Source organism: Delftia sp. GW456-R20, assembly GCF_001622915.1.
GTDB lineage: Bacteria > Pseudomonadota > Gammaproteobacteria > Burkholderiales > Burkholderiaceae_C > Comamonas > Comamonas acidovorans.
The window spans coordinates 1418138-1472896 of sequence record NZ_LWCN01000004.1 but is presented as its reverse complement, the minus strand read 5'-3'; the positions used below and the strand labels follow the sequence as shown (position 1 = coordinate 1472896).

General features: G+C 63.7%; 57 protein-coding genes, 1 tRNA gene and 2 pseudogenes (2 of these 60 only partly in view). 35 read left to right on the top strand and 25 right to left on the bottom strand.

Going from position 1 to position 54759, the window contains the following annotated elements:
• A protein-coding gene (locus A4F85_RS12015) for a DUF4272 domain-containing protein (protein ID WP_063326705.1) crosses the window boundary here: on the top strand, window positions 1–236 show its 3' portion. Its footprint begins 931 nt before the window's first position; the window shows 236 of its 1167 coding nt (coding positions 932–1167); its start codon lies off the left edge, out of view; it ends in the stop codon at window positions 234–236.
• A 39-nt stretch (window positions 237–275) separates the two neighbouring features.
• Here the strand turns inward: A4F85_RS12015 and A4F85_RS12010 are convergent, their stop codons facing one another.
• The 4 genes from A4F85_RS12010 to A4F85_RS11995 all read right to left on the bottom strand — a co-directional run bounded on the left by A4F85_RS12010 (window position 276) and on the right by A4F85_RS11995 (window position 3172).
• A complete protein-coding gene (locus tag A4F85_RS12010; protein WP_231890534.1) occupies window positions 276–956 on the bottom strand; it encodes a hypothetical protein in 681 nt (226 codons plus the stop codon).
• A 28-nt stretch (window positions 957–984) separates the two neighbouring features.
• Window positions 985–1728 (bottom strand): hypothetical protein, encoded by a 744-nt coding sequence (locus A4F85_RS12005; RefSeq protein WP_063326703.1) that lies wholly within the window; start codon window positions 1726–1728, stop codon window positions 985–987.
• 23 nt (window positions 1729–1751) lie between these two features.
• Window positions 1752–2318 carry a hypothetical protein gene (locus A4F85_RS12000; RefSeq protein ID WP_231890533.1) on the bottom strand — a complete coding sequence of 189 codons (567 nt, stop codon included), beginning with the start codon at window positions 2316–2318 and terminating at the stop codon, window positions 1752–1754.
• 155 nt (window positions 2319–2473) lie between these two features.
• Window positions 2474–3172: a hypothetical protein gene (locus A4F85_RS11995; RefSeq protein WP_063327967.1), complete on the bottom strand. Its 699-nt coding sequence runs from the start codon at window positions 3170–3172 to the stop codon at window positions 2474–2476.
• Window positions 3173–3294: 122 nt separating this feature from the next.
• On the opposite strand from A4F85_RS11995, the gene A4F85_RS11990 reads away from it, so the two are divergent.
• Window positions 3295–3945 (top strand): S24 family peptidase, encoded by a 651-nt coding sequence (locus A4F85_RS11990; protein WP_063326701.1) that lies wholly within the window; start codon window positions 3295–3297, stop codon window positions 3943–3945.
• Window positions 3946–3962: 17 nt separating this feature from the next.
• Window positions 3963–4271 carry a hypothetical protein gene (locus A4F85_RS11985; RefSeq protein WP_231890532.1) on the top strand — a complete coding sequence of 103 codons (309 nt, stop codon included), beginning with the start codon at window positions 3963–3965 and terminating at the stop codon, window positions 4269–4271.
• Between the two features lie 303 nt (window positions 4272–4574).
• On the opposite strand, the gene A4F85_RS30565 is transcribed toward A4F85_RS11985, so the two are convergent.
• The 4 genes from A4F85_RS30565 to A4F85_RS29615 form a co-directional block, all read right to left on the bottom strand.
• Window positions 4575–5924, bottom strand: a complete 1350-nt coding sequence (locus tag A4F85_RS30565) for a hypothetical protein (protein WP_156517011.1) — start codon at window positions 5922–5924, stop codon at window positions 4575–4577.
• Window positions 5925–5926: 2 nt separating this feature from the next.
• Complete coding sequence (locus A4F85_RS29620) at window positions 5927–6463, bottom strand: ATP-binding domain-containing protein (RefSeq protein WP_082848192.1); 537 nt, start codon at window positions 6461–6463, stop codon at window positions 5927–5929.
• 167 nt (window positions 6464–6630) lie between these two features.
• Window positions 6631–7080: a hypothetical protein gene (locus A4F85_RS30560; protein WP_156517010.1), complete on the bottom strand. Its 450-nt coding sequence runs from the start codon at window positions 7078–7080 to the stop codon at window positions 6631–6633.
• Window positions 7081–7378: 298 nt separating this feature from the next.
• Window positions 7379–8500 (bottom strand): serine/threonine-protein kinase, encoded by a 1122-nt coding sequence (locus tag A4F85_RS29615; RefSeq protein WP_082848191.1) that lies wholly within the window; start codon window positions 8498–8500, stop codon window positions 7379–7381.
• A 522-nt stretch (window positions 8501–9022) separates the two neighbouring features.
• On the opposite strand from A4F85_RS29615, the pseudogene A4F85_RS11980 reads away from it, so the two are divergent.
• Both A4F85_RS11980 and A4F85_RS30555 read left to right on the top strand, forming a co-directional pair.
• A pseudogene (locus tag A4F85_RS11980) lies at window positions 9023–9442 on the top strand (integrase core domain-containing protein); the annotation flags it as partial.
• A gap of 328 nt (window positions 9443–9770) precedes the next feature.
• Window positions 9771–10961, top strand: coding sequence for a hypothetical protein (locus tag A4F85_RS30555; protein ID WP_156517009.1), 1191 nt, complete (start codon window positions 9771–9773; stop codon window positions 10959–10961).
• Window positions 10962–11117: 156 nt separating this feature from the next.
• Here A4F85_RS30555 and A4F85_RS11970 read toward each other — a convergent pair whose 3' ends face one another.
• The 3 genes from A4F85_RS11970 to A4F85_RS11960 form a co-directional block, all read right to left on the bottom strand.
• Window positions 11118–12185 carry a porin gene (locus A4F85_RS11970; RefSeq protein ID WP_063326699.1) on the bottom strand — a complete coding sequence of 356 codons (1068 nt, stop codon included), beginning with the start codon at window positions 12183–12185 and terminating at the stop codon, window positions 11118–11120.
• A gap of 157 nt (window positions 12186–12342) precedes the next feature.
• Complete coding sequence (locus tag A4F85_RS11965; protein WP_063326698.1) at window positions 12343–13200, bottom strand: substrate-binding domain-containing protein; 858 nt, start codon at window positions 13198–13200, stop codon at window positions 12343–12345.
• A gap of 54 nt (window positions 13201–13254) precedes the next feature.
• Complete coding sequence (locus tag A4F85_RS11960) at window positions 13255–14229, bottom strand: Bug family tripartite tricarboxylate transporter substrate binding protein (protein ID WP_034391632.1); 975 nt, start codon at window positions 14227–14229, stop codon at window positions 13255–13257.
• 111 nt (window positions 14230–14340) lie between these two features.
• Between A4F85_RS11960 and A4F85_RS11955 the strand changes: the two genes are divergently transcribed.
• The 15 genes and pseudogenes from A4F85_RS11955 (at window position 14341) to A4F85_RS11895 (ending at window position 29635) form a co-directional block, all read left to right on the top strand.
• Entirely contained in the window at window positions 14341–15243 is a 903-nt protein-coding gene (locus A4F85_RS11955) for a LysR family transcriptional regulator (protein WP_063326697.1), read from the top strand.
• A 422-nt stretch (window positions 15244–15665) separates the two neighbouring features.
• Window positions 15666–16556, top strand: coding sequence for a hypothetical protein (locus tag A4F85_RS11950; protein ID WP_156517008.1), 891 nt, complete (start codon window positions 15666–15668; stop codon window positions 16554–16556).
• Window positions 16557–16566: 10 nt separating this feature from the next.
• Complete coding sequence (locus A4F85_RS31130) at window positions 16567–17052, top strand: hypothetical protein (protein ID WP_231890531.1); 486 nt, start codon at window positions 16567–16569, stop codon at window positions 17050–17052.
• A gap of 35 nt (window positions 17053–17087) precedes the next feature.
• Window positions 17088–17266 (top strand): annotated as a pseudogene (locus A4F85_RS29605) (ABC transporter permease); the annotation flags it as partial.
• 213 nt (window positions 17267–17479) lie between these two features.
• On the top strand, window positions 17480–18061 hold the full coding sequence (msuE, locus tag A4F85_RS11945; protein ID WP_063326696.1) for an FMN reductase: 582 nt from the start codon (window positions 17480–17482) through the stop codon (window positions 18059–18061).
• A 43-nt stretch (window positions 18062–18104) separates the two neighbouring features.
• A complete protein-coding gene (locus A4F85_RS11940) occupies window positions 18105–19088 on the top strand; it encodes a DUF1852 domain-containing protein (protein ID WP_063326695.1) in 984 nt (327 codons plus the stop codon).
• Window positions 19089–19196: 108 nt separating this feature from the next.
• Window positions 19197–20222 (top strand): methionine synthase, encoded by a 1026-nt coding sequence (locus A4F85_RS11935; RefSeq protein ID WP_013803331.1) that lies wholly within the window; start codon window positions 19197–19199, stop codon window positions 20220–20222.
• A gap of 267 nt (window positions 20223–20489) precedes the next feature.
• Entirely contained in the window at window positions 20490–21692 is a 1203-nt protein-coding gene (locus tag A4F85_RS11930) for a substrate-binding domain-containing protein (protein WP_063326694.1), read from the top strand.
• Window positions 21693–21695: 3 nt separating this feature from the next.
• Window positions 21696–22478: an ABC transporter ATP-binding protein gene (locus A4F85_RS11925; RefSeq protein WP_063326693.1), complete on the top strand. Its 783-nt coding sequence runs from the start codon at window positions 21696–21698 to the stop codon at window positions 22476–22478.
• Complete coding sequence (locus A4F85_RS11920) at window positions 22475–23218, top strand: branched-chain amino acid ABC transporter ATP-binding protein (protein ID WP_043823826.1); 744 nt, start codon at window positions 22475–22477, stop codon at window positions 23216–23218. The genes A4F85_RS11925 and A4F85_RS11920 overlap by 4 nt, the downstream gene beginning before the upstream one ends.
• A complete protein-coding gene (locus tag A4F85_RS11915) occupies window positions 23215–24207 on the top strand; it encodes a branched-chain amino acid ABC transporter permease (RefSeq protein ID WP_016454052.1) in 993 nt (330 codons plus the stop codon). The genes A4F85_RS11920 and A4F85_RS11915 overlap by 4 nt, the downstream gene beginning before the upstream one ends.
• A 13-nt stretch (window positions 24208–24220) precedes the next feature.
• A complete protein-coding gene (locus tag A4F85_RS11910) occupies window positions 24221–25288 on the top strand; it encodes a branched-chain amino acid ABC transporter permease (protein ID WP_063327966.1) in 1068 nt (355 codons plus the stop codon).
• A 51-nt stretch (window positions 25289–25339) separates the two neighbouring features.
• On the top strand, window positions 25340–27556 hold the full coding sequence (locus A4F85_RS11905) for a 3-hydroxybutyrate oligomer hydrolase family protein (protein WP_063326692.1): 2217 nt from the start codon (window positions 25340–25342) through the stop codon (window positions 27554–27556).
• Window positions 27557–27621: 65 nt separating this feature from the next.
• On the top strand, window positions 27622–28530 hold the full coding sequence (locus tag A4F85_RS11900; protein WP_013803324.1) for an alpha/beta fold hydrolase: 909 nt from the start codon (window positions 27622–27624) through the stop codon (window positions 28528–28530).
• A 109-nt stretch (window positions 28531–28639) separates the two neighbouring features.
• Window positions 28640–29635, top strand: coding sequence for a rhodanese-like domain-containing protein (locus tag A4F85_RS11895; RefSeq protein ID WP_012204475.1), 996 nt, complete (start codon window positions 28640–28642; stop codon window positions 29633–29635).
• 25 nt (window positions 29636–29660) lie between these two features.
• Here the strand turns inward: A4F85_RS11895 and A4F85_RS30890 are convergent, their stop codons facing one another.
• From A4F85_RS30890 to hemH, 4 genes are all read right to left on the bottom strand, one after another.
• Window positions 29661–29834: a hypothetical protein gene (locus tag A4F85_RS30890; RefSeq protein WP_012204476.1), complete on the bottom strand. Its 174-nt coding sequence runs from the start codon at window positions 29832–29834 to the stop codon at window positions 29661–29663.
• 11 nt (window positions 29835–29845) lie between these two features.
• A complete protein-coding gene (locus A4F85_RS11890; protein ID WP_063326691.1) occupies window positions 29846–30943 on the bottom strand; it encodes a YeeE/YedE thiosulfate transporter family protein in 1098 nt (365 codons plus the stop codon).
• 93 nt (window positions 30944–31036) lie between these two features.
• Window positions 31037–32011 (bottom strand): sulfurtransferase, encoded by a 975-nt coding sequence (locus A4F85_RS11885; RefSeq protein ID WP_063326690.1) that lies wholly within the window; start codon window positions 32009–32011, stop codon window positions 31037–31039.
• Between the two features lie 146 nt (window positions 32012–32157).
• Entirely contained in the window at window positions 32158–33255 is a 1098-nt protein-coding gene (hemH, locus tag A4F85_RS11880) for a ferrochelatase (RefSeq protein WP_063326689.1), read from the bottom strand.
• Between the two features lie 91 nt (window positions 33256–33346).
• Between hemH and A4F85_RS11875 the strand changes: the two genes are divergently transcribed.
• From A4F85_RS11875 to A4F85_RS11865, 3 genes are read left to right on the top strand one after another with little or no spacing between them, the layout of a single operon-like run.
• A complete protein-coding gene (locus A4F85_RS11875) occupies window positions 33347–34117 on the top strand; it encodes an HAD family hydrolase (RefSeq protein WP_063326688.1) in 771 nt (256 codons plus the stop codon).
• Between the two features lie 30 nt (window positions 34118–34147).
• Window positions 34148–34981, top strand: coding sequence for a DUF2189 domain-containing protein (locus A4F85_RS11870; protein WP_063326687.1), 834 nt, complete (start codon window positions 34148–34150; stop codon window positions 34979–34981).
• A gap of 56 nt (window positions 34982–35037) precedes the next feature.
• Window positions 35038–35250 carry a DUF2788 domain-containing protein gene (locus A4F85_RS11865; protein WP_012204482.1) on the top strand — a complete coding sequence of 71 codons (213 nt, stop codon included), beginning with the start codon at window positions 35038–35040 and terminating at the stop codon, window positions 35248–35250.
• Window positions 35251–35424: 174 nt separating this feature from the next.
• On the opposite strand, the gene A4F85_RS11860 is transcribed toward A4F85_RS11865, so the two are convergent.
• The 3 genes from A4F85_RS11860 to A4F85_RS11850 all read right to left on the bottom strand — a co-directional run bounded on the left by A4F85_RS11860 (window position 35425) and on the right by A4F85_RS11850 (window position 37813).
• A complete protein-coding gene (locus A4F85_RS11860) occupies window positions 35425–36408 on the bottom strand; it encodes a tripartite tricarboxylate transporter substrate binding protein BugD (RefSeq protein ID WP_063326686.1) in 984 nt (327 codons plus the stop codon).
• Between the two features lie 132 nt (window positions 36409–36540).
• Window positions 36541–37404 (bottom strand): NAD(P)-dependent oxidoreductase, encoded by an 864-nt coding sequence (locus tag A4F85_RS11855; RefSeq protein ID WP_026062100.1) that lies wholly within the window; start codon window positions 37402–37404, stop codon window positions 36541–36543.
• Window positions 37405–37414: 10 nt separating this feature from the next.
• Window positions 37415–37813: a carboxymuconolactone decarboxylase family protein gene (locus A4F85_RS11850; protein WP_012204485.1), complete on the bottom strand. Its 399-nt coding sequence runs from the start codon at window positions 37811–37813 to the stop codon at window positions 37415–37417.
• A 167-nt stretch (window positions 37814–37980) separates the two neighbouring features.
• On the opposite strand from A4F85_RS11850, the gene A4F85_RS11845 reads away from it, so the two are divergent.
• Window positions 37981–38664, top strand: coding sequence for a GntR family transcriptional regulator (locus tag A4F85_RS11845; protein WP_012204486.1), 684 nt, complete (start codon window positions 37981–37983; stop codon window positions 38662–38664).
• 39 nt (window positions 38665–38703) lie between these two features.
• Here A4F85_RS11845 and A4F85_RS11840 read toward each other — a convergent pair whose 3' ends face one another.
• The 4 genes from A4F85_RS11840 to hpnC all read right to left on the bottom strand — a co-directional run bounded on the left by A4F85_RS11840 (window position 38704) and on the right by hpnC (window position 43029).
• Entirely contained in the window at window positions 38704–39723 is a 1020-nt protein-coding gene (locus A4F85_RS11840; RefSeq protein WP_063326685.1) for a Bug family tripartite tricarboxylate transporter substrate binding protein, read from the bottom strand.
• A 123-nt stretch (window positions 39724–39846) separates the two neighbouring features.
• Window positions 39847–41235: a hydroxysqualene dehydroxylase HpnE gene (gene hpnE, locus A4F85_RS11835; protein WP_063327965.1), complete on the bottom strand. Its 1389-nt coding sequence runs from the start codon at window positions 41233–41235 to the stop codon at window positions 39847–39849.
• Window positions 41232–42077: a presqualene diphosphate synthase HpnD gene (gene hpnD, locus A4F85_RS11830; RefSeq protein WP_012204489.1), complete on the bottom strand. Its 846-nt coding sequence runs from the start codon at window positions 42075–42077 to the stop codon at window positions 41232–41234. Before hpnD ends, hpnE begins: the two co-directional genes overlap by 4 nt.
• A 67-nt stretch (window positions 42078–42144) precedes the next feature.
• A complete protein-coding gene (gene hpnC / locus A4F85_RS11825; RefSeq protein ID WP_063326684.1) occupies window positions 42145–43029 on the bottom strand; it encodes a squalene synthase HpnC in 885 nt (294 codons plus the stop codon).
• Window positions 43030–43203: 174 nt separating this feature from the next.
• Here hpnC and A4F85_RS11820 point away from each other — a divergent pair, with 174 nt between their 5' ends.
• The 5 genes from A4F85_RS11820 (at window position 43204) to A4F85_RS11800 (ending at window position 49863) form a co-directional block, all read left to right on the top strand.
• On the top strand, window positions 43204–44469 hold the full coding sequence (locus A4F85_RS11820) for an efflux RND transporter periplasmic adaptor subunit (RefSeq protein WP_063326683.1): 1266 nt from the start codon (window positions 43204–43206) through the stop codon (window positions 44467–44469).
• Window positions 44466–47681 (top strand): efflux RND transporter permease subunit, encoded by a 3216-nt coding sequence (locus A4F85_RS11815; protein ID WP_043825239.1) that lies wholly within the window; start codon window positions 44466–44468, stop codon window positions 47679–47681. Before A4F85_RS11820 ends, A4F85_RS11815 begins: the two co-directional genes overlap by 4 nt.
• A gap of 120 nt (window positions 47682–47801) precedes the next feature.
• A tRNA-Leu gene (locus A4F85_RS11810) sits at window positions 47802–47888 on the top strand.
• Between the two features lie 272 nt (window positions 47889–48160).
• Window positions 48161–48556, top strand: a complete 396-nt coding sequence (locus A4F85_RS11805; RefSeq protein WP_063326682.1) for a helix-turn-helix domain-containing protein — start codon at window positions 48161–48163, stop codon at window positions 48554–48556.
• On the top strand, window positions 48556–49863 hold the full coding sequence (locus tag A4F85_RS11800; protein ID WP_063326681.1) for a type II toxin-antitoxin system HipA family toxin: 1308 nt from the start codon (window positions 48556–48558) through the stop codon (window positions 49861–49863). Before A4F85_RS11805 ends, A4F85_RS11800 begins: the two co-directional genes overlap by 1 nt.
• Here the strand turns inward: A4F85_RS11800 and A4F85_RS29600 are convergent.
• From A4F85_RS29600 to A4F85_RS11790, 3 genes are all read right to left on the bottom strand, one after another.
• Window positions 49857–50153, bottom strand: coding sequence for an ogr/Delta-like zinc finger family protein (locus tag A4F85_RS29600; protein ID WP_231890613.1), 297 nt, complete (start codon window positions 50151–50153; stop codon window positions 49857–49859). The two genes, A4F85_RS11800 and A4F85_RS29600, sit on opposite strands and share 7 nt — an antisense overlap.
• Window positions 50154–50206: 53 nt before the next feature.
• The gene (locus A4F85_RS11795; protein ID WP_063326680.1) at window positions 50207–50548 is read right to left on the bottom strand and encodes a hypothetical protein; all 342 of its coding nucleotides are present in this window, start codon (window positions 50546–50548) and stop codon (window positions 50207–50209) included.
• Between the two features lie 181 nt (window positions 50549–50729).
• Entirely contained in the window at window positions 50730–51449 is a 720-nt protein-coding gene (locus A4F85_RS11790) for a S24 family peptidase (RefSeq protein ID WP_013803304.1), read from the bottom strand.
• 83 nt (window positions 51450–51532) lie between these two features.
• Here A4F85_RS11790 and A4F85_RS11785 point away from each other — a divergent pair, with 83 nt between their 5' ends.
• The 6 genes from A4F85_RS11785 to A4F85_RS11765 form a co-directional block, all read left to right on the top strand.
• Window positions 51533–51781: a hypothetical protein gene (locus A4F85_RS11785; protein ID WP_141441628.1), complete on the top strand. Its 249-nt coding sequence runs from the start codon at window positions 51533–51535 to the stop codon at window positions 51779–51781.
• Window positions 51778–52749: a DUF1376 domain-containing protein gene (locus A4F85_RS11780; RefSeq protein ID WP_063326679.1), complete on the top strand. Its 972-nt coding sequence runs from the start codon at window positions 51778–51780 to the stop codon at window positions 52747–52749. Before A4F85_RS11785 ends, A4F85_RS11780 begins: the two co-directional genes overlap by 4 nt.
• Window positions 52750–52751: 2 nt before the next feature.
• Window positions 52752–53279 (top strand): hypothetical protein, encoded by a 528-nt coding sequence (locus A4F85_RS11775; RefSeq protein WP_013803302.1) that lies wholly within the window; start codon window positions 52752–52754, stop codon window positions 53277–53279.
• A 402-nt stretch (window positions 53280–53681) separates the two neighbouring features.
• Entirely contained in the window at window positions 53682–53924 is a 243-nt protein-coding gene (locus tag A4F85_RS29595) for a hypothetical protein (protein ID WP_231890530.1), read from the top strand.
• 13 nt (window positions 53925–53937) lie between these two features.
• On the top strand, window positions 53938–54714 hold the full coding sequence (locus tag A4F85_RS11770; RefSeq protein WP_063327964.1) for a terminase small subunit: 777 nt from the start codon (window positions 53938–53940) through the stop codon (window positions 54712–54714).
• Window positions 54711–54759, top strand: partial view of a PBSX family phage terminase large subunit gene (locus A4F85_RS11765; protein ID WP_013803299.1) — the start only. Its footprint extends 1307 nt past the window's final position; only the first 49 of its 1356 coding nucleotides appear in the window; it begins with the start codon at window positions 54711–54713; the stop codon falls past the right edge of the window. The genes A4F85_RS11770 and A4F85_RS11765 overlap by 4 nt, the downstream gene beginning before the upstream one ends.

Below are 54759 nucleotides of genomic sequence, written 5' to 3'. Positions count from 1 at the left end.
AGGCCGGCGACCTGCAAGGCGCCCTGCATGCCGCACGCATGCGGCCCGACAGCGAAATCCTCGACGCACTGGACCAGCACTACCGCCTGCACTGGATCGTGCGCCAGGCCCAGGTGCAACAGCAGCCCGCGCCAGCCGGGCTGAGCGCCGACGTGCTCATGGAACGCCACCATGCGCTGAACTGGCTGGTGCGCTTCGAGGGCAATGACTGGGATGACGTGGATACGCCGACCTGAGGCGTGCAGCGCAGGGCGCCTGGCTGCCGCGGCCACAGCTCAACCCACGCCCAACTGCTCCAGCGTGATGCACGCCAGCCACCTGCATCCATCTGATGGCCAGGCGGCGTCATCCGAGATACAGCGCCCGGCGGCGTCCATCTGGATGCGGGTGACGTGGCGGTTGGCGCCGGGCCTTGAGCGGCGGGCGGGCATGGCCAGCAAGGCTTCGGGCAGCGGCTGCGCTGGTGGATAGGGTTCGAGGCGCGTGAGATTGTTTGCAGAGCGCAGGCGCAGCGGTGATCGCTCCATGCCGATCACCCAGGTCCAGAAGAGCGCCGGGTAGCGAAACCTGTGACCTGGCATTTCCAGCAGCAGCATGGCGCTGCCGCCCCGCTGCATGGCTTGGGCACAACGCAGCGGAGCGAGGGCGGGGAAATTCTCAAGCTGCGCTTTCCAGCCGGGCAGCAGCAAAGCCAGAACCTGCGCCAGCTCTTGCGGGCCGGGCTGTGGCGTCAACTGCAGCGGCAATTGCACCTGCAGCCATGCCCGTTGCCGCAGCACGGCAGCGCATCGCCGTGCACACCACCAGGCGCCCAGCGGATCGGGCAGGCATTGGGCATCGGGAACCGTGGGCAGTGTGGCCCAGCGCGTCTTGCGCGTCTGTGTACCCACCTCGTAGCGCCATTGCGTATCGAAGCGCAGGCCGGGCATGAAGGTACGAATGGGAGACCTGGGCATGTGCATTGCGGCTGCAGATCCACCACCGTCAGGCCGGTGCGGGCCTGGCTGCAAGCGTGACCGTGCCAAGCCACTGGCATGGGTGCCACGGGCCGCCCGCATCATGCAGGAGGCAGGTCCCGTCGGCTTGCACCTGGATCCGGGTGGCGTACCCGCTGGACCAGGGCAGGGTCGAGCCAAAGGGCAGGGCAAGCAAAGCCTTGGGAGGCGCCATGGCCTGCGCACCCGGTGACGGCAACGTGTCGGACGCAACGCAATCGTCGGTGCACGACAACGGCAGCTCCGGCTCGTACCCCACCACCCAGGCCCAGAAAATGCCCGGCTTGGGCCCTTCGCATTCCGGTGACTCCAGCATCAGCAAGGCACTGCCTCCCTGCTCGACTGCCTGGGCGCACAGCAAGGGCGTCCGGGCGCATTCATCAGGTGCCTGCACGTCCCAATCGGGCAGCAGCACATCAAGGATCTGCGCCAGCTCCTCCACGCCGGGAAGCGGGGGCAGGTGAACGGGCAGCCGCAGGAACAACCAGTGGTGCTGCTCCAGAACCACGGCGCACCGGCGAACGCACCACCAGGTGCCATAAGGGTCGGCCGGGCCAGCAAGGTCGGAGGCCATCGGCAGCTGTGTCCAACTGGTCTTGCCGGCTTCCGCACGCCTTCTGTATTGCCAGTGATCATCAAAGAGCAGGCCGCTGATGAGGCGTTGACCGGGACTACTTGGCTCCAGCGGAATTTCCCGCTCGTACTGCTCTGGCGTGAGATTGGAGTTCTGCATTTCTTCGGGTCAGGAAAAGCCGGTCAGGAGAAGCCGCCGTTGATGGCAATGTCGTTGCTCGGTGGCTCCAGCGTGATGGCCGCTGTGCAGCGGTACCGGCTTGCGCGCGCATCCAGGCCATCCACATCACACAGCCCTTCGCCATCCACCGTCACCCTCAAGGCGTGATTCCATGCCAGGGGCGAGCCGAAGGGCCAGATCAGCAGCGCGCCAGGGCGCCCGGGCATGTCAAAGGCTGAAATGCGCTTGGCACGCTGGAATCTCTCGTGCATTTCCACGCCGATCACCCAGGCCCAGAAAACGGCTTGCACGCCATCGCTCGAATCCTCGGTCTGCAGTTGCAGCAAAGAGCAGCCACCGGCAAGCAGCGCATCGGTGCTGCGCAGCAGCGGCGCCTGTGTCGAGGGCTCATCCAGCACCTTCACGTTCCAGCCCGCAAGCATTGCGCCCAGGGCCAGCGCCACGTCGCCACATTCCGGCTGCGCAGGCAGGCCCGAGGGCAGATGCGCGGAACGCCAGGGCCTGCGATTGAGCACTGCAACGCACTGGCGCACGCACCACCAGGCCCGCTGTGGATCTGCTGCAGCCATGCCGCCTGCCCGGGTTGCCGGCAGTCGTGCCCAATAGGCTCGGCCTGAAGGCGTGAGCGCCGAGTAAGTCCACAGTCCGTCAAAGCGAAGCCCTCGGGTGAAGCGGTGGGTGAGGTGCGTGGTCTCAGCCATTTGGGACCTTGTCTTGGTGGACTTCAACACGGTGCGTGCCCTGTCAATGGCCCTGCATTGCCGCGCTGCGCGGGCGACAACGTGATTGCGGCCAGGCAGCGGCACTCGCGCCACTGCCCGTCAATGCCATCCACATCGCAATGCCCGTCGCGGTTCACCTGCACCCGCGCCGCATAGCCGCAGGCCCAGGGCATGCTCCAGCCAAAGGGAATGGTCAGCAGCGCGGCAGGGCGGGGCGCACGGCATGAGGGCCATGGCTTCACCGGCGCGGGCAGCATTCTCTGATGCATCTCCACACCAATCACCCAGGCCCAGAACGTGCTCTGCGGGCGCCGGTTCAGCGCCTCTGACTGCAGTTGCAGCACGGCCCCGCCGCCCGCCAGCAGCGCCCGGGTGCAGGACTGCAGCGGACTGTACCCGGCCCCTGCGCTGAGCTGCACCTGCCAACGCGGCATCAGCGCGTGCAGAGCCAGCGCCACATCTTCCGGCCCCGGCCGCAAGGGCATGCCTGGCGGCAGATGCACCGACTGCCACATCTCCCGCCGCAGCACGGCAGCGCAGCGCCGCACACACCACCAGGCGCCATGCGGATCGGCCCCGCCCGCATCCGGCTGCCCCAGCGGCAGCCGCGACCAACAGGCCCGGCCCGACGGCGCGCGGGCGGCGTACTTCCAGCGCGCAGCGAAGTGCAGGCCGGGAGTGAAGTGGTGGGTGATGTGCATGGATTCCAAAGTTGCGGCCAATTGCGATGGCTGATGAATTGGTAGATTTCTTAAATTAATACAGCAATGCTTTATTAAATCAAGTATTGGTTTGTATCAATTGTCAAAAGCAGAATCCAGCAATGCTTGAGAAAACAGCGGAGCTGATGCGGGTCAGATTGGGGGCAGCGTTCGCCCGGTGGCAGCCTGCGGATGGCAAGAAAACCAAGAAACGCCTCGCGGAGCTGTGCGAGAAGGAGTTGGGCGTCAAGTGCACTCCCCAAGGCGTCAATGGCTGGTTCAAGACGGGCCGCATGGACAAGATGTGGCTTCCCGTGGTCGGAAGAATCCTGAACGTAGACCTGCTTTTGGACGTTGATGTGTCCGCAGATGGTCCAGCCTCGGCCGTTGGGCGCGCCTTTCCCCTGAGCTTTACGGGTCCGTCCCGCCGACGCAGGATTCGCCTCGTGGAGTTCGGGGACGACAGTCCCTCACAGGGGGCTTTCTTCCTTCAACTCGACGGCGACTCCATGTTCCCCGAGTTCCACGAAGGTGACCGTGTGCTGATCGACCCTGCCGTCACGCCGCGGCCCGGCGACTATGTGGCCGCCAAGTCCGGAAAGAATGAAACTCTGTTTCGCAAGTACCGGCTGCTCGGCCACGATGACAGCGGCGAGGAGGTTTTCGAGCTGATGCCGCTCAACCAGGACCATCCGGTTATGCGCAGTGACAACTACGAGCTTTCCGTGATCGGAACCTTGTTGGAGTTGCGGCGGAAGTTTCCGCGCGATTGAGCAGGGGATCTGCTGGCATGCGCAGTTTCGTGAACGCCACCTTGGCCAGCAATGCAGCACTGATGATCAGGGGCACCGCAATAGGGCGCCTGCGCAGTGACATGAAGGATGCAGGATTCAACATCGGGCAGGGCACTTTGCAGCGCATCGTTGCCGGGGAAACCGGCGTGCGGATGGAGTCACTGCAGAAGTTTTCCGATTACTTCAGCGTGGACATCGATACCTTGCTGCGTGGGCGTGGGGGGGAAGGTAAGGCTCGTCTCATTTCTCGCATCGATGCAGGTCTCGCGTCCGAACGCTCTTGGAAAAACAGTCATGTTGGATAGGTAAATATTACTTACTAGGTGTTAATCTGTCTGTTAGGCGTGCTTAATATAGTGATTCTTAGAAATAATGGGTGATGCAATTGCTGGCACGAAATTTTGTGAGGCATATTTGATATGTTAATGTTAACCTCCGTTTTGTGAATAATATTTCTAATAATATTATGAATCATAAAAATATCTAGCAATAAAATAGCAAGAAAAATCGGAAAATAGCTTCCAAGCTAGGAGCGATGGGATGGTTTCTGCGCATCCTTGCGATAAGCCTTCTTAAAATAGAAGAATATTAACTTGATTTTGAGAAGTTCAAAAAGTTTTTCGTCTAATAGTTGATTTTTGATTTTTGTAAACCTGAGATTTTGAGTCTATTTCCTGGGAGTAGGCTAATTCTTCAATCATTCTTGCAATAGATAGTAAGTTCTCTCGCTGCTGTTCTCGAATTTGGCGTTCTCGCGTTAACCGATCTTGTTCATTATTTTCTGGCCGTGCGCTACGCCCTGAAAATCTAAAAATTCCTACTATTAGTGGAACTAATTCGATCTTAATTTCTCCGGCATGCTCTAAATATCTGCTCAACTGCTCAAGCCCCAAACGTGAGAGTACTTGCAGTTCTGAGTATGATAAGTCGCCTTGTGGATAATCTTCCAACCCAGAAGGCTGAGAAATCAGTCTTTCCAAACGTAAGCTTAATGAAGTCTGAGTCGTAAGTACCGAGTGCGGTCGTGCAAGCGCAGCGAGCGCGGCATACCAAAATACCGCACTAGGATCTTTATGCGATAGCATAATTTCTATATGATCCAGCGTTCCTGGGGAAATCTGGGTGGCCATCAAAGCTGTAACAAATGGACTGGCTCCGGATTTAATTGCTTTTTGGAATATTTGGCTCCTTTCTTCTCTGGTGGTTTTCGCAATACTAGCGAGTGTCGTTGCTTCAATAAATGGTGCGGCGAGTTTTTTCCAAGATAATTCTTGACGTTCTTTGGAGTTATCCATTAACGCTCGGCAGAATTCTGTTTCTAACGATAAATCTTTATTTTCACCGAGTAGTAATTCAGACAGTGTATGTATAACGGGAAGCATTGCTCCCACCATTATGCCCAATCTCGCGATTCTTGATGGATCAGTAGTCATTTTATAAACATCAATCCAGGCGTCTACCATTTTTCCGAATTGAGTTATAGGTATTTTGGATGCTACAGCCTTTGCCCAAGTGAAAGAGAGCGTGCGTTTGCAAATGGCGGGGCTCAAGCTAGTGAGTTGAATCTGTCCATCCGCCAAAAAAAGAGCCTCTGCATATGAGAGTGCTAAGAGCGGTTCAAGTCCTATTTGAGAAAAATCCAGAGATAGGGAGTCTCCGTACTGCAGAAATTCTTTTTTTCCTATTATGCGGCAAAAAGCGGTGAAAGGAGACGGTGCCTGTGGTATGGAGTTTACCAGAGCTAGAAGATTGCTGATATCAGAATCCCTGGCTACCGCAAGACATGGAAGAGATGAGTGCTCCGAGGGATTTTCTTTCCAGCCGACAAGCAATAATTCTCCTAATTCAAACTCACGAGAAAATGAAGGTTCCTTTTTGAGTGATTTCTTTAAGCGATTGCTCAACGACAAGGAAAATATTTCAACAAACTCTTTGCGATTTACGGTGCTATACCACATAGTTATTCCTTGCCAAAAAGGCGAGATTTAGAAATGGGCGCTGGAGACGGATTGCATACTGTTCTCAGTGCTGCGTCTAGATATCCAGGTAGAGTTTTTTGATGATAAACTGTAAGGGCTGTTTTTGCTCTAGTAACGCCGGTAAAGCTCAAACGCCGTTGAGCAGGCCCAGTTTTGGAAACATGGTCCATACCTATTAGATGAACGGCGCGGAACTCCAGACCTTTGCCAGAACTGATTGTACTGAGCCAAATCGGCTTATCTGGATCGAAATCATTACTGTGGCACAGAGTGAATTGATTGGATAAAGCAGATTGGGATAGGTGGGCGGCAATCTCATTAAGCTCTTCGTTTCTCACCGCAAGAATTCCGATTAACTCTCTCGGATATGCTACAAGTTGATTTTCTATTTGTTCAATAGCTTTATTTGCTTGCTCAATTGTGGTGATCCCACCGTTTACCCGCACGTTTGATGGATATGCTACCTCATCATAGTTGCTATGTTTAACGAGCGAAACATGATCATTTTTTCCAACCATGATTCCGTCCGCGACGCGGCACACGTCTAGACAGTTGCGGTAGTGCAGCTTCAGCGTGTAGATGTTTTTTATGCATTGGCTTAGTACATCTGCCGAATCTGGGACATCAAAAATCTTTTGTCGGATATCGGCTGATGCAATTAATATTTTAGCTAAATGCCGGAACGCTAGAATTTCATCGGGGAGTAATCCTGAGCCTCATCTAAAACAATGGCTTCATATACCGCGCCAATTTTTCCGCTTTCAATCAGATTCATCATGGCTTCTGATAAAGCAAGGCGAACCTCCTTGGGTTTTAGACCATTGGTGTTCGGTGCACACCCGTGCTCTCTAAGCAAGTTAATAAAAAGACTGCTGTGGGTAATAATGCGATCAGTTGGAAATTTATATTGGGCGCCGCCAACTTTGATAAATTTCTTCAGCACTGACCCATAAACTACTATCTGTAGATTTGGGCACGGACCAAGGAATAAATAATTTGCCCTAAGTAAAATTAGGTTTGTCTTGCCACTTCCCGGTGGACCTATAATCAAGAGATCTTGATCAAGTGGTAAATCAAGTATATTGGATTGCTCGCCTGTAAGGTCGGTTGGGTCTTTCCACCAAGTATCAGACATTTTTCTCCCTTCTTAAATTATGCCAAGTCTAGGAGGCATGAATTCTGTAACCCATTCTTGCTCTGTTTGTCTAGCTCAACGTAGGCGGCTTCTAATGTCTTTATGAGATAAGCCTCTAGCACTTTCCCGCTAAGGAGTTCATCGACTGTTCCAGTATTTATTTTTTTGAAATCGACTGGTGTATCAATGATTTCATGTGGAGAGATAACCGAGGCAATACTTTTTCTGTAAATAACATCTATTTCGCTATTGTCCAGTATCTCTATTTTTATAAATACAAAAAGATGTGCGTCTAGGCCTAATTCCTGATTTTTATCAAATTGAAGATTGATGGTGAAATAATTGGCATCGTTGTCTCTTTCTGATGTGGTAGCTTTGGGGGGAAGCAGCCTAGAGAATTTATCAGAATAGATAGACGGCTTTCCATGCGATTGCAAAAAGCATCTAGATGCAATTTCTTCAGACGAGCAGTCTCCGCCGGGCTGGTGCTGCTTTGATCTTGATGATTTTGAGCATATTTTTGGCGATTTTTTATTTTGGCTAGAATGTCGAAGACTTCAACGGATGATTCTTCCTTCACGGCGAAGTCAGTCCATTTTACCAATTCAAGTCTGGTCTTCGGATTTTTGTGTAAGCAGTGGCGACATAAAGGAATTAAAGATGGATCATCACCCCAGATTATCGGGGTCTCATGTAAAACGGCCTCGACAAGTAACGTGAATGGTTCGCTAAATTCTTTGAACAAAGGCTCTTTGGTTAAAAGATCATGCAGTACCGCTCCGATTTGATATATTGTTACGGCCTGCCATCCTTCTAAGGTAGGCTCCTCTTTGCGTCGTAGGAATTCAGGTGAGCTATAGCGAAGCGTTCCGATGAAATGGCGTTGATCAGCATCAGTAAGATCTGAAACTCCAAATGGACGTAAAACGCCGAGATCTAATAGCTTTATGACTTTAAGGTCTTCGCTAATTGCTATGTTCTCGGGTTTAATATCCCTATGTGCTAGATTCCGTTCCTCCAAGAACATGGCTGCAGATGCCAGCTGGGAGATTAAACGACTTATACTATTTGTGGAGATTTCGCCCAGTCGTTCTTGAAGGTTGCTCCATGGAAGGTACTCCATTGCGACATATAGATGATTTGTAAGCTTGCACTCTCCACCACCTAAAATTTTGACTAGATTTGGATGATTTTCACCTACTAAAGTGCATTCTCGTGCGATTCGTTCGAGCTGTGCGTCTCGTCCAAAGCGTTCAATAAGTTCAGGATGAAAAACTTTGATGGCTGCGATTTCACTACCACGGGAGCCGCGAACAACTACTGCTGATTTCCCATGGTTAATGGGACTGTCAATTTTCCATCCATCGACTATATTTCCCATAAGAGAATCAGTGAGTTGTCTCGCTTGAGTTGAATCCATGGTAGTTCCTTTTTTTGCCTTTGCCTGCTGCTTCGCGTCACTTTAGTGCATAGAAGTTGACCAAGCCTGATGGAGATGCCACTTTTGGCCGCCGACTTTCCAGACTATAGCTGCAGAAGGAAGTTTCGTGAAAAATTCAAGGATTCGGTTGGCGTGCATGGATGCCTGGGTTTCGTTGAATCAACAGTCTGATGTGGTTCGCCAAGGATAGCTAGTCGCCTTCTGCTCATGGCTGAACTGCGCCTATCAAGCTAACATCAAAGGACTCCCAGCTAGCATGGCCAACAGGGAGCATGCCTATTTCGTTCGGTCCATTCTTCCTGGCGACCACGCGAACTTGGCTTGTAACAACGCCACCCCTGAGATAGCCCCCTGATTCCCCGGCCCCGTCCTATCGCTTATCTTTGCAGATAGGAACAGGACTGTGCATATGACTAGGCATACGGAGTCAATAGGGGTAGTCGTGCAGGACCAGCGCCGCAGGCGCTGGTCCTGCACCCACGCAATGCGCGCCAGCTTGTTGGCCAAGGGCTGCCAGGTGAGCCGGTACGCGAGATGCTCATCGAGGCCGTCGAACGCCGATTCGGCTCGGTCGAAGCGGTTCCGCAGAGCCAGGAATTGGAGTTCCTCTGTGACAACGGAGGCGCCTACATCGCTGCCGAAACGAGGGCACTGGCGCGCGCGCTGGGCCTGAAGCCCATCAACACGCCCGTCTGCAGCCCGCAGAGCAACGGCATGGCCGAGAGCTTCCTCAACACCTTCAAGCGCGACTATGTGGCGCGCATGGACCGGAGTGACGCGCAGACGGTACTGGCGCAACTGCCAGCGGCCTTCGAGCACTTCAACGAGGTGCATCCGCATTCTTCGCTGAAAATGCGTTCGCCTCGGGAGTTCAGGCGGCAACAGGCTGCAGGGACTGACCAGACGCTTTATTGCGAATAGGGCGGGGTCGGGAATACGGGGGCAACATCAAGTGCGCCACCCTGACTGCGCTCTCACGGACCTCGGGCGAGAACTTGCTCGACTTCTTCATGGCTTCATCTTCTCAAGAGTTGAAGCCTCCTCAAAAACCGAGGTAATTCATCGCCCCCGGCATGCTGTACCGCGAGCAAATCCAGGTATTCTGTGTCCGCTTGGCGGCGAGGCTTGGGAGAACACAGTGGAAGATAAAGAAACGAAGAAGCGGATTGACTTTAAGCCTGGAGTTCGGGACTTGTTGTACCGACAAGCAGGTGGGAGATGCTCGATACCTCGGTGTTCGAACCCGACTATGGGGCCGTACTATGCCGACGACGGTGCGGTGAACATGGGTGTAGCAGCGCACATACACAGCGCCGCCGAAGATGGCCCTCGTGGCTGGGGTGGCAATGATGAAGGTTTCATCAGCAGTGAGTTGAATGGATTGTGGTGTTGTCAGTACCACTCAGTCCTGATCGACAAGAATAAAGGCCGCGACTATCCGGCCGCGATGCTGTTCGCTTGGAAGGCGCTTGCGGAGGCGCGCGTCCGAAAACAGATGAACGATATTCCGTCGCCCTTAGGGTGGGTTAGCTCGATCGAATTTGAAGTGTTCCCAAAGCGTTTGGCGCTTTCTAAGATAGAACTTAGCCGTTCCACGCTGATTTCGGCAAAGAACGGTGCTGGCAAGTCAGTCCTGATGCAAATCGCTGCATCGATAACAGACGCTCGGCATGCCGAACGATTTATTTCCAGTAGCGGGCTACCTGCAGCAGACGGGACACAGAAGTGCAGTTTCTCTGCACTAGTGACCTACACCACCGTTGATGCCTTAGGCAAAGTGTTGAAGTTGGAAATAACTGAGGGCGTCTTAAGCCGATGGGACGGCATGCAACTGTGTCTTCTTCCCCCAGGCGACCTCGAGGTTATCTACTGCTTTGAGGAGGTCCGTAAGAAGCTGGATGAGGAGGATGACGTGGACTTCCTCATGCGTGTGCTAAATCTCGACAAAAGTGCACTCATCGCACTGTCGCGTACAAGCAAAGGCGTTCTCATGCCAGGCGAGTTCACGTTCTCGCAAGCCGACGACGATTCCGATGATGAGGCAGAAGAGCCAACGGCCAAGAAGGTCAAAACCGACGGTCGACCATATATGGAAATCACGTTCAAGAAGCTTGGTCACGATTTTTCCGTTTCGTACGGTGGACTATCTGGATCGGAACAAGTACGACTCTTGCTCGACCTGTTCATAGCAAAGGCACGGGAAGTATCCAAACAACGCCTTACTCTCTTCATGGCAGAGGATCTGCCGGCTTCTCTGGATGAGGGTAATTTCGCAAAACTGCTCTCCGCTCTAGCGAACGAACCCTTCCAGTCATTGCTATCGCTGCCTCCTGGGCAGGAGAAAGCAGTTCTAGATTTGAGTAGCGGAGCCGCCCAGATGAGGGAAGCGGACTATCTGAGAGGGTGGACGTTAGTGACACCCGCCGATGCCGGTTCATAAAGGATAGATGCACTTCGCGTTACACCCGAATTTCGAGTGAAGCCCGAACAGCCGTGCGGTACGGGCGCGTAGTTTTGAACAATCTCACGTACCCGACCGTGTGTGTTGCTCCCAGAGCGGTTGAGTTGGCAATGGGGCGAGTGCTCGCAGCTCCCCTCAGAAGCTATGCATCAACCCCGCAGTCACCCCCGTAGCCACATCCTTGTTCTGCCCGCCCTGAAACCCTCCACTCCAGTGCGTGCGGTCCAGTTCCGCATACAGCTTGCTGCGGCGTGACAGCTTGTATTCCGCAAACAGCAGGGCGCGGGTGTAGCCGTCTGCGGCGCGGCCGCTGCGTTCGCGTTCCACGCGGTACAGGGCGGCGGTCAGGTCCAGCGTGCTGCGGGCGGACCAGGTGGCGCCCAGCGAGTGCACGCGCTGCACGGTGCGGCTGGTGGTGGCGTTGGTCTGGCCGTCGCTGCGCGCGGTGTTCAGCGCAAGGCGCAGGTTGTCCCATTTGTAGCTGGCGCCCAGGGTGGCGGCTTTCAGTTCCCACTGGTCTGCGGTCTTGAAGCGCTGGTAGGCGCCGGAGACGGTCCATGTCTGCGTGCCATAGGCCAGGCCTGCGCCGGCCGATGAGCGGGCGGAGCCGCCTTGCGCCGTCTCGCCAAAGCTGTACATGGCGCGGGCGGTGAGGCCACCGAAGCGGCCGGTGTACTTGACCGAGTTGTCCAGCCGGTAGGAGCCCGTGGTGGCGCCCGCGCTGCCGTATTCCACGCCCAGGCCGTGGCTGCTCAGGGCCGCTGTGGCGATGTTGGGGTTGAAGGCGGCGAAGCGCATGCCCACGGGGTCCACGGGGCTGATTGCATCTGCCAGCAGGTTGGTCTGGCGGCCGGCCGTGACCTGGCCCCAGCCGCCGCCCAGGCCCACGATGGCCGCGCGGTCGAAGAATTTGCTGGAGTTGGCGGTGGTGCCGGTGTCCAGGTTCAGGCCGGTTTCCAGGTTGAACAGGGCGTACATGCCGCCGCCCAGGTCTTCGCGGCTGCGAAACCCGAAGCGGCTGGTGGTGTTGACGCCGCTGGACAGCGCGGCGCCCGAGGTGTTGCTGGCCGCGTTGGCAGCGGTGAGGCCGCTGGTGTAGCGCACGCCGGTATCGGCAATGCCGTAGAGCGTGATGCTGGATTGCGCAAGGGCCGACAGCGGTGCGGCGGCGAGGGTGATCAGCACCAGGGTTTTGGTGTTCATGGGTGTGGCGAGGGTGTGGCGTGGGTGACAGGGCGGGGCAGCGGCATGCCGCAGCAGTGCCGTTGCAATGCCGCTGAATGGAGGTCGAACCGGGGAGGGGTGAAGGCCCCCTCTATGTCGAGGGCCTTGAGGGCCTTGAGGGCCCAGGGGCCTGCCGTCAGGGCTTGGCCGCCGGCTCCATGCCCGTGCTGCGCACGATGGGTGCGGCGGCGGGGGCCGCCAGGAAGCGGATCAGGTGGCGCGCCGTGTCAAGGTTCTTGGCGCCGGTGGCCACGCCAGCGGAGAAGAAGACGCGCTGCTGCACTTCATCGGGCAGGGGGCCGACGAATTCCAGTTCCTTGAACGGCAGCAGTTCGCTGACCTGCTGGAAGCCGATGTCCGCATCGCCACGCAGCACCACGGCGCCCACGCGCTCGCTGAGGATGCGGGTGGCCTTGCCCTTCATCTGCTCGGCCACGCCCAGGCGGGGGAACAGTTCGTTGGCCAGATAGGTGCCGCTGGCGCTGGCCGAGTAGGCAATGGTCTTGGCATCCAGCAGGGTCTGCTTGAGCGCGTCCACGGTGCTGATGTCGGGCTTGGGCGTGCCCTTGCGCACGCTCATGCCGATCATGGAGCGCGCCAGGTCCACGCGGCTGCCCGCTTCCACCTTGCCTTGGGCGGCCAGATTGTCCAAGGCTCCATCCGCGAGGATGACGATATCGAACTGCTCGCCCCGCGCCAGGCGGCTGGGAATGGAGTCCTGCGCATTGCCCATGGAGGCGCCGCGCGAGGTGACGACCTTGTGGCCCGTGGCCTGCTCGTACAGGGGTATCAGCTGGTCGTAGGCGGCAGAGAAGCCGCCCGAGGTGACCACGCGGATTTCATCTGCGGCGGCGGTGGAAGGCGTGGCAGCGCCCAGGGCCAGGCCCAGGCCCAGGCCCAGGCTGAGGGCGCCGCCCAGCAGCGCGCCCAGGGTGCGGCGGCGCAGGGTGGATGGCACGGAGGACTGCAGGGGGGTGGAACGGATGGCGGTCATGGTTTGTCTCCTGGTTTTTTATGGTTGGGGAACGGCTAACGGCTGCCGAGGGAATCAATCGGCGGTGATTTTTCGCTCGCGGATGATGCGGCCCCACTTGGCGTGCTCGGCGGCGATGAACTGGCCCAGTTCCTCGCGGGTGCCCGGGGCGGCGGTCTGGCCGTGCTTGAGCAGGTTGTCGCGCACTTCGGGGGTGTTCAGCACCTTGACCAGCTCTGTGTTCCAGCGGTCCAGCAAGGGCTTGGGCGTCTTGGCGGATGCCACGAAGGCGTACCAGTTGGTGGCGTTGAAGCCGGGGAAGCTCTCGGCCACGGTGGGCACGTTGGGCAGGTAGGCCGGGCGCGTGAGGCCCGTGGTGGCCAGCGGAATGAGCTTGCCCGATTCGATGTGGGGCAGGGCCGTGGGCGGGGCCGCGTAGAAGGAGGTCACGCGGTTGCCCAGCACGTCCTGCAGGGCGGGCGCGCCGCCCTTGTAGGGCACGTGCAGGGTGTCGATCTTGGCGACATCGTTGAGCAGTTCACCGGCCAGGTGCGATGCGGAGCCGGGGCCGGTGGAGGCGAAGTCCAGCTTGCCGGGTTCGCGCTTGGCCTTGGCCACGTATTCGCCCAGGGTCTTGATGCCCGTGGCGGCAGGCACGACGAGCACGTTGGGAAAGTTCACGCCCATGGTGATGGGGGCCAGGTCCTTGAGGGGGTCGTAGCCGATCTTCATGAAGTGCGGCGCGATGGCCAGCGGGCCGATGGAGCCGAAGAGCAGCACCGAGCCGTCGGACGGGCCATTGGCCACCTGCGTGTGGGCCAGGTTGCCGCCTGCGCCGGGCTTGTTTTCCACGACCACGCTCTGGCCGATGTTCTCGCCCAGCTTCTTGGCGATGATGCGCGCGGCAATGTCGGCCGAGCCGCCTGCGGCGAAGCCGACCACCATGACCACGGGTTTCTTGGGGGGGAAGTCCTGGGCCTGGGCGGTGCCCACGGCCAGGGAAAGAAGGGCGGCCAGGGCGCCGCCTGCGATCAGTCTGCGTTGGTGCATGTCGTCTCCGTTTGTTGGTCTTGCCTGCCCTCAGGGGGCAGCGTTATCAAGGGCGCCATCCTATGCAGCGGGTGTTATTCTGTGAATTGCAACTTTTGGAAGGACTGTTGCGTGCAGCGCATCAAATTCGACATGGGGGAATTGATCGCCTTCGTGACCACGGCCGAGAAGGCCAGCTTTCGCCTGGCCGCGGAAGCGCTTTTCCTGTCGCCGCCTGCCTTGAGCCGGCGGGTGGAGCGCCTGGAGTCCGTGCTGGGCGCGCGGCTGCTGGAGCGCACCACGCGGCGTGTGGAACTGACCGAGGTGGGCCATGAATTCCTGCAGGAGGCACGCAGGGCCCTGGCCGGCCTGGACGAGGCCGTGCAGCGCGTGGATGACCAGCTGAAGCTGCGCCGTGGCCGGGTGACGGTTGCCTGCGTGCCTTCGGTGGCCACCAATCTGCTGCCGCCCGTGCTGAAGACCTTTGCCGTGGAGCAGCCCGATGTGCAGGTGCACGTCATCGACGAGAGCGCGCAGCAGGTGGTGGAGGCCGTGCTGCGCGGGGATGCGGACTTTGGCCTGAGCTTCACGGGCAGCCAGGAGCCGTCGCTGCGATTTGAGGCGCTCACGCGCGAGCGCTATGTGCTGGCCATGCCGCGCAGCCACGCCTGGGCCGGGCGCAGCCAGGTGGAGTGGGCCGAGCTGGCGGGCAAGCGCCTGGTCTCCGTCTCCCACAAGAGCGGCAACCGGCTGCTGCTAGACCAGGTGATGGCCGGCCTGCCCGAGCAGCCCGTGGCCTGGCACGAGTGCAACCACGTCACAGGCGCCCTGGCCCTGGTGGAAGCCGGCCTGGGCCTGGCTGCCGTGCCCCAGCTCGCCCTGCGCCAGGACCACGCCCAGGTCTGCGGCGTACCCCTGACCGCGCCCGATGTGTGGCGCACGCTGGGCCTGCTGCAAAGGCGTGACCGCGTGCTGGGGCCTGTGGCGCAGGCGTTGCGGGAGTGCCTGGTGCAGGCACACATCCTTCAAGGCTGAGCTGCAGCACGCTTTGCATATGCGGCATATGCGGCATATCGGGCCTGCAATGCCGGCTCGTTCCTCGCTTCATTTGGCTGAATCAAGGGCGGCAAGCGCCTGTATGCCGGGATTTGCTGCGCCTATGGTGCTGGCCGTGGCAATTTTTTGCACTTTGGCGCATGAGATTTGACTGTTGGCGCAACGGCATCGCGTGCGGCCCCTGCAAACGCCCACATAACCTGAAAAATCCACAGGCGAGGCGTACGCCGGTCTACCGCGCACAGTTGCCACTCCCATGGCAATTGCGCAAGCCCGGTGCGCCGCGTTTTCGCACGCAGGCCAGGGACTTTCTCTTCAGCAACAGCCCGTCATTGGAAATAGCCACCGAAGGCAAGCCAGGCAGCGCTTTTTTTCGAGATTGCACCAATGACAACACTGCCATGAGCGAATTCACAGACAGCTCCCGTCCTTATATCGACTACACCAAGGCCTTCAACCGGCAAATGGCCAATGCCATGAGCAGCCGACAGGCAGATGTACTGGTGCTCACGCCCCAGGAGTACGTAGGCATCCTGCAGGACAAGGCCCGCCGCGACCCGCGGCTGGCCGAGCGGTTGCATGGCATCCTGGCCCAGAGTGCACTGGGGCGGTACTGGCGCCAGACAGTCAGCCCCGGTGCCGAAAAGCCCGTAACCCTTCCTGCGGCATTGGCTGCAACCGACAGCTATCTGATCGCCAAGACACTGATCGCACTGGGTATTGCCGGGGCAGGTACCTACATCAAGACAACGTCCAAGGGCCCCTACATCATCATCAAAGGTCGAGCAGGCTTTCGGCATCAGTTGCTGCAGGGCACACGCTTTTTGGCCACGCACCCACGCATGATCCAGATGGGCCTGGGAATGCGTGGCCTGCAGAACGTGGCCAAGGGCGGCTTCATCCTGAGCATCGTTGTTTCCACTGCCGTCGAGACGCTGGACTTCATCTTCAATGACGAGAAGACCATGCATGATCTGGTGGGCGGGATTGGGGTGGAAGCGGTGAAGGCAGGGCTGGCGACCTCGATAGGACTTATAGCTGGATTCATGGTGCCGATAGTCACGGCTGTCGCAGTTGCTCCTTTGTTTACCATGGCTGTGGTTGTATTTGTTTCTGGAATTGCCTTGAATATGATGGACAGGAAATTCAAAATAAAGGAGAGAGTTGTTGATTCCCTGAAAAGTATTCCTGGGGGAACCGATGTCGGGCTGTATTTGTTGAAATCCGATGAGTGCAAGCCGCTCGGAGCGCCTGACTTAAATTTGAACATGGTTTCTTATAGAATCAAATGAATGATAAAAAATGCATGATTTAAAAAGAATTCGTGGGATGATCATTTGGGTAATACCGTTTTGCATCGGTCTCTTGTTGATGGGGTTGTGGGTTTTGGATGTTGGTTTGATTTCTGCAATAGAGGAAATTTCGGAGAGATCGGCGATGGTAAGAATAACTCCCGGAGCACCTCTGTCAATTTACATCATCATCATTTCAATCATTGTGGCTATTGGTTCAGTGCTTAAAGCCATTCCATGCGGTGCTTCGGTGGCGAAAATTATTGACCGCATTTTTTGCATGAGCAATATATTTGGAGCCTCCTTGATTGCTGTTTGTATTTTTGTGGTTACTCCGCTGCAATACTACGCTATGCCAAAAATGGGTTATGTGCGTTGCAATATTTTGGAAGATCACCCCAATATGTATTTCACTGATTGGGTCAAAAAACCAGAATGGTGCGTGCGTGGAAAAAGTAGGGAGTGGGTCAGGGAGCAGGCCGCGGTTGGCAGATAAGAAGAGGCTCTGAGCAAGCATTCAGTACTGGCCCCAGCAAGACGGGTGCGCTGGAGGCCTATGGCAAGCAGACCCAGGCCGGGTTGCTGATGGGACTGGAGTACGCCACGGGCGGCAGCATGGGAAGCTGGTGGTGATCGAGAAGGACGACCAGAGCAAGCTCGACTTGGGCAAGAGCCTGCTGGCCACGGCGTATTCCGATGACAAGGCCGATGGGTAAGAGGGGCGGGATCACGCCTGATCATGAGTGTGGCTCATGCATCTGTGAATTAAAACCATTTTACTTCATCGATTTGCATCCATACCATTCGCTCCCATTGTTCGTTTGCATTTGGGAAGCAGTCATGGTCAACACCACACCCTCGGATCGCATGGATGCCAGAGCCGGCTCTTGCGCTGAACTTGGCCATCTCGCGTGAAAGCAGCCATGTCACGTCCGCTCCGTCTGGTCGCCGTTTCCGGTGGACTGCAACGCCCCTCCAAATCTGCCGCCCTGGCAGAGCATCTTTCTGATCTGATCGCCGACGAAGTTCCGTGCGAACAGCGCCTGGTGGAGCTGGGCCAGCTTGCGCCGCAGCTTGCCGGCGCGGTGTGGCGCTCGCAGTTGCCCGAGATGGTGGCGCGTGAGCTTGCGGCGGTGGAGCAGGCGGATGTGCTGGTGGTGGCCACACCGGTCTTTCGTGGCGCCTACACCGGGCTGTTCAAGCACTTCTTCGACTTCGTCCACCAGGACGCCTTGATCGACAAGCCCGTGCTGCTGGCTGCCACCGGTGGCAGCGAGCGCCATGCGCTGGTGATCGACCACCAGCTGCGGCCGCTGTTCAGCTTCTTCCAGGCGCGCACGCTGCCGCTGGGCGTCTACGCGACCGACAAGGATTTCGTGGACTACCGCCTGCACGACGAGACCCTGATACAGCGGGCCGCACTGGCGGTGCAACGGGCATTGCCGCTGGTCGAGCTGATGCATCGCGCCAGGCCCTGCCTGGCCGAGGAAATGGCTGCGGCCTGAGTCAACCCACTTTTTTATTTCTAAATCAGGTCATTGGATCACCATGAACGCAGAACTGCACTTCAGCCTCAAGAGCATCCGTTTCGATGAGAACTATCACCCATCGGACAGCACGCGCATTACCACCAACTTTGCCAATCTGGCCCGGGGAACGAGCCGGCAACAGAACCTGCGCCATACGCTGAGGATGATTGACAACCGCTTCAATGACCTGGCGCATTGGGACAATCCGACGGGAGACCGCTATTCAGTCGAGCTGGACATCATCTCCGTGGAGATGGGCATGGGCGCGGAGATGGGAAGTGGTGTATTTCCGTTGATCGAGATATTGAAGACCAGCATTCTCGACAGAAAATCGAACAAGCGCATAGCCGGCATTGCAGGGAACAATTTCTCATCCTACGTGCGTGACTATGACTTCAGCGTTCTGCTGCCGGAGTACAACATCAACCGCCAGGAGTTCAGCACGCCGGACGATTTTGGCGACCTGCATGGCAAGCTGTTCAAGCAATTCGCCCGTTCGAGCACGTACAGGGAGCACTTCAACAAGCCCCCCGTCATCTGCATCAGCGCCTCTACCAGCAAGACCTATCAGCGCACCGGAAACCAGCATCCCGTACTGGGTGCCGAGTATCAGCAAAATGAGTTGTCATCTACGGACCGGTATTTCGGGAAGATGGGAATGCAGGTTCGATTCTTCATGCCGCCCAATAGCGTGGCACCCCTGGCTTTCTATTTTCAGGGCGACCTGCTGGCCGACTACACGAATCTTGAGTTGATCGGCACCATCAGCACCATGGAAACCTTCCAGAAGATTTATCGCCCCGAGATCTACAACGCCAATTGCGCGGCAGGAAAAATCTATCAGCCGAGCCTGAAGAACCATGATTACTCGTTGACGCAGATTGTCTATGACCGCGAAGAGCGCAGCCAGCTGGCTGTCAAGCAGGGCAGGTTTGCGCAGGAGCATTTCATCAAGCCGTACAGGAATGTTCTTGAGCAATGGGCAGCCGATTGCGCGCTCTGACCGGCTAGACAGACAGACAGACCATTTTTCATTGATTGCACAGCGGCTTGGGACAACGGTCCTGAAGTACGCTGGCACCACCCCTTTTTGCCTTGAAGGAATTCTCCGATGTTTGAAACCTCTATCGCCGGCAGCCTGCCCAAGCCAGCCTGGCTGGCCGAAACCAACAAGCTCTGGCCCCAGTGGCGGGCCGAGGGCGATGCGCTTCGCCAGGCCAAGGCCGATGCAACCCTGCTGTGGATCAAGGCCCAGGAAGATGCAGGCCTGGACATCGTGTGCGACGGCGAGCAGTCGCGCCAGCATTTCGTGCATGGCTTTCTGGAGCAGGTGGAGGGCATCGACTTCGACAACAAGGTGAAGATGGGCATCCGCGACAACCGCTACGACGCGATGGTGCCGCAGGTGGTTGCCGCCCTGCGCCTGAAGGGCCGCGTGCATGCCTTCGAGGCGCAGCTGGCGCGTGCGCACACCAGGAAGAAGCTGAAGTTCACGCTGCCCGGCCCGATGACCATCGTCGATACCGTGGCGGACCGCTTCTATGGCGACAAGGTCAAGATGGCCTTCGCCTTTGCCGAGCTGCTCAACCAGGAGGCCCTGGCGCTGCAGGCCGACGGCGTGGACATCATCCAGTTCGACGAGCCCGCCTTCAATGTCTACATGAAGGATGCCGCCGACTGGGGCGTGCAGGCGCTGGAGCGCGCAGCGCAGGGCCTGACCTGCACGACGGCCGTGCATATCTGCTACGGCTACGGGATCAAGGCCAATACGGACTGGAAGAGCACGCTGGGCGAGGAATGGCGCCAGTACGAGACGGTGTTTCCCGCGCTGGCCAGGAGCCGCATCGACCAGGTGAGCCTGGAATGCATCCACTCCCACGTGCCGCCCGACCTGATGAGGCTGCTGGCCGGCAAGGACGTGATGGTCGGCGTGATCGATGTGGCCAGCGACGTGGTGGAGACACCCGAGGAAGTGGCGGACACCATCGGCCGGGCACTGGAGTTCGTGCCGAAGGAGCGGCTGTTCCCCTGCACGAATTGCGGCCTGGCGCCCATGGGCCGGGACGTGGCGTGGCGCAAGCTGAAGGCGCTGGCAGAAGGCACGAAGCTGGCAAAGGAGCGGCTCGCCAAGGCCTGATGCCCTGCGTGGCCAAGCGCAGGGGCAGAACCCTGGGGTGCAAGGGGGGCCAGGGGTTCATGGTTTGCCCTGTATCGGATTCAGGCAACTGTCTGAAGTCAAGACACTGAATCTGTTCAATATTCGGGCATTCGCTGCCCGTGCTCTGCCAGTGCCCGCCATTGCGCCTGCTTGGCCCGCCTGGGCCTGCCTGGCACAAAGCATGCATGGTCCCTCCCCACAAAAGCAGCGGGCGCCAGCCCAGCCGCCAACCCAAGGAGACAAACCATGCAACGCCGCCCCTTCCTGCATTCCGCCCTCGCACTCTCCGCCATGGCCACCATGGTCGCTGCGGCTCCTGCCGCCATGGCCCAGCAGGGCGAGATCCGCATTGCCCACGTCTACAGCAAGACCGGCGCGCTGGAGGCCTATGGCAAGCAGACCCAGGCGGGGCTGCTGATGGGGCTGGAGTACGCCACGGGCGGCAGCATGGCGGTGAATGGCAAAAAGCTGGTGGTGATCGAGAAGGACGACCAGGGCAAGCCCGACCTGGGCAAGAGCCTGCTGGCCACGGCGTATTCCGATGACAAGGCCGATCTGGCCGTGGGGCCCACGTCGTCCGGCGTGGCGCTGGCCATGCTGCCGGTGGCCGAGGAGTACAAGAAGATTTTGCTGGTGGAGCCGGCCGTGGCCGATTCGATCACGGGCGACAAGTGGAACAAGTACATCTTCCGCACGGGCCGCAACTCCAGCCAGGACGCCATCAGCAATGCCGTGGCCATCGACAAGGCGGGCGTGACGATTGCCACGCTGGCCCAGGACAACGCCTTCGGCCGCGACGGGGTGAAGGCCTTCAAGGATTCCATCAAGAAGGGCAAGCTGGCGCATGAGGAGTACCTGCCCGCGGCCACCACGGATTTCACGGCAGGGGCGCAGCGGCTGATCGACAAGCTCAAGGACCAGCCGGGCAGGAAGATCATCTGGATCGTGTGGGCCGGGGCGGGCAATCCGTTCAAGATCGCGGACATGGATCTCAAGCGCTACGGGATCGAGATCGCCACGGGCGGCAACATCCTGCCCGCCATGGCGGCCTACAAGAATCTGCCGGGCATGGAAGGCGCCACGTACTACTACTACGGCATTCCCAAGAACCCGGTGAACGAGGCGCTGGTGTCCATGCACTACAAGCAGTACAAGACGCCGCCGGATTTCTTCACGGCGGGCGGTTTCTCTGCGGCCATGGCCATCGTGACGGCGCTCAAGAAGACAGGTGGAGACACCAAGACCAACACGCTGATCAAGGCCATGGAGGGCATGAGCTTCGACACGCCCAAGGGCCAGATGACCTTCCGCAAGGAAGACCACCAGGCCCTGCAGAGCATGTACCACTTCAAGATCCGCGTGGACCCGGCGCTGGCCTGGGGCGTGCCCGAGCTGGTGCGCGAGATCAAGCCCGAGGAGATGCAGGTTCCCATCCGCAACGGCCGCTGAGCAATGTTGCGCACAGAGGATCTGACCATCCGCTTCGGGGGCCATGTGGCCGTCAACGGCGTGAGCTGCGCTTTCGAGCCGGGCACGCTGACGGCCATCGTGGGTCCCAACGGGGCGGGCAAGACCACGTATTTCAACCTGATCTCGGGGCAGCTCAAGGCCACTGCCGGGCGCGTGCTGCTGGGCAGTCGCGAGCTGACGGGGCTGGCCCCTTCGGCGCGCACGCGCGCCGGGCTGGGGCGGGCGTTCCAGCTCACCAATCTGTTCCCGCACCTGAGCGTGCTGGAGAACGTGCGCCTGGCCGTGCAGGCGCGCGACGAGGGGCCGCACCGGCGCGGCCTGAACCTGTGGAGCATCTGGAGCGACCACCGCGCGCTCACGCAGCGGGCGCTGTACATCCTCGACCAGGTGGCCCTGTCCGCCCGGCGCGACGAGGCCGTGGCCGCGCTGCCGCATGGCGACCAGCGCAAGCTGGAGGTGGCCTTGCTGATGGCGCTGGAACCCCAGGTCTATATGTTCGACGAGCCCACGGCTGGCATGAGCCATGACGAGGCGCCGGTGATCCTGGACCTGATACGCAAGCTCAAGCAGGACCGCAGCAAGATCATCCTGCTGGTGGAGCACAAGATGGATGTGGTGCGCGAGCTGGCCGACCGCATCATCGTGCTGACCAATGGCACGCTGGTGGCCGATGGGCCGCCGGCCGAAGTCATTGCCTCGCCTGTGGTGCAGCAGGCCTACCTGGGTGTGGTGCCGGAGCAGGGCGCCGTGAAGGAGGCCGCATGACGCTCGACCACAGTTCCCACTCCAACCTGCTTGAGCTGTCGGGCGTGCACACACATATCGGGGCCTATCACATCCTGCATGGCGTGGACCTGGCCGTGCCGCGCGGGCAGCTGACCATGCTGCTGGGGCGCAACGGCGCGGGCAAGACGACCACGCTGCGCACCATCATGGGCCTGTGGCGGGCCAGCCAGGGACGCATCGCCTTTGGCGGGGCCGACATCACGGCCCTGCCCACGCCGGCGATCGCGCGGCTGAACATTGCCTATGTGCCCGAGAACATGGGCATCTTCGCGGACCTGACGGTGCAGGAAAACCTGCTGCTGGCCGCGCGCGGCGCCTCGCGCGCCGACCGCATGGACGCGCAGCGGCTGCAGTGGATCTTCGGCATGTTCCCGGCCGTGGAGAAGTTCTGGAACCACCCGGCCGGCAAGCTGTCGGGCGGGCAAAAGCAGATGGTGGCGGTGGCGCGCGCCATCGTGGAGCCGCGTGATCTGCTGATCGTGGACGAGCCCAGCAAGGGCCTGGCACCGGCCATCATCGAGAACATGATCGCGGCCTTCGCGCAGCTCAAGGCGGGCGGCACGACGATTGTGCTGGTGGAGCAGAACCTGGGCTTTGCGCGCCGCCTGGGCGACCGCGTGGCGGTGATGGACAACGGCCGCGTGGTGCACGCGGGCGGCATGGCCGAGTTCTCGGCAGACGCGGCGTTGCAGCAGTCGCTGCTGGGGCTTTCGCTATGAACAAGCTGAACAAGCTGGATGTGGATTTCAAGCCGCTGCTGCTGGTGCCGGTGCTGGCCCTGGTGGCGCTGCCGCTGGTGGGCTCGGCCTCGACCTGGCTGACGCTGACGGTGGCGGGGCTGGCCATGGGGATGATCGTGTTCATCATCGCCTCGGGGCTGACGCTGGTGTTCGGGCTGATGGACGTGCTGAACTTCGGCCACGGCGTGTTCATCGCGCTGGGTGCCTTCGTGGCCACCAGCGTGCTGGGTGCCATGGGCGACTGGACGGGGTCCGAGCAGCTGTGGCGCAACCTGCTGGCCGTGCTGCCGGCCATGGTGGTGGCCATGCTGGTGGCGGGCGCCATCGGGCTGGCGTTCGAGCGCTTCATCGTGCGGCCCGTGTACGGCCAGCATCTCAAGCAGATCCTGATCACCATGGGCGGCATGATCATCGGCGAGGAACTGATCAAGCTCATCTGGGGCCCGCAGCAGATTCCGCTGCCGCTGCCCCAGGGCATGAAGGGAGCCTGGCTGCTGGGCGATGCCGCCGTGGAAAAGTACCGCGTGGTGGCCGTGCTGGTGGGGCTGGCGGTGTTTGCGCTGCTGGCCTGGACGCTGTCGCGCACCAAGATCGGCCTGCTGATCCGCGCGGGCGTGCAGGACCGCGAGATGGTGGAGGCCCTGGGCTACCGCGTGCGCCGCCTGTTCGTGGGCGTGTTCGTGGCGGGCTCGGCCCTGGCCGGGCTGGGCGGGGTGATGTGGGGCATGTACCAGCAGAGCGTGGTGCCTCAGATGGGGGCGCAGGTGAATGTGCTGATCTTCATCGTGATCATCATCGGCGGGCTGGGCAGCACGGGCGGGGCGCTGATCGGCGCGCTGCTGGTGGGGCTGATGGCCAACTACACGGGGTTCCTGGTGCCCAAGGTGGCGCTGTTTTCCAACATTGCTTTGATGGTGGCCATCCTGCTGTGGCGCCCGCAGGGCGTCTATCCCGTGGCGAACCGCTGAAGGAGTGATCGACATGCTCAACCGATTGCTTTCCGGCGACATGCCGCGCAGCCGCGTGCTGGCGGTGCTGCTGCTGTTGATCTTCCTGGGGCTGGCGGCGGCGCCCTTCGTGTTCCCTGGCGTGAAGGCGCTGAACGTGGCGGCCAAGGTGCTGATCTTCGTGGTGCTGGTGGCCAGCTTCGATCTGCTGCTGGGCTACACCGGCATCGTGAGCTTTGCGCACACCATGTTCTTCGGCATTGGCGCCTATGGCGTGGCGATTGCATCGTCGCGCATGGGCGCGGGCTGGGGCGCGCTGGCGCTGGGCTTGGCCGCGGCGCTGCTGGTGTCGCTGCTGCTGTCGCTGGCCATCGGCCTGTTCTCGCTGCGGGTGCGCGCCATCTTCTTTGCCATGATCACGCTGGCCGTGGCGGCGGCGTTCCAGACGCTGGCCTCCCAACTGTCGGAATGGACGGGCGGGGAGGACGGGCTGAGCTTCAAGCTGCCCGAGTGGCTGTCGCCCAGCTTCGAGCCCTTCGAGAACGAGGTGCTGGGCGTGCTGATCGACGGGCGCATCATCACCTACTACCTGCTGTTCGTGCTGGCCGTGGCGCTGGTGCTGGCGCTGCTGCGCATCGTCAATTCCCCGTTCGGCCGCGTGCTGCAGGCCATCCGCGAGAACGAGTTCCGTGCCGAGGCCATCGGCTACCGGGTGGTGGTGTACCGCACGCTGTCCAGCGTGCTGTCGGCCCTGTTCGCCTGTGTGGCCGGGGCCATGCTGGCGCTGTGGCTGCGTTATAACGGGCCAGATACCTCGCTGTCGTTCGAGATCATGATGGACTGCCTGCTGATCGTGGTGATCGGCGGCATGGGCACCATCTATGGCGCGGCGATCGGCTCGGTGCTGTTTCTCATCGCCCAGAGCTATCTGCAGGACCTGCTGCGCGTGGCCAGCGAAGCCGCGCACAGCCTGCCCTGGCTGGCCGCGCTGCTGTCTCCCGACCGCTGGCTGCTGTGGCTGGGCGTGCTGTTCGTGTTGTCGGTCTACTATTTCCCCACGGGCGTCGTGGGGCGTCTGCGTTCTTCCCGCGCCGGAGCCTGACCAGGGCCCCTGGCGCATTCGTGCATCAGAGAACTATCACTAGGAGATGGCATGTTCAAGGCTGAAGAGTTGGCATTTTTGAATGAGCGAACGGAGGAGTCCGCCCCCTGGCGCTGGGCTTTCACGGCTCTGGCCGTAGCCACGCTGGCGGCCTGCGGCGCCGAAGGACGTGATCCCAGCAACGATCTGCCCAAGGGCTTTACCGAGCTGGGCGCCACGGTGTATCCGGCCACGGCCACCGGCACGGGCGCCACGGCAGCCACGCAGGACTTGCTGACGGGCGGCCTGGGCAAGACCGGCCTGGGCGCCGCAGCCGCGCCCCTGTATGCGGACCCAGCCAATCCCACGGCGGCGGAGCTTCGGCGCAATGCGCTGTACTCCAACTACCGGGGCATCCTGGACCCCACGGCGGGCGGCGGCTACGGCACGCTGTACGGCCCCAACATCACGGCAGACGGGCAGGTGACCACGGGCGAAGGGCTGATCCCCGGGCGCGAGTACCTGGCCGTGTTGGACGACGGCACGGGCCGCAAGCAGACCATGGTGGCCGTGCAGGTGCCGGACAGTTTTGACCGCAACCGGCCGTGCATCGTGCTGGGCCCGTCCTCTGGCTCGCGCGGCTTGTATGGCGCCATCGGCACGGCGGGCGAGTGGGGCCTGAAGAAGGGCTGCGCCGTGGCGCTGACCGATGCGGGCAAGGGCGTGGGCCTGCACAACCTGAGCGACGACACCGTCAACAAGCTGGACGGCACGCGCGCCACGCGCACGGATGCGGGCAGCCTGTCCTTCTTTGCCGCACGGCTGACCGATGCGGCGCGCGCCGCCTACAACGCGGCGTTTCCCAACCGCATTGCCATCAAGCACGCGCATTCCCAGCAGAACCCTGAAAAGGACTGGGGCAACGACACCCTGGCCGCGGCCCGCTATGCGCTGTACGTGCTCAATGCCCGCTATGGCACCACGCAGGACCCCGTGCCCTTCGGCAAGGACAACACGCTGGTGCTGGCAGGCTCGGCCTCCAACGGCGGCGCGGCCGTGCTGCGCGCGGCCGAGCTGGATGCGGACGGCCTGATCGACGGCGTGGTGGCCTCCGAACCCGTGACCGAGATGCCCACGCGCCAGGGCTACACCATTGCCGTGGGCAATGCGACCATGCCCAACCCGGGCCGCCCGCTGGCCGAGTACACCACCTACGGCAACATCTACCAGCCCTGCGCGGCGCTGGCCCCCGATGCGGCGCTGACCGAGACATCCATCTTCAACTACATAGGCCTCACCGCCATGACGGCGCGGGCCGAGGCACGCTGCACCAGCCTGGCTGCCAAGGGCCTGGTCATCGGCGCCACTACGGCCGACCGCGCCGCCAATGCGCTGAGCAAGCTGCGCCTGTACGGCTGGACGCGCGACCATGACGCCATGCACAACGCCCACTACGCGCTGGGCAACGGCCCCATCCTGTCGGCCATGTACACCATGGCCTATGGCCGGTCTGGCGTGGATGCCAACCTGTGCCGCACCAGCTTTGCGGCCGCCAATGCCACGGGCGACGTGGTGCCCGCCACGGGGGCTGCGCTGGCCCAGAGCTTTGCCACGGCCAATGGCACGGCCAACGGCACGCCCGCCACGGTGGTCTACAACGACTCGGTGGGCGGGGCCAAGGCCTGGCAGTTTGCCGTGTCGCCCTCCACGCGCGTGGCCGACCTCGGCCTGGACAACGCGCTGTGCCAGCACGCGCTGGTGACGGGCTTCGATCCGGTGACCGGCTTCAACCTCTCCGAAAGCAGCGTGCCCACGCGTGCCCAGAGCGACGCCGTGCGCGCCGGCATCAACGAGGTGCTGCACACCGCCAAGCTGCGCGGCAAGCCCACCATCATCGTGGCGGGCCGCAGCGATGCGCTGGTGCCGGTCAACCACAATGCGCGCGCCTACACGGTGCTCAACCGGGGGCTGGACGGCAGCAACACGCGGCTGCGCTATATCGAGGTGGTGAATGCCCAGCACTTCGATGCCTTCCTGCCGTTCTCCGGCTTCGACACGCGCTTCGTGCCGCTGCATCCGTACTTCAACCAGGCCATGGATGCCGTGTGGGCCAACCTGCGCAGCAGCACCGCGCTGCCCGCCAGCCAGGTGGTGCGCACCACGCCGCGCGGCGGCCAGCCGGGCGCGGCGCCCGCCATCACGGCGGCCCAGGTGCCGCCCTTCGTGGCGCGGCCCAGCACGGCCAACACCATCGAGGTCAGCGACGGGCTGATCCGCATTCCTGAGTGAGCCAGGCCCTGGAGCGGCCGGCGGCCAAGGCGGCCGGCCGCTCCTGCACAGCAGAGATTTCTCCCATGGCTTCCAAAGCATCTCCCTCATCCGCGCCCGTACCCGCTTCCTGCTACACGCAATGCGCGGGCTACGAGATCCACTACATGGACTGGCAGCCCGCGCCCGATGTGTCGCCAGCGGGCACCGTCGTCGCCTGGCACGGGCTGGCACGCACGGGGCGCGACATGGATGCACTGGCGCAGTTCCTGGCAGGCCAGGGCTGGCGCGTGATCTGCCCCGACACGCCGGGCCGGGGCCTGAGCCAGTGGAGCCGCGCGCCGCGCGAGGAATACCGGCTGGGCTTCTACGCCCGCATTGCGCGCGGGCTGTTCGATGCGCTGGGGCTGGAGCGCGCGCACTGGGTGGGCACGTCCATGGGCGGGGCGATCGGCACGGTCTGCGCCTCGGGCCTGTTCGAGCCGTCGCTGCGCGCACGCATTGCGACGCTGGTGCTCAATGACAATGCGCCGCAGCTGGCCGAGTCGGCGCTGGCGCGCATCAGGTCCTATGCGGGCCAGCCCCCGGCCTTCGATACGGTGGGCGAGCTGGAGGCCTTCTTTCGCCAGGCCTACCGGCCCTATGGCTGGCTCAGCGAGGCAGAGTGGCGCAAGCTCACCGAAACCAGCGTGCGCCGCCTGCCCGATGGGCGCGTCACGCCGCACTACGACCCGGCCATGATCGAGCAGTTCACGGCCCATGAGGACGACTACGGCATCTGGCCGCACTACGACGCGCTGGAGATCCCCGTACTGCTGCTGCGCGGCGTGGACTCGGACCTGGTGCTGCCCGAGGTGGCCCGGGAAATGGCCACGCGCGGCCCCGGCGCGCGTGGCCTGCTGCATTGGCAGGAGGTGCCCGGCTGCGGCCATGCGCCGGCGCTGAACGTGCCCGCGCACTGGCAATGGGTGCTGGAGCATCTGCAGCGCGGCTGAGCATCAACCCGGGCCGGGCGCGGATGTTGCTGCCGCGCTAGCATTTGCGGCGGGTGCAGCCTCGCCTTCTTTTCGGGCGCGGGCACCGTCTGGGCAAGAGAGGCCTGACATGGGTTTTCTGGTGGAGCTGATCCGCGAGTACGGCTTCGGCATCGTCTTTCTCAATGTGTTCGTCGAACAGCTGGGTGCGCCGATTCCGGCCTACCCGGTGCTGGTCGTGACCGGCGCGCTGGAAGGCGCCGACTGGGTGCGCCTGCTGTGGCTGGTGGCCGTGGCCGTGAGCGCGGCGCTGATTGCCGACCTGTTCTGGTACCAGGCCGGCAAGGCCTACGGCCACCGGGTGCTGGGCCGCATCTGCCGCATCTCGCTGTCGCCCGATGCCTGCATCCGCCAGACCGAGACCGTCTACGGCCGCTGGGGCGCAAGGTCGCTGCTGGTGGCCAAGTTCGTGCCGGGCTTCGCCTCCATCGCCAGCGCGCTGGCCGGGGTGATGGGCACGCCGCTGCGCAGCTTCGTGCTGTATGACGGGCTGGGCGCGCTGATCTGGGTGGGCTCGGCCGTGTACCTGGGCTCGCTGTTCAGCTCCACGGTGGAAGACCTGCTGGGCGTGCTCACGGCGCTGGGCCAGTGGGGCCTGTTGCTGCTGGGCGTGGCGCTGGGGCTGTTCATCGTGCGCAAGTGGTGGCAGCGCCATCGCATGGTGCGTTCATTGCGCATGCCGCGCATGTCGGTGCGCGAACTGGCGGGCCTGCATGCCCAGGGCATGGAGCCCACGGTGATCGATGTGCGCGCCCTGCCGCAGTACCGCCAGGGCCATATCCCCGGCGCCCAGTCCTGGGAGCTGCGCCCGCGCGATGGCGGCGAGTCGCATGCGCACCTGCTGCCCCAGCACGACCATCCCCACGGGCTGGTGATCTACTGCGACTGCCCCAACGAGATATCCGCCGCCCGCCTGGCGCGCCAGCTGCAGCGCGCCGGCTTTGCCAACGTGCGCCCGCTGGTGGGCGGCCTCAAGGCCTGGCAGGCGGCTGGCTTCGACGTGGAAACCGCGCCGCTGCCCGTGACGGCCAGCGCGGACGAGGGGCCGGCGCCCAGCGTGCCCTGACCTTGACCTTGGCCTTGGCCTTGGCCTATTTGCCCGCCGGCATCGAGCAGTGCCCGCCTTGCGTGGCCTTGCCCGAGCCGGCCGCGATCAGCGGCGCCTCGAAGCGCAGGTCCACGGGCGGCGAGTGCAGGTGGTCCCAGGCCAGGAAGAGGACGAGCACGGCCCAGAAGACCGCGCGCAGGGTGTTTTGCTGTGTCATGGCGGGTCCTCTCAGAAATTGAAGTGGCGGCGGATGCGCAGGCCGAAGATGGTGCCGGCAAACGCCAGCGGCACCCAGATCCAGCCGTGGATGCTGCCCGTGGAGATGCCCGAGAGCATGGCGCCCACGTTGCAGCCGAAGGCCAGGCGCGAGCTGTAGCCCAGCACCAGGCCGGCCACCAGGGCCACCATCCATTGCGTGCCCGTAAGCGGCTTGGCATTTACGGGCTTGGCGGCAGCCACCCACAGGGCGCCGCCCAGGATGCCGATGTTGGTGATGCTGGTCACGTCCAGCAGCACGGTTTCATGCAGGCGCGCGGCGTTGCCGGGCTGGCTCCAGAACCAGTTGCCGGCCAGGTCCACGGCGCCTGTGGCGTTGGCGATCTTGGCGGCCCACAGGCCGAAGCCGTAGACCACGCCCCAGGGCTGGCCCGCAATGACGAGGTTGAGCGTGGCCAGCACGGCCAGCAGCACCGCGCCCACCACCCACTTGCGCACGAACAGCGGCTTGGCCGGGCGCTTGAGCGCCACATTGGCGCCACGCACATACCAGGCCACGCCCAGCGAGACCACGGCCAGCGCCGCCAGCGTGGCCAGCAGGGCAGGGGCCCAGCCCCAGGCCGTGACCAGGCCCACGGGCTGGGTGTTGCCCAGGTCCAGCCACCAGCCCAGGTGCAGGCTGCCCAGGAAGCTGCCGATGGCGAACACGGGCAGGATGGCCGCATTCATGGGAATGCCCATGCCGGCCTTGTACAGCGTGCCGCTGCCGCAGCCGTCCGCGATCTGCATGCACAGGCCGAAGACGAAGGCGCCCACCAGCAGGCTGATGCTGGGCGGGCCCAGGGCGGCCGTGAGTTCGGGATAGTGGCCCAGCAGCGGCATGGCCAGCGCGGCGGCCAGCGCCAGCAGCAGCAACTGGCCGAAGACGCCGCTGGCGTCCTTGTCCTCGATCAGCATGCGCCAGCCCGTGGTGAAGCCGAAGCGCTTGCCGGCCAGCACCGCGCCCAGGCCCAGGCCCACGGCGAACAGCGCGGCCTGGCGCACCGAGACGCTCCACAGCAGCCAGCCAAAGAAAACGGCCAGGATGGCCGCAAGAGGAAGTCGTTTCATATCATTTTTCTCCATGCAGTCGCCCTCCCCCGCGAAGCGGGTAGAGAGGCGCCGTGCCACGGGGGGGAGGCGCGCAAGCGCCTCAAGGGGTGTTTATTTGAACTTTTTTTCCCACCACTGCTTGGCGTCGTAGGCCAGGGATTCGGCGCGGCCGGGCTGGTTGGCCATGGGCGGCGCATCGGCCTGCTGCGTCCAGTCCACCATGGAGCCCGCATACAGCTTGACGCCCGGCAGGCCTGCGACTTCGGACAGGCCGAACCAGTCGGTGGCTGCCCAGTGGCCGGTGTTGCAGAAGGCCACCATGTCCTGGCCCTGCTCGCGCTTGACCTTGGCCGCGATCTGCTTGGCCGTGGCCGTATCGACAAAGGTGGAGGTGCCGGGCACGAACCACTGGTTGAAGTCCAGCTGCTGCGCGCCGGGCAGGGTGCCCGAGATCTTGGCGGCAGGCGCGCGCGTCTTGCCCTGGTAGAAGGCGTCGGGGCGCGAGTCCACCAGGGCGGCGTTGCTGAGCCTGACGTGCTGGCCCACGTCCTCGCGCGTGGCGATCAGGCTGGTGTCGAGCTGGGGCTGGTAGCTGCTGCGGGCCACTTTGACGGCCTCGTTGTCCTGCGGGAGCTTTTGCTCGTTCCAGGCCTTCATGCCGCCGTTGAGCACGGACAGCTCCTTGAGGCCCAGCAGCTTGAGCGTCCAGTACACGCGCGCTGCGGCGCCGAAGTCGGTGGCGTCCGCACCCGTGGAGACCACGATGGTGTGGGTGGCAGGCGTCAGCCCCAGGGACTGCACGAGTTCGGTGAGCTTGGGCAGCTCGGGCAGTTCACCGGGGTTGGTCGCGGGGCCGCGCCATTTGCCGTAGGGGGCGTTGAGCGCGCCGGGAATGTGGCGCTCGCCATAGGCCTTGGGATCGCGGATGTCGATGATGCGCACGGCGTCCTGGCCGGCGGCAGCCTGCACGCCGGCAGGGGTGAGCAGGGGTTCGGCGGCCTGGGCCGTGCCGAAGGCGGTGCAGGCAAGGCCCAGCGCCAGCAGCGGGGCCGCCAGGCGCAGAGCGGGGGAAAAGGTCTTGGTCATGATGGCTGGGGCCGGTCATGGAAGACCGGCGGAACAAGCAACTGGAGTGCAATTGTCCCGCTTGCAGCATCTATATACAAAGACGCTTATGCATTCTGCTCATGAGGCAGGGTTATATGGCGCAGTGCAGAAGATGCAGAACGGCCTCAGCGCTGTGCACCCACGGCCTTGGCGCGCTCCAGGCTGGCGTCGAGTTCGGCTTGCGGCGCCTTCTGCGTGGGCCAGCCCTGCATATGCTGCTGGGCGATACGGCTCAGCGCCGTGATCCAGGGCGCGCTGTCGTTGAGGCAGGCGATGTACTCGAACTGCTCGCCGCCCGCATGCATGAAGGCCTCGCGCGCTTCCTGGCTGATTTCCTCCAGCGTTTCCAGGCAGTCGCTGGTGAAGCCGGGGCAGACCACGTCCACGCGTTTGGTGCCGCTGCGTGCCAGCTCGATCAGCGAGGGCTCGGTATAGGGCTCCAGCCATTTGGCCTTGCCAAAGCGCGACTGGAAGGTCACCAGGTATTGCGAGGGCGACAGGCCCAGGCGCTCGGCCAGCAGGCGGGCGGTCTTGCGCGATTCGCAGTGGTAGGGGTCGCCCAGGTGCAGCGTGCGCTCGGGCACGCCGTGAAAGCTCATGACCAGCTTTTCGCCACGGCCGTTGCCGCGCCAGTGGGCCTCGATGCGCTGGGCCAGCGCGTCGATGTAGGAAGCGTCGGCGTGGTAGCGGTTGACGAAGCGCAGCTCGGGAATATGGCGCTGGGTGCGGGCCCAGTCGTAGACCGCATCGAACACGCTGGCCGTGGTCGTGCCCGAGTACTGCGGGTACAGCGGCAGGATGAGGATGCGCGTGGCGCCCTCGGCCTTGAGGGCATCGAGCACGCTGGGGATGGACGGGTTGCCGTAGCGCATGGCATGGCGCACCAGCACGTTGTGCCCGGCCTCGCCCAGCCAGCCGCGCAGCAGCAGGGCCTGGCGTGCGCTCCAGTGCTGCAGGGGGGAGCCGTCCTTCTCATGCCAGACGGTGGCGTACTTGGCCGCCGACTTGGCCGGCCGCGTGCGCAGGATGATGCCGTGCAGGATGGGCAGCCAGGCAATCCTGGGGATCTCGACCACGCGGTCGTCGCCCAGGAACTGCGCCAGGTAGCGGCGCACGGCCGGGGCCGTGGGCGCATCGGGCGTTCCAAGGTTGCACAGCAGCACGGCGGTGCGCTGGGGTTGGTCGTGGCGGAATGGAGGTTCTGGCGCGAAGCGGGAAGGCATGGGGCCGATTGTGGCAGGACGGAGCCGCCTGCCACGCGAGTCGGATGACCCGGCTGCAGCCGGCAACGGCTGCCTTCGCTATGCTCGAACCATGTCCCAAGCCACCATCGCCCCCCTCGCCGAATCCTCTCTTTACCCTGCATTGGCCGCCTTGCAGCAGCTGCGCCGCAGCGGCCGCATCCGCGCCATTTCCATCGACCTGGACGACACGCTGTGGCCCGTATGGCCAGCCATCTCGCGCGCCGAACAGGTGCTGCTGGACTGGCTGCACGCCCATGCGCCCACCACGGCCGCAGCGCTGCGCGACGTGGCCACCCTGCGCGCCATCCGCGTGCAGATCGAGCGTGACCGCCCGGACCTTGCCCACGACCTGAGCGGCCTGCGCCGCGAGTCCATCCGCCTGGCGCTGCAGCGCAATGGCGACGATGGCGGCCTGGCGGAAACGGCCTTCGACATCTTCTTTGCCGAGCGCCAGCGTGTGGACCTGTACGAGGACGCGCTGCCCGCCCTGCAGTTCCTGGCGGCGCGCTGGCCCGTGGTGGCGCTGAGCAACGGCAACGCCAGCGTGCACGTGGTGGGCATTGGCGAGCATTTCCATGCCGCGCTGAGCGCAACCAAGGCCGGCATGGCCAAGCCGGATGTGCGCTTTTTCCACGCGGCAGCGGCGGCGGCAGGCGTGGCGCCTGACGAGGTGCTGCACATAGGCGACGACGCGCGGCTCGATGCGCTGGGCGCCATGGATGCGGGTATGCACGCAGTCTGGCTCAACCGCACGGGCGTAGCATGGCCTCACGAGGGGTCCACGCCCCACGTCACGGTGGCCAGCCTTGCGCAGTTGTGCCAGGGGCTGGCTGACAGCTGACCCTGCCTGCCCGCGAAGCCGCGCCATGCCATGCCCACCAGCCACAGCACAGCTTTCTTCCACCCCCCCGTCCTCCCCGCCGTGCGCAGCATCGGCTGGAAACACCCCCTGAGCTGGCTGGCGCGTGGCGCGCGCGACATGGCCAGGGCGCCCTGGCTGAGCCTGGCACATGGCCTGGTCTTGACCTTGATCGGGTTTTTGATCTTGACGCTGGGGCACAATCGCTTTTGGCTGATGGCCGGGGCCCTGTCGGGGTTCCTGATCGTCGGCCCTGTCGTGGCAACCAGCCTCTACGCCATCAGCCGTGCGCTGGAGCGTGGCGAGCGCGCCGACCTGTCCCTGGTGCGCAGCACCTGGACGCGTTGGCAAAACTGCCATGTCGCCAAGGCCGACGGGCAGGGCGGCTACTGGTGCCTGGTGCAGTTCGGGCTGCTGCTGTCGCTGGCGGCCACGGGCTGGGTGCTGGTGTCGGCGTCGCTGATCACCGTGCTCTCACCCGTGCGCATCGCCACTCCGGCGGACTTCGTGCAGCACGTGGTGCTGGCCCGCGACGGGCAGTTGTTTGCGATATGGCTGGCGCTGGGCAGTTTTCTGGCAGCGCCTATTTTTGCGTCCAGCGTGGTGGCCATGCCGCTGATGCTGGACAGGCGGGTGACGGTGCGCCAGGCCGTGCTGACCAGTTGGTTGGCCGTGCTGGCCAACCCTGTGCCTCTGGCACTGTGGGCCGCCCTCATTGTGTTGTTGACCCTGCTGGGCCTGGGCAGCTGGCTGCTGGGACTGGTGGCCGTGATGCCCCTGCTGGGGCACGCGAGCTGGCACGCGTACCGCGATCTGGTCGATGCGTCGGCCTTCCCGGCGCGTTGAGCCGGGCGGGCCCGGACCGGCCGGGCCTGCAGGGGAGGATGTAGGACGGTGTTGTCGTGATATTCGGGTATACAGAAGAACAGATCGCCCATTTCTTCCTCACCTATGGCGTGGGGGCCTTCATCCTCTTCATGGTGTTCATCATCCTGCAGCTGGCGCGCCAGTCCAAGGCAGGAAAGTTCGGCACCTTCGTGATTTTCCTGGGCCTGGGCGTGGGCTTTGTCGGCTACATCGCCAAGATCGTCATCCAGTGGTGGATGGAAAAATGATCGTCACCCCCTGAGCCGCTGCGCGGCTTCCCCCTCTCTCGCTTCGCGGGAGGGGGACGACACCCTCGCGGCGGGGCGGCCCTTGCTCGGTGTCCCAGGCTTTGGGCTGCGTCGGGTTTTTGTGCCCTGCTCAGCGCGCCTATCTTCCTGGCCTGCCTGCTCCTTGCTGCGCCTCTATTCCGCCTTGGCCCCCGCAGCCTTGATCACCGGGTCCCAGCGCTTGATTTCGGCAGCCGTGTGCTGGCGCAGGGCGTCGGGGGTGAGGCGGTCTGCGGGCGGGATGATGACGCTCATGTCCGTGAAGCGCTTGACCAGGGCGGGCTCGGACAGGGCGGTGCGCAGGGATTTGTTGAGGCGCTCGATGACGGCCTGGGGCGTGCCTCGCGGGGCGTAGAGGCCGTGCCATACGGCAAGCTCGAAGCCGGGCTGGCCGGCCTGCGCGAAGGTGGGCACATCGGGCAGGGAGGGAAGGCGTTCGCGCGTGGCGACGGCGTAGCCCTTGAGCATGCCCGCCTGTATGTGCGGGCCGGTGGCCACGGGCTGGTCGCAGATGACATCGACATTGCCTGCCACCAGGTCCTGCAGGGCCGGGCCGGTGCCACGGTAGGGCACCAGGGTGGCCTCGGTGGAGGTGGTCTGCAGCAGCAGCATGGCGCACAGGTGGGAGGTGGCGCCTACGCCGGCATGCGAGAAGCGCACTTCGCCCGGCTTGGCCTTCATGTGGGCGATGAAGTCCGCCAGCGTGGCGGGCGCAAAGCCTTTGCTGCGCACCAGGATCATGGGTACGTCGCCGGCCAGCGCGATGGGTTCCAGGTCGCGCCTCACATCGAAAGCGAGCTTGCTGTAGAGCGCGGGTGCCGTGGCGATGCCCATGTTGTGCAGCAGCAGGGTGTGGCCGTCGGCCTGGGCACGTGTGACGCGGCTGGTGCCGATGGTGCCACCGGCGCCGCCCAGGTTCTCGACGATGACCTGCTGGCCCAGGTCGCGCGTCATGGCCTCGGCCAGTACACGGGCCAGCACGTCGGTGGAGCCTCCGGCCGCGTAGGGAACGACGATGGTGACGGGCTTGTTGGGGAAGGCCTGGGCGGCAAGGCTGGCCGCTGCCAGCGCGGCGGCGAGAAGGGTCTGGGCGAGGGGATTGCTGATGAGGGGGCGCATGGGTTTGTCTCCTGGAGGCGCGTGCAGGGGCCGCCGGCTCTGTGCGGCCGGTTGTCGGTGGCGTGTTTGGTGGCGTGAGGCAGGAAGGCAAGGGCCGCATGCGGCCCTTGACGACGGCGAGACGGCGCAGGCTCAGGCCGGGGCCACGTACCTGTACAGCTCGGTGTGGTCGGCGGCGGGTCCCAGGGACCTGGAGGCCTCGGCCGCCATGGCGCTGACCTGTTCGGCCAATGCCATGGGCGTGTGCATGGCCTGGCCCAGCGACAGGGCGATGCCCACGTCCTTGGCCTGCAGCGCCAGCGAGAAGCCCGAGTTGAAGGCGCCGTTCAGCATGAACTGGTGCGCCTTGTTTTCGGTGGTGTTGTTCTTGCCGGTGGAGGCATTGATCACGTCCACGATGGTGGCCGGCGCAATGCCGAAGGCCGCGCCTGCGTGGATGGCCTCGGCCGTGGCGATCAGGGCCGCTGCCGAGACATAGTTGTTCAGCGCCTTGAGCGCATGGCCTGCGCCCACGGGGCCGACATGGGTGATGGCCTGTCCCATGCGCTGCAGCAGCGGCAGGTGCTGGGCGAGCAGGTCCGCATCGCCCCCGACCATGATGGACAGCGTGCCCGCAATGGCGCGCTTGACGCCGCCGGAGACCGGCGCATCCAGCAGCCCGATGCCGCGCTCGCCCAGCAGGCCGGCCAGCGCGCGCGTGCGGTTGGGGTCGGCCGAGCTCATGTCGATGATGCAGGCGCCGGGCGGCAGGTGCGGTGCCAGTTCGCCGACCACGGCATCGACGATGCGGGAGTCGGGCAGCATGGTGAAGACCACGCTGCAGCCGGCAAAGTCGGCCGCGCCGGATGCCACGGCCACGCCCGCATGTTCCTGCGCGAATCGTGCGGTGGCGGCGGGCACGGCGTCCCGGATGACCAGGGCGTGCCCTGCGGCGTGCAGCAGGTGGGCCATGGGCTGGCCCATCATTCCGAGGCCGATGAATCCTATGGTGGTCATGCTGCGTGCCTCAGATGTCCATCTCTTTGAAGACTTCCGAAGCCACGCGGAAGGAGTCTATGGCGGCCGGCACGCCGCAGTAGATGGCGGTCTGCAGGAAGACTTCCTTGACCTCTTCCTTGGTCAGGCCGTTGTTGATGGCGCCGCGCACATGCAGCTTGAGTTCATGCGGGCGGTTGAGCGCCGTGATCATGGCCAGGTTCAGGAAGGAGCGCGTCCTGCGGTCCAGGCCGGGGCGGTTCCAGACATCGCCCCAGCAGTACTGGGTGACCAGTTCCTGCATGTCGATGTTGAAGTCCGTGGCGTTCTGGATGGACGCATCGACATACTCGGCGCCCAGCACCTCACGGCGGGTGGACAGGCCCTGGTCGAAGAGGGCGGGGTTCTTGGGTGCATAGGCTCGGGTCATGAAAACTCCTGATGGAAGGCGGTGAAGATGTCTTTCGGTGGAATGGATTTAATCAGATTGTCAGACAATCCTACTTGATGAAAATCGGGATTGCCTGCCGGGCCAGGTGTGTGTATGACAATCCGTCAGTCCGTCCGGCCCCTGGATTGGCGGGTAGGATTCATCCCATGAACCAGATGTTGCGTGTCCCCCGCGAAGAAACGTCGCTGCGCCTGCGCACGACGCAGACCCTGCGCACGGCCATCCTCGATGGCGTGTTTGCGCCGGGCCAGAAGCTGTCCGAGCGCGAGCTGTGCGAGAGCCTTGATGTGAGCCGTTCGTGCCTGCGCGAGTCGCTGCAGCACCTGCAGGCCGAGGGGCTGATCACCATCGTTCCGCACCGAGGCCCCGAGGTCACGGACATCTCGGTGCAGGAGGTGCGCGATATCTACGAGGTGCGGGCCAGCCTGGAGGGGCTGGCCAGCCGGGGCTTTGCGCTGCATGCCTCGGCAGGCCAGCGCGCCGCGCTGCGCGCCAAGCTGGGCGAGCTGGCCGTGCCCGCCGTGGCCAGCGACAAGGTGGCCCTGCTGGCGATCAAGAACCAGTTCTACGACATCCTGATCGAGGGCTGCGGCAATCTGGTGGCTGGCCAGATGCTGCGGCAGCTGAACAACCGCGTGACGGTGCTGCGGCGCATCTCCATGTCCCAGCCCGGGCGCCTGCCGCAGACGCTGGCCGAGCTGGATGCCATCGTGGCGGCGATAGAGCAGGGCGACGCGGACCAGGCCGCGCGCCTGAGCGCCGAGCATGTGCAAAAGGCCAGCCAGGGCGTGTTGCGCGCCATGGCCGAGAAGGCAGGCCCGGCCAGCTGATGCCGGGGCCTGTGCCTGGGGGTGTCAGTCCGTGTGCGCTCAGTCCGGCTTGACCTGGGCGCGCTTGAGCACCTTTTGCCAGCGCGTCTGCTCGGTGGCAATGAACTGCGCGAACTGCTGGGGCGTGCTGCCGATGGGCTCGGCCGCATCGCCCTGCAGGCGCTTGAGCGCGTCGGGCGCCTTGACGGCCTTGGCGCATTCGGCAGCCAGCTTGTCCACGTGGGCTCGGGTCATGCTGGAGGGGGCGAGCATGCCGTACCACTGCGTCATCTCGAAGCCCGGGAAGCCCTGCTCGGCCACGGTGGGCACATCGGGCAACTGGGGCAGGCGCTGGGTCGATCCCGTGGCGATGCAGCGCACCTTGCCCGCCTTGATGAAGGGCAGCAGGGCGGCAGCGCCGACCGAGGCAGCGTCCAGCCGGCCCGACATCAGGTCCGTCATCATCGGCCCCGTGCCGCGATAGGGCACGTGCAGCATGAAGATCTCGGCCGTCATCTTCAGGTACTCGAAGGCCAGGTGCCCGGCGCTGCCATTGCCGGCCGAGCCGTAGCTGAGCTGGCCGGGCTTCTTCCTGGCGTAGGCGATGAGTTCGCGCAGGTTCTTGACCGGCACATCGGGGTGGACCACGTACAGGCTGGGCACCTTGGCCAGCAGGCTGACGGGCTGGAAGTCCTTGTTGGCGTCGTAGGGCAGCTTGTCGAAGATGTAGGGATTGACGGCCAGCGTGCCGATATGGCCCAGGATGACGGTGCTCTGGTCATCGGCGCGCGCCACTTCCTGCATGGCGATGTTGCCGGCCGCGCCGGGCTTGTTGTCCACGAAGACGTTCTGGCCCAGGGTCTTGGACAGCTCGGCCGCCGTGGAGCGCGCCACGATTTCCGAGCTGCCGCCCGGCGCAAAGGGCACGACAAAGCGGATGGGACGCGTGGGCCAGGCGTCCTGCGCCAGCGCGGCCGCAGGCAGCAGGCCCGACAGGGCCATGGCGCCCGTGCCGGCCAGCAGTTGGCGGCGGCCGAGCAGGGGCAGGTCTGCGTGGTGAAGAAAGTCGCGCGAAGGCATGTCTGGTCTCCTGGCTATCGTTGTAGTGAATGGGCAGCGGATGCGGCGCCAGCGATGGTGGCGCCGGCGGCTGTCAATCTGCTGTCAAACCAGGGTCTGCAGGCTACGGAGATACCCGGGGGATCAGGCTTTTCCCTCGGCACCCAGGGCCTGGCCGATGGCCTCGGCCGCCTGCAGGCCGCTGCGCACGGCGCCTTCGATGGTGGCCGGATACGGTCCATCCACATGGTCGCCGCAGGCCCACAGGCCGTGGCCCAACTCCATGCCGGGGCGCTGCAGCTGCGGCAGGCAGGCGAAGGTGGCGCGCTTGTCGATCACGGTGCGCAGCGCAACCAGTCCATGCCAGCCCAACTGCGCCTGGGCCTGGGCCAGCACCTGGGCCTGCAGGGTTTCGCGGTCCGATGCGCTGTCGCTGATGACGAAGGCCATCAGGCCCTGCGGGCCGCCGAGTTGCCCACGGTCGAAGACGAATTGCGCAGGCGCATCGGGCGTGGAGCGCAGCGCCAGCCAGGGCGCGCCCGGGGGCAAGGTGTGGGAGGCGTCAAAGGTCTGCGCATAGACGGTGGCAATGGGGCGGTGCTGCAGGTCCTGGGCCAGTTGCGCCCAGCGCTGCAGGGCAATGCCGTCGCGCGCAGGCAGGCTGTCGTGCTCGGCGGCGGTGAGTGCCAGGCGCGCTGCTTCGGGCGCGGGGCAGGCCAGCAGCACGGCGTCGAAGTGCGCGTCTTCGGCCTGGGCTGCGCCCAGCGTCCAGTGCGGGCCCTGGGGCTGCAGTTCGGCCACGCGGCTGCCCAGGCGCACGGCGTGGCCGCGCTCCTGCAGCCACTGCGCGGCCGGCGCCGGGAACAGGCTGCCCAGGTCACGGCGCGGCACCAGGAAATGCGAGCCGCCACGGCCGCTGAACAGCGCATCGCGCAGCACGCGAAGGAACACCGTGCCGCTGGCCAGGTGAATGGGGGTGTTGAGTGCCGAGATGCACAGCGGGTCGATGAACTCGCTGACCAGGCGCTGCGGCAGGCCGGCGCACAGGTCGGCCACGGTGGCCTGCGGCGCGCAGCGAAAGCCCGCCAGCCGCCAGCGCACGGCACGCGCCAGCAGGGCTGCACGCTCGCCCAGACTCCAGCCGCGTGCGGTGGCAATGCCGGCCAGCGCATCCAGCGGCGCAGGCCAGTCGGGAAAGCGCAGGTCGCTGCCATCGATATAGGGCAGGGCCATGGGCTGGCGGTGCAGCGCCCGTTCAGGGTCCACGCCCACCTCGCGCATGAGGCGCAGGCTTTCGGTGTAGGCACCGATGAGGATGTGCTGGCCGTTGTCCACGCGCAGCGGGCCCTGTGGCGTGTCGAGGTCCATGCCGCGCGCACGGCCGCCGGGCTCGCGTGCGGCCTCGTGCAGGGTGATGTGCCAGCCGCTGCGGGCCAGCGCAAGGGCGGCGGCAAAGCCGGCCCAGCCTCCGCCGAGGATGGCGGCGCGCGGCTGAGCGGCGCGAGGCGTGTGCTTGGCGCTGTCTCTGCTCACCGCGCCATGCGCCCCAGCGCCTGCATCTTCCACGCCAGCCACAGCTTGCGCAGCGGCGGCAGGCTGATGCGCTGGTGGAGCACGCGGAAGTCGTCGGCCTCGATCTCGCGCAGCAGGGTGCGGTAGATGCTGGCCATCATCAGGCCGGGCTTTTGCGTGCGGCGGTCGGCCGCGGGCAGCAGGGCCAGGGCCTCGTCGTAGAGGCGGTGGGCGCGCTCGGCCTGAAAGCGCATCAGCGCGGTGAAGCGGTCCGAGTATTCGCGCTTGGTGATCTCATGCGCCTTGACGTCGAACTGCTGCAGCTCGCTGATGGGCAGGTAGATGCGTCCGCGCATGGCGTCCTCGCCCACGTCGCGGATGATGTTGGTCAGCTGGAACGCCAGGCCCATCTTGTGGGCGTAGGCGGTGGTTTCTTCCTGTGTCTGGCCAAAGATGCGCGCGGCCACTTCGCCGACCACGCCTGCGACCAGGTGGCAGTAGCGCGTCAGGCCCTGGAAGTCCAGGTAGCGGGTCTGCTCCAGGTCCATGCGGCAGCCGTCGATGACCGCCTGCAGGTGGCGCTCCTCGATGCCGTAGACCGGGGCGTGCGGCATGAGCGCCCGCATCACGGGATGGGAGGGCTTGCCTGCAAAGGCCTGGTGCACTTCGTTTTGCCACCAGCCGAGCTTGGTGGCGGCCACGCCGGGGTCGGAGACTTCGTCCACCACGTCGTCCACTTCGCGGCAGAACGCATAAAAGGCGGTGATGGCCGCACGGCGCTCGCGCGGCAGGAAGAGGAAGGCGTAATAAAAGCTGCTGCCCGAGGCGGCGGCCTTGTCTTGGACGTACTGATCCGGATTCATATGGGGCCGGATTGTCCCATGGACGGCTTGGGGCCAAAGCCTGGGTGTCGCAACGGCCGGCCTGCCATCACATGCGCAGGGCGCGCCACAGCAGCAGCGGCGCATCGGCCTTGCCGACGGTGGGGCGGCGGTAGAGGCTGGCGCCCTGCAGCGCATCGACCTTGTCCAGTATGCGCAGCCCGCCCTGCACCACCAGACGCAGCTCCCAGCCGATCCGGCCCGGCAGGCGGTGCACCAGCGGTGCGCCGGCCTGCATCAGTGCGCGCGCCCATGCCGACTGCTCGGCCAGCAGTGCACGCACGGCAGGGGTCAGTGCAGCGGGCTCGGCGCGCAGGTCTTCACGCCGCACGCCATGGGTGGCGCAGTCGGCATCGGTCAGGTAGTGGCGCCCGCGCGGCAGGTCCACGCTGAAGTCCTGCCAGAAATTGATCAGTTGCAGGGCGGTGCAGATGGCGTCGCTGCGGGCCAGCGATTCGGCATCATCCACCCCGTACAGATGCAGCAGCAGCCGGCCCACGGGGTTGGCCGAGCGGCGGCAGTAGTCAAGCAGCTCGGCGCGGTCGGCGTAGGTGGTGCCGGATTCGGTCTTGTGCACGTCCTGCGCGAAGGCGCTGAGCAGGTCGCCCATCAGCGCCAGCGGCAGCTGGTGGGCGCGTACTTGCGGCGCCAGCCCTGCAAAGACAAGAGGCCAGGCCGTGCGGGCGAGCATGGAGGCCTCGCCTTCGGTGCCCAGCGCCATCAGGTCGGCACGGTAGGCGGCCAGCGCGCCCAGGCGCTCGGACGGCGTGGCGTCGCCTTCGTCGGCCAGATCGTCTGCAGTGCGTGCGAAGTGGTAGAGCGCGGCAATCGGCGGGCGCAAGCGGGGCGGGCACAGCCAGGACGCCACGGGAAAGTTCTCGTAGTGCGTGACCGGGGCGGGGGAGGCGGGCAGGGGGGGAGCGGTGGACTTCACGGTGGCCGATTGTCGATGCTGCGCGCAAGGCCATGCATTTCACTTGACGGGCTCAAGGGCTTCTCCTAAATTACTAACCCGTCAGTCAGTAAACGGCGCCAGCCAGCTGCCGCGGCATGTTGCCCGGATCTTGCAGCCCGCAGCCGCTTTTCGCACCAGCCCTCCCGGATCCACATGCCCGACTTGCCATCGAACCCTGCCGCGCGCGCTTTGCCGCGCCATCTTCTTCTTGCCCCTCTGTGCCTGGCCGCCGCGCTGGCGCTGGGCGCCTGCTCCAAGGCCGAGCCGCCGCCCGAGCCGGTGCGCGCCGTCAAGCTGCTCACCGTAGGCGTGGGCGCGCTGGACACGCAGCTGGAGTACGCGGGCGAGGTGCGCGCGCGCATAGAGTCGCGCCTGGGCTTTCGCGTGGCCGGCAAGCTCGTTCGCCGCGAGGTGGAACTGGGCCAGCACGTGCAGGCAGGCCAGTTGCTGGCGCGGCTCGATGCCAGCGACTACCGGCTGGGAGCTGACGCCGCGCGCGCCCAGGTGGCGGCCGCGACCACGCAGCGCGATCTTGCCGCCGCCGATGTGAGGCGTTACTCGCAGCTGAAGGCGCAGAACTTCATCAGTGGTGCGGAGCTGGAGCGGCGCGAGGCCACGCTCAAGTCCGCCCAGGCCACGCTGGACCAGGCCAAGGCGCAGCTGGCATCGCAGAGCAATCAGGAGTCCTATGCCCAACTGCTGGCCGATGTGCCCGGCGTGGTGACCGGCATAGACGCCGAACCCGGCCAGGTGGTGTCGGCCGGATCGCCCGTGGTGCGCATTGCCCAGGACGGCCCGCGCGACGTGGTGTTCGTGGTGCCCGAGGACAAGCGCGGCGCCATCCGCGTGGGCCAGAAGGTGAATGTGCGCCCCTGGTCGGCCGGCATGCAGCCGCTGCAGGGCCAGGTGCGCGAGGTGGCGGCCAGTGCCGATCCCGTCACGCGCACCTACCAGGTGAAGGTGGCACTGCCCGCGTCGGACGCCGCCGCCGTGCCGCCGCTGGGCGCCACGGTCCACGCGCTGCCCGAGGGCATGGGCCCCACGGGCCAGCCCGTGATCAAGCTGCCCACCACAGCGCTGCGCCAGGAAGGCGGCGGCGGCCAGGGCACGGCCGTGTGGGTGTTCGATGCCGCCAGCAGCACGGTGAAGCTGCAGCCCGTGCAACTGGCCACGGCCGATGGCAACGAGGCCGTGATTGCCGCTGGCCTGACGCCCGGCATGCAGGTGGTGGCCGCCGGCGTGCATGTGCTCACGCCAGGCCAGAAGGTCACGGTCTATCAGGACCGTTATGACAAGGCCCCGCAGCCGGCACAGCAGCAGCCGGCACAGCAGCAGCCGGCTCAGCAGCGGCCGCAACAGACACAGCCTGCACAGGCGCCTGCCGCCGCAGGCGCTGCGCCCAGCGGAGCGGCCCAATGAGCGGGCCCAAGCACAAGGCGCCGCAGGGCGCGCACTTCAATCTTTCGCGCTGGGCCCTGGACCATGTGGCGCTGACGCGCTATTTCATCGTCGTGCTGCTGCTGCTGGGCTTTGCCTCGTACTTCCAGCTAGGGCAGGACGAGGACCCGCCCTTCACCTTCCGCGCCATGGTGGTGCGCACCAACTGGCCGGGCGCCACGGCGCAGCAGATGGCCGAGCAGGTCACCGACAAGATCGAGCGCACGCTGCAGGAGGTGCCCTACGCCGACAAGATCAGCAGCTACTCCAAGCCCGGCGAGTCGATGATCATCTTCCAGCTCAAGGACAACTCGCGCCCCGGCGATGTCCAGCAGCTGTGGTACACGGTGCGCAAGAAGATCGGCGACATGCGCTACACCCTGCCGCAGGGCGTGCAGGGGCCGTTCTTCAATGACGAGTTCGGCGATGTCTATGGCGTGATCTACGCCCTGCAGGCCGATGGCTTCAGCTACGCCGAGCTCAAGACCATGGCCGACGACGTGCGCCAGCGCCTGCTGCGCGTGCCCGATGTGGCCAAGGTCGAGCTGTTTGGCGTGCAGGACGAGAAGGTCTACATCGAGCTGTCGCAGCGCCGCCTGTCGCAGCTGGGCCTGGACATGAACCAGGTGCTGGGCCAGCTGGGCCAGCAAAACGCCATCGAGGGCGCAGGCGTGCTGCAGACACCGCGCGAGGATGTGCAGGTGCGCGTGGCCGGCCAGTTCCTGGCGGTGGATGAGCTGCGCGCCATGCCCATCCGCGGCGCATCGGGCGCGCAGCTGCGCCTGGGCGATATCGCCGAGATCCGCCGCGGCTATGCCGATCCGGCCAATGTGAAGGTGCGCCACCAGGGGCGCGAGACGATTGCCCTGGGCGTGTCCATGACCAAGGGCGGCGACATCATCCGCCTGGGCAAGTCCCTGCGCGGCGCCGTGGGCGACATCGCGCGCACGCTGCCGGCTGGCGTGGAGCTGGCCAACATGCAGGACCAGCCCAAGGCCGTGGCCGATTCGGTCAACGAGTTCCTGCAGGTGCTGATCGAGGCCGTGGTGGTGGTGCTGGCCGTGAGCTTCATCAGCCTGGGCCTGCACAAGCGAGAAGGCCACCAGCCGCTGTGGAAGCGCTGGTACATCGATCCGCGCCCTGGCCTGGTGGTGGCCATCACGATCCCGCTGGTGCTGGCCGCGACCTTCCTGGCCATGTGGTACTGGAACATCGGCCTGCACAAGGTGTCGCTGGGCTCGCTGATCATCGCGCTGGGCCTGCTGGTGGACGACGCCATCATTGCCGTCGAGATGATGGTGCGCAAGATGGAGGAGGGCTACGAGAAGTACCGCGCCGCCACCTTTGCCTACGAGATCACGGCCAAGCCCATGCTGACCGGCACGCTGATCACGGCGGCGGGCTTCCTGCCCATCGGCATGGCCAAGTCCATGACGGGCGAGTACACCTTCGCCATCTTCGCGGTGACGGTGATTGCGCTGGTGCTCAGCTGGTTCGCCTCGGTGTACTTCGTGCCCTACCTGGGCATGTTGCTGCTCAAGCGCCCGCCGCACGCGGCCACGCTGCCGCCCGAGGTGGCCTCGGGCGAGGTGCCCATCGAGGAGACCAACCTCAATGCCTCCTCGGCCGAGCATGAAGTCTTCGACAGCCCGTTCTACAACCGCTTCCGCCGTGCGGTGAACTGGTGCGTGACGCACCGCTGGCTGACCATCGCCATCACGGTGCTGGTCTTCGCGCTGGGCCTGGTGGGCATGTCGCGCGTGCAGCAGCAGTTCTTCCCGGATTCCAGCCGGCCCGAGGTGCTGGTGGACATCTGGTTCCCCGAGGGCACGTCGCTGGCCGCCAACGAAGCCGTCACGCGCCGCGTGGAAGAGCGCTTCATGCAGTTGGACGGCGTGCGCACGGTCAGCGAGTGGGTGGGCTCGGGCGTGCCGCGTTTCTACCTGCCGCTGGACCAGGTGTTCCCGCAGAACAACGTCTCGCAGTTCATCCTGGTTGCCCAGGACCTACCCACGCGCGAGCGTCTGCGCAAATCGCTGCCGGCGCTGCTGGCCCAGGAGTTCCCCGAGGTGCGCGGCCGCGTCAAGCTGCTGCCCAACGGGCCTCCCGTGCCCTATCCGGTGCAGTTCCGCGTCTCCGGCACCGATCCGCAAAAGCTGCGTGCCTATGCCGACGAGGTCAAGCAGGTCATGATCGCCAACGCCGACATGCGCGGCGTCAACGACAACTGGAACGAGTCCGTCAAGGCCGTGCGCCTGGAGGTGGACCAGGACAAGGCGCGCGCCCTGGGCGTGAGCAGCCAGGCCATCGCACAGGCGGCCCGCGTCATGCTCAGCGGCTCGACCGTGGGCCAGTTCCGCGAGGGTGACAAGCTCATCGACATCGTGCTGCGCACGCCGTATTCGGAGCGCGATGCCATCACCGACATCGCCAACGCCTACCTGCCCACGGCGTCGGGCAAGTCGATCCCGCTCACGCAGATCGCCAAACCCGTGATGGTCTGGGAGCCCGGCGTGATGTGGCGAGAAAAGCGCATGTTCGCCATCACCGTGCAGGGCGATGTGCGCGAGGGCCTGCAGGGCGCAACGCTGACCCATGCCCTGCTGCCCGGCCTGCGCGAGATCGAGGCGCGCTGGCATGCCGCAGGCGACACGGCCTACCGCATCGATGTGGCTGGCGCCGTGGAGGAAAGCTCCAAGGGCTCGGACGCCATCGTTGCCGGCGTGCCGGTGATGCTGTTCCTCACCTTCACGCTGCTCATGCTGCAGTTGCGCAGTGTCAGCCGTTCACTGCTGGTGTTCATCACCGGGCCGCTGGGCATTCCCGGCGTGGCGGCGGCGCTGCTGCTGCTGGGCCGGCCCTTCGGCTTCGTGGCGCTGCTGGGCGTGGTGGCGTTGATGGGAATGATCCAGCGCAACTCGGTGATCCTGATCGACCAGATCGAGACCGACCGCGCGCGCGGCGTGCCGGCCTGGGACGCCATCATCGAGGCCGCCGTGCGCCGCCTGCGCCCCATCGTGCTGACGGCTGCTGCCGCCGTGCTGGCCATGATCCCGCTGTCGCGCAGCGTGTTCTGGGGCCCCATGGCCGTGGCCATCATGGGCGGGCTGATCGTGGCCACGGTGCTGACACTGCTGGCCCTGCCGGCCATGTACGCCGCCGTGTTCCGCGTGCGCCGCGAGCCCACGCATTGAGGCGGCGAAAACGCAGAGGCCGCCGCTCAAATCCGGGGTATGGCAATGCACCCCGCAATTGCGGCTAGAATCTGCGCCCTGACCTAGGAGCCGCCGCGCAGGCGGCTCCCCCAAGAACCAGCGCGGGTGGCGAAATTGGTAGACGCACCAGGTTTAGGTCCTGACGCCAGCAATGGTGTGGGGGTTCGAGTCCCCCCCCGCGCACCACAATAGAGAAATGGCAGAGTACGCCTAATCTCACTTAAACCCGTTTTCTTCGACGAAAACGGGTTTTTTTTCGCCTCTGCATGTCACGGACGTGGGGGTAACAGGTGTGTGGATGTGATGCCGCTATGCCACAGCAACGTTCTTGGAAGGCTTGTAGCGAGATAAATGAAAATATCACCTAAGCATGATATATTTGTTATATTATCTTGAGGTAATAATTTCAATTCATCATCTTGAGATGATATTTTGAATGCCCTGGCCAGGAGAACACCATGGACCACCTGTTGCAACTGCCTGATCAGCTTGCGCTGCACCTGAAGTCGCTGCGCAAGGCCGCTGGCGTGAGCCAGGCCCAACTGGCACAGCGGCTGGGCGTGTCCCAGTCGCGCGTGGCGGCGATAGAGCGTGACCCGGCTGCCATCAGCGTGCGCCAGCTGATGGAGATCCTGCAGCTGCTGGATGCCGATCTGCTCATGCGGCCCAGGGCGGATGCGGTGGCTTCTTCTGCACCTGTGCCTGTGCCTGCTGCGTTGAAGGTTGCCGAGCCCGCTCCACAACCGTACGCGGGTGATAACGTGCCCCGCAAGCCCGCTGACCGCCCCGTGGCCTTCAAGCCGCAGGCGCTGCCGCCGCACTGGCAGGACCGCAAGCCGAAAGGGTCCTGGTGATGGCGGCGCTGGGCGTCTGGATGAATGGGGAGCGGGTGGGCACCTGGGAGGTCACGCGCACGGGTCGCCATGTGTTCGCCTATGACCCGGCCTGGCCGCAGAGCGCGCATGCGCGGCCGCTGTCACTGTCCATGCCCTTCACCCGCGACCTGACGGTGGCGGGCGAGGTGGTGGCCCACTATTTCGACAACCTGCTGCCGGACGGCGAGGGCATTCGCCGGCGCATTCACCAGCGCTTCGGGCTGCGCGGGATCGATGCGTTTTCGCTGCTGGAAGCCATTGGCCGCGATTGCGTGGGGGCCGTGCAGCTGCTGCCCGAGGGTGCCGTGCCCGACGGTTTTGACCAGGTGCGCTTCGAGCCGCTGAGCGATGCGCAGATTGCAGAGCACCTGGCCAGCCTGGGTGGCGGGTTTGGTGCGCTGGAGGTGGACCAGGAGTTCCGGCTGTCCATTGCCGGTGCGCAGGAGAAGACGGCGGTGCTGCGCCATGGCGGCCAGTGGTGCCGCCCGTTGGGTGCGACGCCGACCACGCATATCCTGAAGCCGGCCATCGGCGTGGTGCCGCACTGGCACTACGACCTGAGCGAGTCAGTGGCCAATGAGTGGCTGTGCGCCCGCCTGCTGGCCGAGCTGGGCTTTGCCGTGGCCGACAGCAGCATCGAGACCTTTGGCGGGCAGCAGGTGCTGTGCGTGGAGCGCTTTGACCGCGCCTGGACGGCCCAGGGCTGGATTGCGCGTCTGCCGCAGGAAGATTTCTGCCAGGTGCGCGGCGTTGCCAGCGCCAACAAGTACGAGACCCACGGCGGGCCCGGCATGCTGCAGTGCCTGCAGGTGCTGCAGCATGGCAGCGAGCCTGCCCAGGATTGCGCCCGCTTCGTGATGGCCCAGCTGGCGTTCTGGCTGCTGGCCGCCACGGACGGGCATGCCAAGAATTTCTCGGTGTTCCTGCAGCCGGGCGGCGGCTATGAGATGACGCCGCTGTACGACGTGCTGTCGGCCTGGCCCATCATCGGCCATGGCCACGGCAAGATTGCCCGCCAGCGCGCCAGGATGGCCATGGCCCTGCCGGGGCGCAGCCGCCACTACCGCCTGGGCGAGATCCAGCGCCGCCACTGGAAGGCCTTGGCCGAGACCACGCGCATCGCAGGCCTGTGGGAGAGCATGGTGGAGATGGTCGAGGCGCTGGACGGCGCCATCGACCGGCTGCAGCCGCGCCTGCCGGCCAGCGTGCCGCAGCCTATGGCCCGGCAGATCTTCGACGGGGCGCGCGACCAGGCGCGGCGCTTTCTGCTTAGGGGTGATCACTGAGCCGTATGGGTGGCTGGCTCAGTGCCGCGATGTTGCTGTGCATCGAATTCTGACAATGGCATGGCTGCCATCTGTCGTGCGACTTCCCGGCGCTTGATGTGTGTGCTTATCGGAAGTATCACAGACGGATTGGGGATGGCGCTGGGAGAGATAGTGCGGTTGATCTCCGTCACTGCTGAAAATACGTGGCCACATTCGAAGTTGCGGCACTGGAATATGGTTTCCCGGCTGGTGTTGGTCAATTGCAAGCTGGTGCGTGTGTACGCGTGCTCATTGCAGTGTGGGCACATCATTCGCATGGGTCATGTTCCTTTCGAGGCCAGTTGACGGTATGAGCGGCTGTTCAAAAGCAGGGCTTACGGGATGCCAGGCTTCCTGGTCTTGGGGTGAGCACTTGCGTTGCACGCATGCGGGCGTAGCCGCCTATCCAGGCGTCCAGCGTGATGCCCATGCTTTCGAGGCCCTTTGGACATTGCTTTTCACCATCGATGGCAATCTGTTGGGCAACGCGGTAGGGCATGTCATGCAAGGCCTCCTGGATGAACTCGGCGACCCAAGGCGGTCCGTAGTTTTCCAGCACGTAGGCATCCAGGTACTCGGCGAGATACTGCTCGTGGCCTTCGCTGCTGGCATGGCTGGATGCCGCCGTGTGGGCCCAGCAGGCTGTAGACGCGTTTGCTTTCATGGCTGTCTGCAATCGATGTGGCAAGGCGAGGTGGGTGTGCGTGGTTGCGGGAACCGATGCCTTGAATATACCTTAAGGTTCTGTTTTTGAGGGTTCCTTGGGTATTGTCCTTTGGGTATTTATGGGTATTGTTGACAAAAAAAGCCACCCCTGAGGGTGGCTTGGTAGTCTTCTGTGCGGGTTAGTAGACTTTGCTTTCCCAGGCGCGCAGCACCTTGGCCAGGATCTGAAGGTTCATGCCGGGTTTGATGTACCACTCCCGGTATTTCTTGTTCTCGCTGATCACCAGAATGCCCTCGCCGGGAATTCGCTGAAGGCGCTTGATAAAGCCTTCTCCGTCGACCGAGAAGAAGTAGACACCATCGAACTCGCACTCCCTGACGCCAGTGTCCACCAGGAGCGGATCGCCTGGATTGAACATCCCCAGCATGGAGTCTCCAAAGCCCGTCACGATGGCCAGGTTGTCATAGGACGTCACGTAGGGGAGGTTTTTCTGGGCCCACTCACTGTTCACGCTCCAGCTGTTGATGACGCCGGGCTGGTCTCGCAAGACCAGTCCGCCGCCCATGGCGCCACCTGTGGAGTACTGTCGAATCACTATTTCGTCTCGTGTGAGTTTCTTGTTGGTATTTTCCACCAGGTCGGGGGTGTGCTTTAGAGCTGCGGCTGCCTCATTGGGTGTCATTTCCCAAAAACCGCGCGGCAGATCGAATGCCGTCCGCGTGGCTTCCATCAACTCTTGCCCAATTCCTTTGGCGCCCTTCTTGTCTTGAGGGTAGAAAAGTCGGTTGACGTAGCTTGCGTCCTTTCCTATGGCGCGTGCCATCGCGGCCCGATTGCCTTGGGTGAATTCCGAGCAGACGATTGTAAGAAGTTGTTGCAGGCGTGTGTGCTGATCCATGGTCTGATTTTCGCGTCGAGTACCTGTGGGTACAAGATACCTTTAGGTATCTTTTTATAGGTTCCTTGGGTATCATGTGCTGCATGAACCCATTCAAATTGTTTTTTTGTGAGCTGGATCGTCGCGGGCGTGCCGAGTTCGCCGAGCGGTGTGGCACCACGCCAGGGCTGCTGAGCAAGCTGGTCTATGGCGGCGGGAAAGTGGAGTTGGGGCTGGCTGACGTGATGGTGGCTTTGGGGGGCGGCAGGTTTTCCCTGGATGCGCTGCCATTGACCGAAAGGGCTCGTTTCCAGAACGAAGCTCGCTCGATAGGCCATGGGAGGTGCGCATGACAAGCCAATGCAATGCCGTTCTGCCTGATCCCATGGTGCCCTGCGACTGTGATCTTTCCGACTTTCCGTTCATGCCACTGGATGTCGCCCGGCTGAGAGATTCGGACCTAGCGGCCAACGAGACCCCCGATGCATGCTGGGCCGCCGTGCTGCTGTGGTCTGCCGCCTGGCACCAAGTTCCCGCTGGCTCCATGCCGGACAACGATGCCTGGATCGCGAAACAGGCGGGCTATGCCCTGCGGGGACGTATTGACCCCAAGTGGAAACGCGTGCGTGAGGGAGCCATGCGAGGTTGGGTGCTATGCAGTGACGGACGCTACCACCACGCGGTGGTAGCGGAGAAGGTTCGCGATGCCTGGAGTGCCAAGTTGCTGCAGCGTTGGCGCACCGAATGCAGCCGCATCAAAAAGCACAACGACAGGCACGGGACAGATGTGCGCCGTCCATCGTATGAGGAATGGATAGATTGCGGCCGTCCCACTGGACAGGTGCTGTCCATGTCCGGGGACGGTTACGCATGTCCGGGGGAACAAGATGACAGTGTCCCTGGGGACAGTGCTCCGGTGTCCCGTGGAAGCTGTGTTGCGGTCTCTGCGGAAAGCGCCTCCAAGGGACAGGGAAAGGGAAAGAGACAGGGACACCCTGATGTTCGCTCCAATCCTGGCGGTTCGATCCGCCAGCCCGTTCCTGCCAGCGACTGCAGCGAGATCATTTTCGGCTATGGGCTGTCTCTGCTGGTCAACTCGGGTACGCCGGAAAGACAGGCACGGTCCTTCCTTGGCGGGTTGCGCAAGGTCCATGGGGACGATGCGTTGATCGACAGGCTGCGTGCCTGCGCCCAGGCCAGGCCGCTGCAACCGCTGGAATGGCTGGCTGCCGCACTGCCGCCACCGACGAGGGCCGCTATTCGTCGCTCCGTCCCCGTGGGCAGGCACGGCGCAGCCTACGCGGCCATCATGGAGGCGTAGGCATGCAGAGCATTTCCGCCCTGTCGTCCGTTGCGATAACGGGAGAGCTCCGGCAGCAGGCCGCGAGTTCCGCCGTGAAAAACCTGTTCCTGGTCATGCAGGGGTCCTACGGTTCGCTGTTTCTGAGCAAATTCGCCACAGGCGTTCTGGATGATGGCGGGCGAGATCTCGGGGTCCGCGCGGCCATGCGTGTCTGGAGTGCAGCGCTGGCGAAATACGACTCCAGTGTGATTGAAACTGCCGTGGCCCGGCTGCCTGCGGCCCATCCGGATTTCCCGCCGCATCTGCCTCAGTTTGAAGCGCTGTGCCGTGCCGCCACCCCGCGCAGCACACATGCCGAGTTGCAGGGGTGGACTCGTCTGCCAGCACCTGGTGCTTCGCCTGTCCGTGTGCAACTGGTGCCTGTAGGCGATGGCAAGGACTGGGCGCGCCGCATCCTGGCCCGAACCCGGGCCGGTGACCAGACCATCACCCGCGCAGTGCTTCGCAATGCCATGCAGGCCATGGGCATGGATGGGTGGCCGCGATGACTGTCCAGACTTGTCCGAATGCCCTCCACAGCCTATCTCCGTCGTCCTGACGTCCCTGCCTGCTGCGCTGTGGCACCAATCGCCCCCTGCCGTGCCCAGAGCCGCCCCGTTTCCCAGCCTTCCATTGAAAGGGTAGAACCTTGAATTCCACGCTTTTTCGCAACAACGTATTCCAGTGGCCTGAACGGCGCGGCCCGGTGTGCGCCATCCATGCCGGATCGGCTCGTTGGTTGCCACATCTGAGCCTGGCTGAAGCCCGTGCAGGAAAGGTCTGAACGTATGGGAGACGAAGCGATCAACTGGCTGGCGGGGCAACTGCAAGGCCGAAAGGATGGCAGGCCCAGGAATCACAACCCTCGCCCAGCCGGAGTCGTGCGCCCAGGCAGTGGTACGGACGCATTGTTGCGCCATCTGCAGCAACTGCCGGACCGCTGGTTCTTCCATTGCGAACTGGTGCTGGCGCTAGGGCGTTCAAAAGGAGAGATCGATTGGGCGCTGCAGTACCTGACGGGGCGGGGCCTGGTCCAAGCCAGGCTCACCGAATTGCCCGGGCGCAAGCCTGTTCTGCGCTACCGACTGATCTGCGACCGTCGCGAGGTGCCTGCGAATTCTTCGGGCCTGCCTGATGGCGCGTCCCAAGCCTGACAGGTTCGCAGGCATGAAAACGCTAATCTCCAACACCGTCCTTTCCGGGGGGGAGCAAATCTCCTCCTCCCGTCAGCACAGCAGCACGCAGGAGCGGCATCGTTGCTTTGCACGGGAGTACGTTGCATCGGGTTTCAATGCCACGCGGGCGGCAGTCGCCGCAGGCTACAGTCCATCCTCTGCGGCATCTCAGGGCGCCAGGCTGCTGAAGGATCCACGGGTGCAGGACTATGTCAGGGAGTGCAGCCAACGCGTCGCGGAGCATGCCGAGGTTCGGGCCGAGGAAGTGGTGCGCCGGCTCCATGAAATGCTGATGGCCGATCCGCGCGATCTGGTCGAGGTTCACGTATCGTGCTGCCGGCATTGCTACGGAGCCGCCCATGGCTACCAGTACACGCTGTCCGAGTACAACTCCAAGCGTGAAAAGTGGATTGATGCCGGCAAGCAATTTCAGGACTTTCCCGAGCTCGGCGGGGTGGGCTACGAGGCCCACCGTCCCCCCCTGGCGGAGTGCCCTGAGTGTTTTGGCGCCGGCCTGCCACGCACGGTCGTCAAGGACACGCGCGGCCTTGGGCGCGGTGCGCTGGCGCTGTTCGGTGGCGCAAAGGAAGGCAAGTACGGCACGGAGATCAGCCTCCGCAGCCAGTTGGATGTGATAGAGAAACTGATGCGCTATCACGGCCTGTACCAGCGGGACACCGCTCAGAAAAGCATGGGCATGGGGCACTTCGAAGTGCATTTCATTGAGCCACCCCGGCGCAGTGACGATCCTCGCGAGGAGCGTGCATGAGCACCATGTCTGATGAATTGCCGATGCTCGCGCTCGACAGCCTGC

Bases quoted from the DNA above. Each gene is read 5' to 3' on its own strand.
- A4F85_RS11970 (WP_063326699.1), bottom strand. From the start codon at position 12,185: ATGAACACCAAAACCCTGGTGCTGATCACCCTCGCCGCCGCACCGCTG.
- A4F85_RS29615 (WP_082848191.1), bottom strand. From the start codon at position 8,500: ATGGATTCAACTCAAGCGAGACAACTCACTGATTCTCTTATGGGAAAT.
- A4F85_RS11935 (WP_013803331.1), top strand. From the start codon at position 19,197: ATGTTTGAAACCTCTATCGCCGGCAGCCTGCCCAAGCCAGCCTGGCTG.
- hemH (WP_063326689.1), bottom strand. From the start codon at position 33,255: ATGCCTTCCCGCTTCGCGCCAGAACCTCCATTCCGCCACGACCAACCC.
- A4F85_RS11870 (WP_063326687.1), top strand. From the start codon at position 34,148: ATGCCCACCAGCCACAGCACAGCTTTCTTCCACCCCCCCGTCCTCCCC.
- A4F85_RS11775 (WP_013803302.1), top strand. From the start codon at position 52,752: ATGCAGAGCATTTCCGCCCTGTCGTCCGTTGCGATAACGGGAGAGCTC.
- A4F85_RS11915 (WP_016454052.1), top strand. From the start codon at position 23,215: ATGAACAAGCTGAACAAGCTGGATGTGGATTTCAAGCCGCTGCTGCTG.
- A4F85_RS11985 (WP_231890532.1), top strand. From the start codon at position 3,963: ATGCGCAGTTTCGTGAACGCCACCTTGGCCAGCAATGCAGCACTGATG.
- A4F85_RS11860 (WP_063326686.1), bottom strand. From the start codon at position 36,408: ATGCGCCCCCTCATCAGCAATCCCCTCGCCCAGACCCTTCTCGCCGCC.
- A4F85_RS11930 (WP_063326694.1), top strand. From the start codon at position 20,490: ATGCAACGCCGCCCCTTCCTGCATTCCGCCCTCGCACTCTCCGCCATG.
- A4F85_RS12010 (WP_231890534.1), bottom strand. From the start codon at position 956: ATGCCCAGGTCTCCCATTCGTACCTTCATGCCCGGCCTGCGCTTCGAT.
- A4F85_RS29600 (WP_231890613.1), bottom strand. From the start codon at position 50,153: ATGTGCCCACACTGCAATGAGCACGCGTACACACGCACCAGCTTGCAA.
- A4F85_RS11905 (WP_063326692.1), top strand. From the start codon at position 25,340: ATGTTCAAGGCTGAAGAGTTGGCATTTTTGAATGAGCGAACGGAGGAG.
- A4F85_RS12005 (WP_063326703.1), bottom strand. From the start codon at position 1,728: ATGCAGAACTCCAATCTCACGCCAGAGCAGTACGAGCGGGAAATTCCG.
- A4F85_RS11785 (WP_141441628.1), top strand. From the start codon at position 51,533: ATGAACCCATTCAAATTGTTTTTTTGTGAGCTGGATCGTCGCGGGCGT.
- hpnD (WP_012204489.1), bottom strand. From the start codon at position 42,077: ATGAATCCGGATCAGTACGTCCAAGACAAGGCCGCCGCCTCGGGCAGC.
- A4F85_RS12000 (WP_231890533.1), bottom strand. From the start codon at position 2,318: ATGGCTGCAGCAGATCCACAGCGGGCCTGGTGGTGCGTGCGCCAGTGC.
- A4F85_RS11805 (WP_063326682.1), top strand. From the start codon at position 48,161: ATGGACCACCTGTTGCAACTGCCTGATCAGCTTGCGCTGCACCTGAAG.
- A4F85_RS11890 (WP_063326691.1), bottom strand. From the start codon at position 30,943: ATGAAACGACTTCCTCTTGCGGCCATCCTGGCCGTTTTCTTTGGCTGG.
- A4F85_RS11840 (WP_063326685.1), bottom strand. From the start codon at position 39,723: ATGCCTTCGCGCGACTTTCTTCACCACGCAGACCTGCCCCTGCTCGGC.
- A4F85_RS11995 (WP_063327967.1), bottom strand. From the start codon at position 3,172: ATGCACATCACCCACCACTTCACTCCCGGCCTGCACTTCGCTGCGCGC.
- A4F85_RS11940 (WP_063326695.1), top strand. From the start codon at position 18,105: ATGAACGCAGAACTGCACTTCAGCCTCAAGAGCATCCGTTTCGATGAG.
- A4F85_RS11875 (WP_063326688.1), top strand. From the start codon at position 33,347: ATGTCCCAAGCCACCATCGCCCCCCTCGCCGAATCCTCTCTTTACCCT.
- A4F85_RS30560 (WP_156517010.1), bottom strand. From the start codon at position 7,080: ATGTCTGATACTTGGTGGAAAGACCCAACCGACCTTACAGGCGAGCAA.
- A4F85_RS30565 (WP_156517011.1), bottom strand. From the start codon at position 5,924: ATGTGGTATAGCACCGTAAATCGCAAAGAGTTTGTTGAAATATTTTCC.
- A4F85_RS11950 (WP_156517008.1), top strand. From the start codon at position 15,666: ATGAGCGAATTCACAGACAGCTCCCGTCCTTATATCGACTACACCAAG.
- A4F85_RS11795 (WP_063326680.1), bottom strand. From the start codon at position 50,548: ATGAAAGCAAACGCGTCTACAGCCTGCTGGGCCCACACGGCGGCATCC.
- A4F85_RS11770 (WP_063327964.1), top strand. From the start codon at position 53,938: ATGAAAACGCTAATCTCCAACACCGTCCTTTCCGGGGGGGAGCAAATC.
- A4F85_RS11845 (WP_012204486.1), top strand. From the start codon at position 37,981: ATGAACCAGATGTTGCGTGTCCCCCGCGAAGAAACGTCGCTGCGCCTG.
- A4F85_RS30555 (WP_156517009.1), top strand. From the start codon at position 9,771: ATGGGGCCGTACTATGCCGACGACGGTGCGGTGAACATGGGTGTAGCA.
- A4F85_RS11910 (WP_063327966.1), top strand. From the start codon at position 24,221: ATGCTCAACCGATTGCTTTCCGGCGACATGCCGCGCAGCCGCGTGCTG.
- A4F85_RS31130 (WP_231890531.1), top strand. From the start codon at position 16,567: ATGCATGATTTAAAAAGAATTCGTGGGATGATCATTTGGGTAATACCG.
- A4F85_RS11885 (WP_063326690.1), bottom strand. From the start codon at position 32,011: ATGACCAAGACCTTTTCCCCCGCTCTGCGCCTGGCGGCCCCGCTGCTG.
- msuE (WP_063326696.1), top strand. From the start codon at position 17,480: ATGTCACGTCCGCTCCGTCTGGTCGCCGTTTCCGGTGGACTGCAACGC.
- A4F85_RS29620 (WP_082848192.1), bottom strand. From the start codon at position 6,463: ATGGTTGGAAAAAATGATCATGTTTCGCTCGTTAAACATAGCAACTAT.
- A4F85_RS11965 (WP_063326698.1), bottom strand. From the start codon at position 13,200: ATGACCGCCATCCGTTCCACCCCCCTGCAGTCCTCCGTGCCATCCACC.
- A4F85_RS11855 (WP_026062100.1), bottom strand. From the start codon at position 37,404: ATGACCACCATAGGATTCATCGGCCTCGGAATGATGGGCCAGCCCATG.
- A4F85_RS11800 (WP_063326681.1), top strand. From the start codon at position 48,556: ATGGCGGCGCTGGGCGTCTGGATGAATGGGGAGCGGGTGGGCACCTGG.
- A4F85_RS11960 (WP_034391632.1), bottom strand. From the start codon at position 14,229: ATGCACCAACGCAGACTGATCGCAGGCGGCGCCCTGGCCGCCCTTCTT.
- A4F85_RS11900 (WP_013803324.1), top strand. From the start codon at position 27,622: ATGGCTTCCAAAGCATCTCCCTCATCCGCGCCCGTACCCGCTTCCTGC.
- A4F85_RS11780 (WP_063326679.1), top strand. From the start codon at position 51,778: ATGACAAGCCAATGCAATGCCGTTCTGCCTGATCCCATGGTGCCCTGC.
- A4F85_RS30890 (WP_012204476.1), bottom strand. From the start codon at position 29,834: ATGACACAGCAAAACACCCTGCGCGCGGTCTTCTGGGCCGTGCTCGTC.
- A4F85_RS11820 (WP_063326683.1), top strand. From the start codon at position 43,204: ATGCCCGACTTGCCATCGAACCCTGCCGCGCGCGCTTTGCCGCGCCAT.
- A4F85_RS11925 (WP_063326693.1), top strand. From the start codon at position 21,696: ATGTTGCGCACAGAGGATCTGACCATCCGCTTCGGGGGCCATGTGGCC.
- A4F85_RS11850 (WP_012204485.1), bottom strand. From the start codon at position 37,813: ATGACCCGAGCCTATGCACCCAAGAACCCCGCCCTCTTCGACCAGGGC.
- A4F85_RS11895 (WP_012204475.1), top strand. From the start codon at position 28,640: ATGGGTTTTCTGGTGGAGCTGATCCGCGAGTACGGCTTCGGCATCGTC.
- A4F85_RS11790 (WP_013803304.1), bottom strand. From the start codon at position 51,449: ATGGATCAGCACACACGCCTGCAACAACTTCTTACAATCGTCTGCTCG.
- A4F85_RS11920 (WP_043823826.1), top strand. From the start codon at position 22,475: ATGACGCTCGACCACAGTTCCCACTCCAACCTGCTTGAGCTGTCGGGC.
- A4F85_RS11990 (WP_063326701.1), top strand. From the start codon at position 3,295: ATGCTTGAGAAAACAGCGGAGCTGATGCGGGTCAGATTGGGGGCAGCG.
- A4F85_RS11815 (WP_043825239.1), top strand. From the start codon at position 44,466: ATGAGCGGGCCCAAGCACAAGGCGCCGCAGGGCGCGCACTTCAATCTT.